This window comes from Corynebacterium coyleae (genome assembly GCF_030408635.1).
Lineage (GTDB): Bacteria > Actinomycetota > Actinomycetes > Mycobacteriales > Mycobacteriaceae > Corynebacterium > Corynebacterium coyleae.
Genome location: NZ_CP047198.1, coordinates 568,314 through 624,532, shown reverse-complemented (window position 1 = coordinate 624,532; position 56,219 = coordinate 568,314). Strand labels below are relative to the sequence as shown.

The 56,219-nt window shown below is 62.2% G+C and carries 58 protein-coding genes (2 of these 58 cut by a window edge); 23 read left to right on the top strand and 35 right to left on the bottom strand.

Features of this window, described 5'->3' with window-relative positions:
• The 5 genes in view from CCOY_RS03035 to CCOY_RS03015 are tightly spaced (at most 18 nt apart) and all read right to left on the bottom strand, a layout consistent with a single transcriptional unit that may run on beyond the window.
• On the bottom strand, window positions 1-181 hold the beginning of the coding sequence (locus CCOY_RS03035; RefSeq protein ID WP_244268687.1) for an ATP-dependent helicase. Its footprint begins 3,116 nt before the window's first position; 181 of the gene's 3,297 nt are visible here — the first part of the coding sequence; the start codon lies at window positions 179-181; its stop codon lies off the left edge, out of view.
• On the bottom strand, window positions 174-3,248 hold the full coding sequence (locus CCOY_RS03030; RefSeq protein ID WP_092101619.1) for an ATP-dependent DNA helicase: 3,075 nt from the start codon (window positions 3,246-3,248) through the stop codon (window positions 174-176). The genes CCOY_RS03035 and CCOY_RS03030 overlap by 8 nt, the downstream gene beginning before the upstream one ends.
• 18 nt (window positions 3,249-3,266) lie before the next feature.
• On the bottom strand, window positions 3,267-3,989 hold the full coding sequence (locus CCOY_RS03025; protein WP_092101617.1) for a hypothetical protein: 723 nt from the start codon (window positions 3,987-3,989) through the stop codon (window positions 3,267-3,269).
• A 13-nt stretch (window positions 3,990-4,002) separates the two neighbouring features.
• The gene (locus CCOY_RS03020; protein WP_224213005.1) at window positions 4,003-5,034 is read right to left on the bottom strand and encodes a DUF3152 domain-containing protein; all 1,032 of its coding nucleotides are present in this window, start codon (window positions 5,032-5,034) and stop codon (window positions 4,003-4,005) included.
• 11 nt (window positions 5,035-5,045) lie between these two features.
• Complete coding sequence (locus CCOY_RS03015; RefSeq protein ID WP_092101614.1) at window positions 5,046-5,270, bottom strand: DUF3107 domain-containing protein; 225 nt, start codon at window positions 5,268-5,270, stop codon at window positions 5,046-5,048.
• A 119-nt stretch (window positions 5,271-5,389) separates the two neighbouring features.
• Here CCOY_RS03015 and CCOY_RS03010 point away from each other — a divergent pair, with 119 nt between their 5' ends.
• Window positions 5,390-6,724, top strand: coding sequence for a DEAD/DEAH box helicase (locus CCOY_RS03010; RefSeq protein WP_092101611.1), 1,335 nt, complete (start codon window positions 5,390-5,392; stop codon window positions 6,722-6,724).
• Entirely contained in the window at window positions 6,721-7,932 is a 1,212-nt protein-coding gene (locus CCOY_RS03005; RefSeq protein ID WP_083284780.1) for an Rv3212 family protein, read from the top strand. The genes CCOY_RS03010 and CCOY_RS03005 overlap by 4 nt, the downstream gene beginning before the upstream one ends.
• A gap of 30 nt (window positions 7,933-7,962) precedes the next feature.
• Here CCOY_RS03005 and CCOY_RS03000 read toward each other — a convergent pair whose 3' ends face one another.
• Window positions 7,963-8,454: a hypothetical protein gene (locus tag CCOY_RS03000; protein WP_224213006.1), complete on the bottom strand. Its 492-nt coding sequence runs from the start codon at window positions 8,452-8,454 to the stop codon at window positions 7,963-7,965.
• A gap of 470 nt (window positions 8,455-8,924) precedes the next feature.
• On the opposite strand from CCOY_RS03000, the gene CCOY_RS02995 reads away from it, so the two are divergent.
• On the top strand, window positions 8,925-9,188 hold the full coding sequence (locus tag CCOY_RS02995) for a WhiB family transcriptional regulator (protein WP_070422423.1): 264 nt from the start codon (window positions 8,925-8,927) through the stop codon (window positions 9,186-9,188).
• A 72-nt stretch (window positions 9,189-9,260) separates the two neighbouring features.
• Entirely contained in the window at window positions 9,261-9,335 is a 75-nt protein-coding gene (locus tag CCOY_RS12185) for a 50S ribosomal protein bL37 (protein ID WP_099046258.1), read from the top strand.
• A 356-nt stretch (window positions 9,336-9,691) separates the two neighbouring features.
• On the opposite strand, the gene CCOY_RS02990 is transcribed toward CCOY_RS12185, so the two are convergent.
• The 3 genes from CCOY_RS02990 to CCOY_RS02980 form a co-directional block, all read right to left on the bottom strand.
• A complete protein-coding gene (locus CCOY_RS02990; RefSeq protein ID WP_092101608.1) occupies window positions 9,692-11,032 on the bottom strand; it encodes a zinc metalloprotease in 1,341 nt (446 codons plus the stop codon).
• A 756-nt stretch (window positions 11,033-11,788) separates the two neighbouring features.
• On the bottom strand, window positions 11,789-12,040 hold the full coding sequence (locus CCOY_RS02985; RefSeq protein ID WP_070570476.1) for a hypothetical protein: 252 nt from the start codon (window positions 12,038-12,040) through the stop codon (window positions 11,789-11,791).
• On the bottom strand, window positions 12,040-12,660 hold the full coding sequence (locus tag CCOY_RS02980; protein ID WP_070449575.1) for a sigma-70 family RNA polymerase sigma factor: 621 nt from the start codon (window positions 12,658-12,660) through the stop codon (window positions 12,040-12,042). The genes CCOY_RS02985 and CCOY_RS02980 overlap by 1 nt, the downstream gene beginning before the upstream one ends.
• Window positions 12,661-12,694: 34 nt before the next feature.
• Between CCOY_RS02980 and ybaK the strand changes: the two genes are divergently transcribed.
• Window positions 12,695-13,159 carry a Cys-tRNA(Pro) deacylase gene (ybaK, locus tag CCOY_RS02975; RefSeq protein WP_070422862.1) on the top strand — a complete coding sequence of 155 codons (465 nt, stop codon included), beginning with the start codon at window positions 12,695-12,697 and terminating at the stop codon, window positions 13,157-13,159.
• A 7-nt stretch (window positions 13,160-13,166) separates the two neighbouring features.
• On the opposite strand, the gene CCOY_RS02970 is transcribed toward ybaK, so the two are convergent.
• Entirely contained in the window at window positions 13,167-13,823 is a 657-nt protein-coding gene (locus CCOY_RS02970; protein ID WP_070815999.1) for an SOS response-associated peptidase, read from the bottom strand.
• Window positions 13,824-13,836: 13 nt separating this feature from the next.
• On the opposite strand from CCOY_RS02970, the gene aroA reads away from it, so the two are divergent.
• On the top strand, window positions 13,837-15,117 hold the full coding sequence (gene aroA / locus CCOY_RS02965; protein WP_092102981.1) for a 3-phosphoshikimate 1-carboxyvinyltransferase: 1,281 nt from the start codon (window positions 13,837-13,839) through the stop codon (window positions 15,115-15,117).
• On the top strand, window positions 15,117-16,142 hold the full coding sequence (gene rsgA, locus CCOY_RS02960) for a ribosome small subunit-dependent GTPase A (protein WP_070422861.1): 1,026 nt from the start codon (window positions 15,117-15,119) through the stop codon (window positions 16,140-16,142). The genes aroA and rsgA overlap by 1 nt, the downstream gene beginning before the upstream one ends.
• On the opposite strand, the gene CCOY_RS02955 is transcribed toward rsgA, so the two are convergent.
• Window positions 16,116-16,610: a DUF6912 family protein gene (locus tag CCOY_RS02955; RefSeq protein ID WP_180950030.1), complete on the bottom strand. Its 495-nt coding sequence runs from the start codon at window positions 16,608-16,610 to the stop codon at window positions 16,116-16,118. The two genes, rsgA and CCOY_RS02955, sit on opposite strands and share 27 nt — an antisense overlap.
• Window positions 16,610-17,023, bottom strand: a complete 414-nt coding sequence (locus tag CCOY_RS02950; protein ID WP_070422860.1) for an HAD-IA family hydrolase — start codon at window positions 17,021-17,023, stop codon at window positions 16,610-16,612. Before CCOY_RS02950 ends, CCOY_RS02955 begins: the two co-directional genes overlap by 1 nt.
• Before the next feature lie 153 nt (window positions 17,024-17,176).
• Between CCOY_RS02950 and CCOY_RS02945 the strand changes: the two genes are divergently transcribed.
• Entirely contained in the window at window positions 17,177-17,692 is a 516-nt protein-coding gene (locus CCOY_RS02945; protein ID WP_070422859.1) for a hypothetical protein, read from the top strand.
• Between the two features lie 50 nt (window positions 17,693-17,742).
• Here CCOY_RS02945 and secA read toward each other — a convergent pair whose 3' ends face one another.
• The 9 genes from secA to CCOY_RS02900 form a co-directional block, all read right to left on the bottom strand.
• Entirely contained in the window at window positions 17,743-20,310 is a 2,568-nt protein-coding gene (secA, locus tag CCOY_RS02940) for a preprotein translocase subunit SecA (protein WP_092101605.1), read from the bottom strand.
• A gap of 157 nt (window positions 20,311-20,467) precedes the next feature.
• Window positions 20,468-21,187, bottom strand: a complete 720-nt coding sequence (hpf, locus tag CCOY_RS02935) for a ribosome hibernation-promoting factor, HPF/YfiA family (protein WP_070482351.1) — start codon at window positions 21,185-21,187, stop codon at window positions 20,468-20,470.
• Window positions 21,188-21,324: 137 nt separating this feature from the next.
• Window positions 21,325-21,720, bottom strand: coding sequence for a hypothetical protein (locus CCOY_RS02930; protein WP_070449560.1), 396 nt, complete (start codon window positions 21,718-21,720; stop codon window positions 21,325-21,327).
• 48 nt (window positions 21,721-21,768) lie between these two features.
• Entirely contained in the window at window positions 21,769-22,386 is a 618-nt protein-coding gene (locus tag CCOY_RS02925) for a ComF family protein (protein WP_208856582.1), read from the bottom strand.
• 11 nt (window positions 22,387-22,397) lie between these two features.
• A complete protein-coding gene (lpqB, locus tag CCOY_RS02920; protein WP_092101602.1) occupies window positions 22,398-24,122 on the bottom strand; it encodes an MtrAB system accessory lipoprotein LpqB in 1,725 nt (574 codons plus the stop codon).
• Window positions 24,119-25,714: an MtrAB system histidine kinase MtrB gene (mtrB, locus tag CCOY_RS02915; protein ID WP_092102975.1), complete on the bottom strand. Its 1,596-nt coding sequence runs from the start codon at window positions 25,712-25,714 to the stop codon at window positions 24,119-24,121. Before mtrB ends, lpqB begins: the two co-directional genes overlap by 4 nt.
• A 105-nt stretch (window positions 25,715-25,819) precedes the next feature.
• Window positions 25,820-26,503, bottom strand: coding sequence for an MtrAB system response regulator MtrA (mtrA, locus tag CCOY_RS02910; protein WP_083279481.1), 684 nt, complete (start codon window positions 26,501-26,503; stop codon window positions 25,820-25,822).
• Window positions 26,504-26,549: 46 nt separating this feature from the next.
• The gene (locus CCOY_RS02905) at window positions 26,550-27,155 is read right to left on the bottom strand and encodes a dTMP kinase (RefSeq protein ID WP_070422854.1); all 606 of its coding nucleotides are present in this window, start codon (window positions 27,153-27,155) and stop codon (window positions 26,550-26,552) included.
• Between the two features lie 12 nt (window positions 27,156-27,167).
• The gene (locus CCOY_RS02900; protein ID WP_070422853.1) at window positions 27,168-27,521 is read right to left on the bottom strand and encodes a DUF4259 domain-containing protein; all 354 of its coding nucleotides are present in this window, start codon (window positions 27,519-27,521) and stop codon (window positions 27,168-27,170) included.
• A gap of 186 nt (window positions 27,522-27,707) precedes the next feature.
• Between CCOY_RS02900 and CCOY_RS02895 the strand changes: the two genes are divergently transcribed.
• Window positions 27,708-28,721, top strand: coding sequence for a hypothetical protein (locus tag CCOY_RS02895; RefSeq protein ID WP_092101599.1), 1,014 nt, complete (start codon window positions 27,708-27,710; stop codon window positions 28,719-28,721).
• Here CCOY_RS02895 and manA read toward each other — a convergent pair.
• The 3 genes from manA to CCOY_RS02880 all read right to left on the bottom strand — a co-directional run bounded on the left by manA (window position 28,711) and on the right by CCOY_RS02880 (window position 31,888).
• A complete protein-coding gene (gene manA / locus CCOY_RS02890; protein WP_092101597.1) occupies window positions 28,711-29,904 on the bottom strand; it encodes a mannose-6-phosphate isomerase, class I in 1,194 nt (397 codons plus the stop codon). The two genes, CCOY_RS02895 and manA, sit on opposite strands and share 11 nt — an antisense overlap.
• 83 nt (window positions 29,905-29,987) lie before the next feature.
• Window positions 29,988-31,358 (bottom strand): phosphomannomutase/phosphoglucomutase, encoded by a 1,371-nt coding sequence (locus CCOY_RS02885; RefSeq protein ID WP_092101594.1) that lies wholly within the window; start codon window positions 31,356-31,358, stop codon window positions 29,988-29,990.
• Between the two features lie 56 nt (window positions 31,359-31,414).
• Window positions 31,415-31,888, bottom strand: coding sequence for a DUF3499 domain-containing protein (locus CCOY_RS02880; protein ID WP_083279486.1), 474 nt, complete (start codon window positions 31,886-31,888; stop codon window positions 31,415-31,417).
• 92 nt (window positions 31,889-31,980) lie between these two features.
• Here CCOY_RS02880 and CCOY_RS02875 point away from each other — a divergent pair, with 92 nt between their 5' ends.
• A complete protein-coding gene (locus CCOY_RS02875; protein WP_092101592.1) occupies window positions 31,981-32,469 on the top strand; it encodes a metallopeptidase family protein in 489 nt (162 codons plus the stop codon).
• Window positions 32,470-32,495: 26 nt separating this feature from the next.
• Here CCOY_RS02875 and CCOY_RS02870 read toward each other — a convergent pair whose 3' ends face one another.
• From CCOY_RS02870 to CCOY_RS02860, 3 genes are all read right to left on the bottom strand, one after another.
• Window positions 32,496-32,744, bottom strand: a complete 249-nt coding sequence (locus tag CCOY_RS02870; RefSeq protein ID WP_171194374.1) for a WhiB family transcriptional regulator — start codon at window positions 32,742-32,744, stop codon at window positions 32,496-32,498.
• A 335-nt stretch (window positions 32,745-33,079) separates the two neighbouring features.
• Window positions 33,080-34,141 (bottom strand): mannose-1-phosphate guanylyltransferase, encoded by a 1,062-nt coding sequence (gene manB / locus CCOY_RS02865; RefSeq protein WP_070422892.1) that lies wholly within the window; start codon window positions 34,139-34,141, stop codon window positions 33,080-33,082.
• An 82-nt stretch (window positions 34,142-34,223) separates the two neighbouring features.
• Window positions 34,224-35,180 carry a glycosyltransferase family 2 protein gene (locus CCOY_RS02860; protein WP_070422891.1) on the bottom strand — a complete coding sequence of 319 codons (957 nt, stop codon included), beginning with the start codon at window positions 35,178-35,180 and terminating at the stop codon, window positions 34,224-34,226.
• 68 nt (window positions 35,181-35,248) lie between these two features.
• On the opposite strand from CCOY_RS02860, the gene CCOY_RS02855 reads away from it, so the two are divergent.
• Both CCOY_RS02855 and CCOY_RS02850 read left to right on the top strand, forming a co-directional pair.
• Window positions 35,249-36,832: an LCP family protein gene (locus tag CCOY_RS02855; protein WP_092101589.1), complete on the top strand. Its 1,584-nt coding sequence runs from the start codon at window positions 35,249-35,251 to the stop codon at window positions 36,830-36,832.
• 51 nt (window positions 36,833-36,883) lie between these two features.
• Window positions 36,884-38,566, top strand: coding sequence for an AbgT family transporter (locus tag CCOY_RS02850; protein WP_092101586.1), 1,683 nt, complete (start codon window positions 36,884-36,886; stop codon window positions 38,564-38,566).
• A 30-nt stretch (window positions 38,567-38,596) separates the two neighbouring features.
• On the opposite strand, the gene CCOY_RS02845 is transcribed toward CCOY_RS02850, so the two are convergent.
• Entirely contained in the window at window positions 38,597-39,889 is a 1,293-nt protein-coding gene (locus tag CCOY_RS02845) for a M20 family metallopeptidase (protein WP_092102972.1), read from the bottom strand.
• 226 nt (window positions 39,890-40,115) lie between these two features.
• On the opposite strand from CCOY_RS02845, the gene CCOY_RS02840 reads away from it, so the two are divergent.
• The 3 genes from CCOY_RS02840 (at window position 40,116) to CCOY_RS02830 (ending at window position 42,729) form a co-directional block, all read left to right on the top strand.
• Window positions 40,116-41,657, top strand: a complete 1,542-nt coding sequence (locus tag CCOY_RS02840) for an AbgT family transporter (protein ID WP_083322953.1) — start codon at window positions 40,116-40,118, stop codon at window positions 41,655-41,657.
• Between the two features lie 18 nt (window positions 41,658-41,675).
• Window positions 41,676-42,332 (top strand): TIGR03089 family protein, encoded by a 657-nt coding sequence (locus CCOY_RS02835; protein WP_070449546.1) that lies wholly within the window; start codon window positions 41,676-41,678, stop codon window positions 42,330-42,332.
• Window positions 42,333-42,405: 73 nt separating this feature from the next.
• Complete coding sequence (locus CCOY_RS02830) at window positions 42,406-42,729, top strand: hypothetical protein (protein WP_070482363.1); 324 nt, start codon at window positions 42,406-42,408, stop codon at window positions 42,727-42,729.
• A gap of 49 nt (window positions 42,730-42,778) precedes the next feature.
• On the opposite strand, the gene CCOY_RS02825 is transcribed toward CCOY_RS02830, so the two are convergent.
• Genes CCOY_RS02825 through CCOY_RS02815 form a run of 3 tightly spaced genes read right to left on the bottom strand, consistent with a single transcriptional unit; the run spans window position 42,779 to window position 44,910 of the window.
• A complete protein-coding gene (locus CCOY_RS02825; RefSeq protein ID WP_092101580.1) occupies window positions 42,779-43,246 on the bottom strand; it encodes a YdcF family protein in 468 nt (155 codons plus the stop codon).
• The gene (purE, locus tag CCOY_RS02820; RefSeq protein WP_070422842.1) at window positions 43,239-43,742 is read right to left on the bottom strand and encodes a 5-(carboxyamino)imidazole ribonucleotide mutase; all 504 of its coding nucleotides are present in this window, start codon (window positions 43,740-43,742) and stop codon (window positions 43,239-43,241) included. Before purE ends, CCOY_RS02825 begins: the two co-directional genes overlap by 8 nt.
• Before the next feature lie 4 nt (window positions 43,743-43,746).
• Window positions 43,747-44,910 (bottom strand): 5-(carboxyamino)imidazole ribonucleotide synthase, encoded by a 1,164-nt coding sequence (locus CCOY_RS02815; protein WP_092101576.1) that lies wholly within the window; start codon window positions 44,908-44,910, stop codon window positions 43,747-43,749.
• Between the two features lie 58 nt (window positions 44,911-44,968).
• Between CCOY_RS02815 and budA the strand changes: the two genes are divergently transcribed.
• Window positions 44,969-45,697: an acetolactate decarboxylase gene (gene budA, locus CCOY_RS02810; RefSeq protein WP_070422841.1), complete on the top strand. Its 729-nt coding sequence runs from the start codon at window positions 44,969-44,971 to the stop codon at window positions 45,695-45,697.
• On the opposite strand, the gene CCOY_RS02805 is transcribed toward budA, so the two are convergent.
• Both CCOY_RS02805 and CCOY_RS02800 read right to left on the bottom strand, forming a co-directional pair.
• Window positions 45,694-46,149 carry a hypothetical protein gene (locus CCOY_RS02805; RefSeq protein ID WP_092101573.1) on the bottom strand — a complete coding sequence of 152 codons (456 nt, stop codon included), beginning with the start codon at window positions 46,147-46,149 and terminating at the stop codon, window positions 45,694-45,696. The genes budA and CCOY_RS02805 overlap by 4 nt on opposite strands.
• Window positions 46,150-46,171: 22 nt before the next feature.
• The gene (locus CCOY_RS02800) at window positions 46,172-46,903 is read right to left on the bottom strand and encodes a biotin--[acetyl-CoA-carboxylase] ligase (RefSeq protein WP_070828826.1); all 732 of its coding nucleotides are present in this window, start codon (window positions 46,901-46,903) and stop codon (window positions 46,172-46,174) included.
• A 202-nt stretch (window positions 46,904-47,105) separates the two neighbouring features.
• On the opposite strand from CCOY_RS02800, the gene CCOY_RS02795 reads away from it, so the two are divergent.
• The 5 genes from CCOY_RS02795 to CCOY_RS02775 all read left to right on the top strand — a co-directional run bounded on the left by CCOY_RS02795 (window position 47,106) and on the right by CCOY_RS02775 (window position 51,259).
• Window positions 47,106-48,371 carry an ATP-binding protein gene (locus CCOY_RS02795; protein ID WP_244268685.1) on the top strand — a complete coding sequence of 422 codons (1,266 nt, stop codon included), beginning with the start codon at window positions 47,106-47,108 and terminating at the stop codon, window positions 48,369-48,371.
• 150 nt (window positions 48,372-48,521) lie between these two features.
• Window positions 48,522-50,045: an acyl-CoA carboxylase subunit beta gene (locus CCOY_RS02790; RefSeq protein ID WP_092101571.1), complete on the top strand. Its 1,524-nt coding sequence runs from the start codon at window positions 48,522-48,524 to the stop codon at window positions 50,043-50,045.
• Window positions 50,046-50,055: 10 nt separating this feature from the next.
• Window positions 50,056-50,241: an acyl-CoA carboxylase subunit epsilon gene (locus CCOY_RS02785; protein WP_070422838.1), complete on the top strand. Its 186-nt coding sequence runs from the start codon at window positions 50,056-50,058 to the stop codon at window positions 50,239-50,241.
• On the top strand, window positions 50,241-50,834 hold the full coding sequence (locus CCOY_RS02780) for a Maf family protein (RefSeq protein WP_070570505.1): 594 nt from the start codon (window positions 50,241-50,243) through the stop codon (window positions 50,832-50,834). The genes CCOY_RS02785 and CCOY_RS02780 overlap by 1 nt, the downstream gene beginning before the upstream one ends.
• A 26-nt stretch (window positions 50,835-50,860) precedes the next feature.
• Complete coding sequence (locus CCOY_RS02775; protein ID WP_070449528.1) at window positions 50,861-51,259, top strand: DUF3151 domain-containing protein; 399 nt, start codon at window positions 50,861-50,863, stop codon at window positions 51,257-51,259.
• 129 nt (window positions 51,260-51,388) lie between these two features.
• Here the strand turns inward: CCOY_RS02775 and CCOY_RS02770 are convergent, their stop codons facing one another.
• Together CCOY_RS02770 and CCOY_RS02765 are read right to left on the bottom strand one after the other, a co-directional pair.
• Window positions 51,389-52,873, bottom strand: a complete 1,485-nt coding sequence (locus CCOY_RS02770) for an integrase core domain-containing protein (RefSeq protein WP_092101568.1) — start codon at window positions 52,871-52,873, stop codon at window positions 51,389-51,391.
• A 298-nt stretch (window positions 52,874-53,171) separates the two neighbouring features.
• On the bottom strand, window positions 53,172-54,233 hold the full coding sequence (locus CCOY_RS02765; protein ID WP_070422883.1) for a Cj0069 family protein: 1,062 nt from the start codon (window positions 54,231-54,233) through the stop codon (window positions 53,172-53,174).
• 302 nt (window positions 54,234-54,535) lie between these two features.
• Between CCOY_RS02765 and CCOY_RS02760 the strand changes: the two genes are divergently transcribed.
• Entirely contained in the window at window positions 54,536-55,420 is an 885-nt protein-coding gene (locus tag CCOY_RS02760; protein WP_070422836.1) for a sulfurtransferase, read from the top strand.
• Between the two features lie 60 nt (window positions 55,421-55,480).
• Window positions 55,481-56,219, top strand: partial view of an acetyl-CoA carboxylase biotin carboxylase subunit gene (locus CCOY_RS02755; protein WP_244268683.1) — the 5' portion only. The gene runs 1,046 nt beyond the window's last position; 739 of the gene's 1,785 nt are visible here — the first part of the coding sequence; it begins with the start codon at window positions 55,481-55,483; its stop codon lies off the right edge, out of view.

Below are 56,219 nucleotides of genomic sequence, written 5' to 3'. Positions count from 1 at the left end.
TAGCGACGAGCCACACCACACGCGCGGCCATCGTCTCCGTCTTGCCGGCGCCGGCACCTGCGACAACCAGTAGCGGGCCTGGCTGGGCGCCGATAACCTCCGCCTGCTGGTCCGTCGGCGGGAACTTCTGCCCGAGGTAGCGCGACAGCAGCTTCGGGGACATGGTTTCTTGGTTAAACATTGTGAATCATCTCCCCTTCCGGCTGCACCGGGCACAAGGCGCGCACACTGCAGCGATCGCAATGCTTCCCCGTTGTGGCAAGCAGCGTAGGTCCTGTCATTTCGGCGGGCAATGTATCGATAGCCTCGGCGAACTCTGCTAGCTCCTCTGGTGTCTTGGCAGCCTGCTCAAGCACCGTGATGGCCTTGGTGTCCTTCTTCGGGAACACCAGCATCGCACCACCCACGGTGATGTCCGACTCCCCGCGTGCGGTAACGACCCGCTCGCCGTCGAACGTGCCGTGAGCCAGCGCGAGTTGGTAGGTAAGCAACTGGGCGTGCTCACCGATCTCCTTCTTCGTGGGCGCCGTCGCACCAGTCTTTAGATCCACCACGTAGAGCGCACCATCGTCGTCGCGCTCGAGGCGGTCCACACGACCCCGGACGCGCACGTTGTCGCTGACTTGCACGTCAACGGATGTTTCCACCGCGACCTGTTCAAACGCGCCACGGCTCGTTTCTAGCCAGGTGCGGGTGCGCTCCAGCAAGCGCTCAAACTCCTCGATGTCGCGCTGCGCCTTCCACGCAGGTGCGTCACTGACCTCCTTGCGTGCGGCGATCACGGCGTTAAACGCGTCGTCCGGATCCACACCACGGCCGAGCGCTTCCAGGTAGGCGTGGCCCATCACGCCGTAGACCATGTCCATCGACTCGTCCAGGCCCACCATGCGCTGCAATACCTCACTCATCGGGCACTTCAGCAGGCCTTCTACTCGCGACGGCGACAGCGTCGGGCTGGCGCTCAGCGGCTCATCCGTAGACACCGTCGTGGTGGTCCACCACTGCCGAGGGTCCGCACCAAGCACACCCGCGTCCGCCAGGCGCGCCAACTGTCGGGCAGCCTGGGAGCGCGTCGCCTCATCCACCGAAGGATCCGTGAGCACCCGGCGGAACTCCGCCACCAGATCGTCGTGGGCGAGCACGCGCACGAGCGTCTCGGTGTCGTCGCCAAGATCCGCCTGCGATGCCGAACTCAGCCGCAAGCGTGCCGGGGTGAGGCCGTGGTCTTCACAGAATTCCTCGACGAATCGGGAGGGTTCACCTTCTTTCTCCGCGTCTTCGTCGTCAACCGCAGTCACCAGCAGGTATTCGGTGGCGCGGGTGGTGGCGACGGTAAACAGGCGGCGTTCCTCAATCAGACGCTCCACGGTGTGGGAGACCGGCACGTCCGGATCCACGTCATGATCCACCAGGTCGATCAAGTCTTCTTGGCGGAACAGCGAGCCGGTCTCCCCCAGGTTTGGCCATGTATCGTCCTGCACGCCCGCCACGATGACACGGCGAAACTCTCGCCCGACAGCACCGTGAGCGGTGAGCAGCGACACTGCATCGGGGGTTGCGGTGCGCCGGTCGCGCACACCGGTGGGCAGTTCCTGTTCCAGGATGAAGTCCACGAACGACTCCACCCCGGCAGCGGGACGGCGCTCCGTATAGTCGCCCGCAGCATCGAACAGTGCCATGACGGAATCCAGGTCGCGGTCCGCTTGCGAGCCCGTCGCACCACCGCGCAGCGCCGAGGCCAACAAGCGATTCGACAGGCCCGTGGCCTGCCACAGCGCCCAAAGGATCTCTTCTACGCTGCCGTCTTCCGCGTAGGCCTGACGTCCCGCGTCAAGCACGCCACGCACGTGCTGGAGGATGTCGAGCTCACGGTCGGTCAACCACGTATCAAAGTCAGGCAACCCGGCGGGATCCGTCAGCAACTCGCGCAGCGACTCTTCGGCACGACGCTCAGGCGCCCAGCGGCGAAGCCCACGAATGAGGCGACGCAGCGTTACCGGATCCGCACCACCCACAGGCCCAAGCAGCAGGTCGCGCCACTCGCTCGGCGTGAGCTCCTCGTACAGTGCCCGGATGCCCAGCAACAGCGATGCCACCAGGCGCTGCTCCGAAAGCACCAAATCTGTCGGGTTGAGCGACACCGGCACCCCGGAGCGCAACAGCGCGCGGCGCACCGGGTCAATGCCTGTGGTCGAGCGGACAATCACCGCCATATCCCGGTAGTCCACGTCGTGTTCGAAGTGGGCACGGCGCAGCGCATCCGCCACCGCCGCCAGTTGCGTTGCAGAATCGGGCGCAATTGCCACGCTGCGACGCGGATCGCGCTTGGACTCCCCCAGGTCAATCGTGGTGTGCTCCAGCCCGCCAAGGGTGCGGAAGAACTCAGGCGACGCACCACGGAAGTGGAACACCGACTGCTCCTCGTCCCCGCCGACCACACCCAAGTCCGCCTGATCCAGCAGGCGCTTGACCAGCGCGCCGGCAGCGGGTGCGAGGTGCTGGGCATCGTCCACAATCACCGTGTGCCACCTGCACGGCAGCGGCAGTCGCACCGCCTGATCCACCAGCTCCGAGGCGGACAGCCTGCGCGCACCCGAAAGCGCCATCACCTGCTGGTACTCGCGCAAGAATTCGCCAGACGCGCTCCAGATGCCCACATCATGCCGGCTGCCCAGCTCCTCCAGTTCGACAGGGCCAAGACCACGTTCCACTGCACGCAGCAGGAAGTCACGCAGCTGACGGGCAAAGCCGACCAGTGGAAGCGCCGGGCGCAGATCCTCCGGCCACGAGCCACGAGCATCCTCATCTTGGCCTTGGAGCAACTGGCGGATCACTGCGTCCTGCTCCGCGCCGGAGATCAGGCGGATTTCTTCGTCCACATGCGAGCGCAAAATGGCAAAGGCCAGCGAGTGCACGGAGCGCACCATGGGCTCATCGGTAACAAACCCCGACTGCGCCAGCGTGTCCGACAACTGCGAGCGCAGCCGTCCGGCGGTTTCCTTCGAGTCCGTCAGCACCAAAATGCCACCCGGGTCCCCCGCGCCTGCGTGACGACGCACCGCGGCCGCCGCCGTATCCACAAGAAAACTACTCACGCCTGAGGAGGGCCGGCCGGTGACCTTCCACAACCCGGCCTCAGGCAGCGGGTTGTCCCAGGTCCGCGGGGTGATGTTGCGCTCGCGCGGCACGAGGTACGCCTTCGGCTCTAACGCTGCCGGAGGCACTGGTGAAGGGTGTGGAAACAACATAAAGGAGATTGTGCCAGTTCAGTACGACACGACAATCTCAACAACGTCATCTATCGAACATACATCCGAACCGAGCCCGCGAGTCGTGTGTCGACGGTACTCGATCGCCTTCTCCAACAACCAGTCCAGCCTGGGGATATGCGACCAACGCGCCACAATGTCCGGATCCACAGCACCGGCCAGCAGACCATCGACGATCACCAGCGCTGCCGTAAAACCACGCGGGCGCAACCCAACGGACGGATCGAACTCGGTCAGCACAGGCTCAGCGTGGCCATCGAACAGCAAATGCGACAAGAAATCCAGGTGCGCGACCACGCCCTCAGACCCGAGGTGCTCCTCGCGCCACACCGCCCGGTCAGCATTGGCAACCAGCCCGGTGCGCTCGCCGGAGGGGGCTTCGATGCCGGCCACGGCGTCGTCGTAAAGCAATGCTGCTGCAACCGCCTCATCGACACGCTCGCGCGGCTCACCGGTGGCAAACTCAGTCGCGCAATACCCCGCAACGATCAAGCGACCATCCGTCGCACGCACAGGACGCGAAATGCGCAGGCCCTCCCCCGGAACTGCCTTCTCTCGAGCCTTTCCAGACCACGCGGACGTCTCACGCGCATGCGACAACACAACACGCCCGAAGCGCAGGCCATTGTTCCAAAATTGCGGGACCGCAACCGGCTCAATGTCGTCGATCTGGAATGCGGAAAGCACATGTGCCGGAATCGGCTTAAGCAAAGAAACCACCGACACCACCTTCTTAATTCACGGCCGGACGCGGATACGGCCACGGGTTCGGCCGGCACGTGTCGTCGTTGTTCGGGTAGTTCTCCTCCGGGCTCATCTCATGCAACTGCGCATTGTTCAGGCTCAGCGTCTGCTGCATCATGATCGGCGCAAGCGCATTCGCCTCCGGGCACGGCACGTGCTCCGCAAAGCCCACAGCGTGGCCCACCTCGTGATTAATCAGGTACTGGCGGTACGAACCGATGTCACCCTGGAACGGCACGGCACCGCGCACCCAGCGCGACTCGTTAATAATCACCGTGTCCTCGCCCGTAATGCGAGTACGGCAACTCGTCTCCGTACCCAACGCGGCACCACAGAGCTCCGCCGTCGTATCCAGAGAGGTCAAACGGATCTTCAGCGTCGGATCCTGATCTGCCGACACGTGTTCGAAGCGGAAGCGCGGATCGTTCGTCCACCCGCGCGGATCCATCAACGTTGCATCCACCATCTGGGCAAACGACTGATCCCCGCCGTAACCGGAGGCGTCGATGCCGTGCTCGACCTCGACGATGTAGCGCACCACAATCTCAGTGCCCTGGCCCGCATTGGCACCAGGGATGCCGACCTCGTAGAACGTGCCCTCACCCGTCGTGGTGTACGGGCCACCCGGCGGCAGATCGTGCGGGTCAAAGATGCCTTCCGCGATCTTCGCAGGCTCCAGCGGCTTCGGTTGATCCGCATCCGCACCAGCCATGCCCGCTTCTCCGGCCGGAGCCGACGCGGACTCGGCGACCGTCCCGATCGCCTGCTCATCCGGGTTTTGCACCATGTCCAGCAGGACAAACACGGTAATTACCGCAAGCACCGGGATTGCATACGCGCGCCACCCGTACTCGCGGGCAAAGGCGACAAGACGTCCCTCTTCGCGGCTTGTGCCCTGCGGGGTGTCGTCGCCAGACTCCATGCCCCAGCTATCAAACCAGTCGCCGAAGTCCTCTTCAGCGCCCCCGTGGTGCTCACTATGGCGCCCACCGTGAGACGGAGTGCCCTGCTGTTGTGCCATGTCTGAGTAATTTAGCGCATGAAGCCGACGCTATGGGCCGTGGTGCTGCCCTGCTCGACGTAAACGACGCGGTCAGTGCGGATCAGGTAGGAGTGGCCCTTGGCATCCTCCAGCTTGAAGGTTGCCTGACCGTTCGCAATCGCCTGCTCGACGGTGGAAAAGATGTCTTCCTGGCCCTCCGGAAGCTTGATCGCTAGTTCGCGCGGGGTGTCTGCAAGACCAATCTTGATATCCATTTTCTCGCTCACTGTCCTTTTCTTATTGCGCTTTGTGTGTGCCCGCAGGGGCAATAGCTAAACGTAACCACCTGCTGGCGGACGGCCCCATTGTAACGGCCGGTAGCTAAGATGAACGCGTGCCCTACGCAGCTGAGAGTGAACAACGTGGCGCTGCTCGTCGTGCGCCGAAGAAAACGACGTTTGCCGGGTTGGGGGTCGCGGCTGAAATTGTGGACGCGCTTGCGGACCACGGCATCACCCATCCGTTCTCCATTCAGGAGCTCACGTTGCCCATCGCGCTGGCCGGCCGCGACATCATCGGTCAAGCCCGCACGGGTATGGGCAAGACGCTCGGTTTCGGTGTGCCGGTGCTAGACCGCATCTTTGACGACGCTGACATTGCAGAACTCGACGGCACCCCGCGCGCGCTGCTGATCGCCCCGACGCGCGAACTTGCGGTGCAGGTCGGCGAGGACATCGAACGCCTTGCCGTACACACGCCGGTGCGCGTGGCCACGGTCTACGGTGGTCGCCCCTACGAGGAACAACTCGAGGCACTCGAAGCGGGCGCGGACATTGTTGTCGGCACGCCTGGCCGCCTGATTGACCTGCATGACCGTGGCGCGCTCGTACTGGATAAGGTTGCCATCCTCGTGCTTGACGAGGCCGACGAGATGCTTGACATGGGCTTTCTTCCGGACATCGAAAAGCTTTGGTCCGCCGTGGGCGCAACGCAGACCATGCTCTTTTCCGCCACCATGCCGGGCCCGATCCTGTCCCTTGCCCGTTCGAAGATGAACAAGCCGGTGCACATCCGCGCCGAATCCGAAGATGCCTCCGCTACCCACGCCACCACCCGTCAGGTTGCGTTCCTCTCTCACCGCATGGATAAAGCCGAGGTCATCGCCCGTATCCTGCAGTCTCCGGGTCGCGAGCGCACCATTATCTTCGCCCGCACGAAGCGCTCGGCGGCCGATCTCGCCGAGGATCTTGCTGGCCGTGGCTTTGCCGTCGGCGCGGTCCACGGCAACCTCGGCCAGGTTGCGCGCGAGAAAGCTCTTGATGCTTTTCGACGAGGCGACGTGGAAATCCTCGTCGCCACCGACGTCGCGGCACGCGGCATTGATGTCGACGACGTCACCCACGTGATCAACTACCAAACCCCGGACGACCCCATGACGTATGTCCACCGCATCGGGCGAACCGGCCGCGCAGGACGCACCGGCGTGGCGGTCACCCTCGTCGGCTACGACGAAGCGACGAAGTGGTCCATGATCAACACCGACCTCGACCTGGGCAAACCCAACCTGCCCGAGTGGTTCTCCACCTCCCCTGAACTGCAGGAGGAGTTCGGTTTCCCGGAGTCAGCTACTGGCCATGTCGGACGCCCGCGTAAAGTGCTCGGGGCACGACCAAACCGTCCATCCCGCCCGGCGGCTCCGGGCAAGCGTTCAGGAAGGAAACGGCGTTGAGTAAGCCTTTGCGTCGCACCCGCCGCGACCTCATTGCCACCGGTGTCATCGCCGGCGTTTCGGCATTGCTTGTCGGCACCGCCTTTTTCACCGCCCCGGTGCGCCAGGCTGATCTCTCTCCAGCAGCCGAAGCTCAGGAGGATTTTGGTCAGTTGGCGGTGGTGCCGTCGTCGCTAAGCGAGGGCTTCCGGCTCACCGACACCTCCGGACGCGCGCAACCGCTCGTAGCCAACGGCTTGATCATTACTTACAACGATCACACGCTGACCGCGACGAACCCTGAGGGCGAGACCGTCTGGACGTACGAACGCCCCAACGACCTGTGCCTGATGGATCAGGCGTGGGACAAGGTTGTGGCTGTCTACCGCGACAACGCTGGCTGCGGCGACGTGGTGGCCATCGACGCGAAAACCGGCCAATACGCCGGCACCCGATCCGCCCCGGCGTCTGAAAACGTCACGCGCCTGGCCTCGAACGACCGCATTGGCTACGCCTCCAGCGAACGCATCGAAGTATGGCGCTCCGACATGGTGCGCACCATGGAATACGGCTACATCGAAGCCCCGCAAGAATCCGACATGCAGCCCAACCCAGGCTGCGTGATCACCTCCGCGCTCACCCGCACCGAACTCGTCGCGCTGACCGAAACGTGTGGGGACGGCACCTTCCTCCGCATCCAAAAGGCAACCCCGGAAGACTCCCGCGAACCCGAAGTCGACGCCAACATTGAGATCGACCCGCAGGCCTACCTCGTCGCCGTCTCCCAAGACGCCGCCGCGGTCTACGACCCGTCAAAGAAGCAGGTCCTGGCCTACGACAAGGAGGGCAACAACACCAGCTCCTCCTCGGTGCCAGCAATGGGTGAGCCACAGCGTCTCGACGGCACCATCGCCGTCCTCCCCGTCGCCGACCTCCCCCACCACATGTCCTACTGGCAGGACGACTCTCTCCTGCTCATGGAGCCGGCAGGGCTCGGCGTCACCGGCGTGTTCCAAGGCGCACTCGGCACCGGCTTCGCCGCCGGCGACCGCCTGCTCTACGCCTCCCAGGACGGCATCGCAGTTGTGGATTGGGACAAAAACGCGGTCGACGAGATCATTCCCGTCGACCGCGGCGGCTACACCGGCCCCGTCCACATCTCCTCCGCCGGCGCAACCATTGTGGAAAAGCGTGGCGACGACATCGTCGTCCTCGACGCCAAGGTTTAGCGAGGCCGGAGGGGTGAGCGGTGTCGTCGATTAGCGGCGCGCCTTACGCTCCTCATACTGCGCCTCGTTATACGCCCTCGAACGCGGGTGGAACACGGTGACCAGCACCAACACCACCGAAATCAGTGTCGCCACGCCGAGCGTTACCGCCCCGCCGCGGAACATATAGATAGCCACGCCGCCAAGAATCGCCTCAATGAGGACCACCGCGCCAGTCGCACGCGGACGGCCGCGCAGAGTCTCCACCGACACAAACGCGATGTAGCCGAAAATGATCAGCAAAAACACCGCAGTACCGATGTTGACGTAACCAGCAACCGGCGAGTCGGACTCCAGGGTGTGCTCGGTAGCAAGGAACTGATCACGGATCAGCGTCACCACATAAACAAAGATCGCCAAGCACTGCACCAGCACCACCATCGCGCCGAAACGCATCAGGGGTGGGACCTCAGCATCCGCGAACGGCTGCTGCTCCGGGTCATTTGGGACGGGCGCGTGGGATTGATTCCGATTCGTAGTCACAACAAAGCAGTCTATCGCCACCGATACGGCAGATGAACCCCAGCGAACCGGCAGAAATCCGAAAAACACGATTTGACCCGGGCACCTCCACCACCAGTTTACTATCATCCCAGGTCAGAGGGTAGACCATTGGCTTGCGGATCGGCCCAGAAGCGCAAATGTGACCGCGATGACGTAGATACATTCTGTGATTCCGCGCACATTTTGGCCTCGAACCCTAGCGGGCTTTGCATGAACATGTCATTATTCACAAGTAGCAAAAACAACGGGCTGGTAACTCAGCCCTTAACCCTCAGACACCACGGGGTTAACGCCCGGTAAACCGGAAGACGGGATCTCGAATCCACCGAGAGGCACCGCCCGGAGCCAGGAACCAAACTTTGTTTGCAACGCACCTACATCGTTGGGTGTTTTAGTGGTGCACGAAAACCGACCACGCAGTACCGATTTATTTTTTAAGGAGCATCATCATGGATTGGCGCCACGAAGCAATTTGCCGCGACGAAGACCCGGAACTGTTCTTCCCGGTTGGTAACTCCGGCCCCGCCCTCGCTCAGATCGCACAGGCGAAGCTTGTTTGCCATCGCTGCCCAGTAACCACCCAGTGCATGAAGTGGGCACTCGAGACCGGCCAGGACGCCGGCGTGTGGGGTGGGCTGTCTGAGGAAGAGCGTCGCGCACTGAAGCGTCGCAACAAGGCACTCGCCCGCAACCGCGCTCGCATGTCCGCCTAATTTTCCTCTCCGGTATCGCAGGCGATACAGTGATAGGTCTGTAACCGGTACAGATATATAAAGGAGACCCTCATGAGCAAGCGTGGTCGTAAGCGCAAGGATCGCCGCAAGAAGAAGGCGAATCACGGCAAGCGCGCTAACTCTTAAGCGCTAAAGCCCGCGCCCGGTACCTCCCCTTTCGGGAAGGTACCGGGCGTTTTCTTTTGCCCTCAGGGCCACTGCACTTTTGCACTCAGCGGGTTGTCTTGGTCGCGAAGTTCGGTGCTTGTTCGGGTGTTGCTCGACGGCCCTGGCCTGCTGTTTTCCGCTGGTCGTCTAGCTCGGTGGTTGTGGAACCAGACGATGAGCTCCGTGTTGACCATGGTGTTCGTTATCACCTGGGGGTTTGTGAAGGCGGTTTCGAGACCGTCTAGCTGTATTTGTGGTCGTGCTAGACGATCAGGTGTAGCAACGAAAAGAGTGTGCCCTCATTGGGGCACACTCTTTGTAGTTTGGGTGTTTGGTTAGAGCATCATGTTGGCGAAGCCGATGCCGATTCCGACGATGGCCAGCAGGGCGACGATCGGGGCGACGATGGCGGCGATGTTGACGTCTGCTCCTGCAGGCTTGTTGTTGTCTGCCTGCTTGTTGGCGTTGTCCACCTTGGCCGGTGCTTCCTGCTCAGCGTCTGCCTGGTCTTGTACCTTCTCCTCGGCCTTGTCGTTAGCCTTGTCATTAGCCTTGGCCGGGGCTTCTGCTTCTGCTTCGACCTGTGCTGGTGCTTCTGCTTTGTCGTCTGCTTTGTCGGCGGCGGGTGCTTCTGCCTTGTTTTCTTCCTTGGCGGGTGCTTCTGGTTTGTTGTCGATGATGGCACCTGCCATGGCACTGAAGTTACCGATTTCAAGGTTGTCAGCAGCAATACGCGGAGTATTGATTTTCAGTACGTCCCAGTCGGCGGGGACAACTGCGTTGCCGTTGGGGGTTTCAAGCAGGTATGGCTTTTCCGAGTAGTTGAACTTGCCAAACTGGTACAGGTAGTTCATCACCGAGTCATACTCCGGCGCCATCGGAAGCGAAACACCCTTAATAAGGTCACCGACGGTGTCGTTGGCACCCCAGTGGCGAAGATCTAGAGTGTGGCCTAACTCGTGGAGGATGGTGTTGCGCAGTTTTGCATCTGATCCCATCAGGCGGTTATTGGCGATGAAAAGCGAGTTATCGCCAACCAAGGAAATACCCGAGGCGTAGTTACCTTGATCAATCTGATCACCGATAACCCCGATGCGGAAGATGTTGTCACGCTCACCTAAGAACTCGTCGATGTTGTCGAGCAGTTTGTACGCCTGGATTTCATCTTTGAAGTAGTAGCGGTTGTAGTCGACGGTTTCCCCGCCTTGTGGGGTGTAGTTGGGGATGTTGGTAAACAACTCGCCTGCGTCGATGTGCAGGTTAATGCCGTGGTCGTTAAACAGGTCGACCATCTCCTGCAGCATCTGTGCCGATGGGCCAAGGTTGCGCTTGTCAGCGAAATCACAAGCGTCAACGTAATTGTCGTCGCAGCCAAGGCTGCGGTATTCGGACGCCATCCAGTTCAGTTGCAAAAACAGATCCGGACGATTCACATCAGCCCCATAACCGGGAAGGGGAACTGCAGTGCCGTCAGACAAGATGACACCGTGTTGTTCCCATACGTCGGGAAGACCGTCGCCGTCAGAGTCAACTAGGTCGAGCCCAGCGCCGAAATCAACCGGGGCGATCAATGCTTGCTCATCGCAAGCGTCGCACGCATTGGCGGGGGTGATACCGGCAATGGCCATGGTGGCAGTCAGTGCTGCTGCGATGGTGTTGCGGATTGCGTTTCGCATTGGTGGTGCTCCTTGGTGATTTCTTGTTTCGCTGATCAGGACCTGTTCTTCCTGACACAATCAAGGTTATGCAGTTTGTATGCGCAGGTAAAACGTGTGCCGGTGCTACGAGTTTTTGGCGGGATTGTTCAACGTTTTTTCTGGATTGTTCAACGCTTTCACCCTGGTTAACGTCCGGATTGTTCACCAATCCAACCCGCAAACACCACTGACGCGAAGGGTTGTTGAACGATCTGATTTGCCTTGGGTGCACTTCGTTGAACAATCTTTATACATGCATAGTATGCGGTTTAAGGGTGTTTTCAGCCAACACCCGCCCTGCCGGATCGCGACCTGGGGAAATGCCGGAACAGCACTTCAAAACAGCCCTAAAACGGTCGGAAGGATTGTTCAACGACTGTGAAAACGGCTCGAAATGGGTGTGACGTGCGGATTGTTCAGCAATCTGCACCACCTGCTTACCCCCGCAAATTACCCCCGTTTTCCGAGCGCACACGCCATAACAGGCCTCAAGACACGAAAACACCGTGTTTCAACCCCACGAACACACCAGTCCACCACCCCAACGCTCATCGTCTAGCACCCCGAAACACCAGCTAGACGATCAGCCCCATAACGACAAACAACCCCAACACCACCAGGGCAAACACAGAGGCCGAAACGAGATCGTCTAGCAACATCACAAGCCCGGCTAGACGATGAGAAAGGCCGCAACAACCAGCTCCCGAACTCCCCCTAAAACCCCCTAAAAGCGCCCTAGTGCCACGTGACTTCGGTGTAGGAGATGGTGGTGATGATGCGCTCGCGCAGCGGCTCAGGAGCCTTTGTCGGTTTGCAGCAATCCCGCACGATCGCACGCACGGCCCGCTCAGACTCGGCAATACTGCGACACTCCGGACATTGCGCGATCTCGGAGGTGATTTCCTCGCGGCGCTGTGGGGAAGTTTCTTCGTCGAAAAGTTCGCACAGCAGGCGGTATGTCGCTTCGCATCCGTGTCCCGTAGCCATTACTTCTCCTTCGCCGCAGTGTCGGTGTCCTGCATGTCCGCGTGGTCGAGGCCAATGCCTCGTTCCTTCGCCACGTCTTTCAACATGGCGCGCAGTTGTTTTCTTCCACGGTGCAGTCGGCTCATGACAGTGCCCATGGGGATGTCCAGCACTTCGGCGATTTCCTTGTACGCCAGCCCTTCAACGTCGGCGTAGTAGACCACCATGCGGTAGTCCTCGTTCAACGCGTTGAGCGCCTCGGAGATCCGCGAGTTTGGCATTGCCTTGAGCGCTTCAACCTCGGCGGATTCCAGTCCCGTCGAGTCGTGCGAGCTCGAGGAGTACAACTGGTAATCCGTCACTTCGTCCGCGGAGGTTTCCAGCGGCCGGCGCTGTTTCTTGCGGTACGAGTTGATGTAGGTGTTGGTCATGATCCGGTACAGCCACGCCTTGAGATTGGTACCGGGCGTGAAGCTGTCGAAGTTTTTGTACGCCTTGAGGTAGGTCTCTTGCACCAGGTCTTCGGCGTCTTGCGGGTTGCGGGTCATGCGCAGGGCTCCGCCGTAGAGTTGGTCGAGCAGCGGCATGGCTTCTTCGGCGAAGCGTGCCTTTGCTTCTTGATCAAGCTCGGTTTCGGGCATGCTCGCTATTGTAGGTCAGCGCTAAAATCGCCCCATGGCTGCTAAGACTCGCGCACTGAGCGCCCTTTCTCAAACCCCTCATGAGGTGCTCGAATACACCCCGAGCAAGGATCATTTCGGCGCACATTCTGCTGCTGAGTTGGGCCGTGACCCCCACACGGTGCTGAAGACTTTGGTGATCCATCACGAACGCGACATGGCGATCTGTTGCGTGCCCGTCGCCGGCCACCTTTCGCTCAAGGCGGCGGCGAAAGCGCTGGGTTGGAAGCGTGCGGAGATGACCGATCCTGCTCAGGCGCAGCGTGCGACCGGCTATGTCGTGGGCGGGATCTCCCCGCTGGGCACCACCAAGCGCATGCCTACGCTTATCGACGACTCCGTCGCCGACCTCGAAACCATCACCGTCTCCGCCGGCCAACGGGGCCTTTCTATTGCGCTGTCGCCTACCGACCTGGCGGAGCTGACCAACGCGAAGTTCGCGCCTATCGGGACTGAATAGCCCTGGACTAGCCCGAGATCAACTCCGCGTAGTCGTTGCGCACGTTGCCTACTTCCTTTGCGGCCTCGTTCCACTGCAACGTGTCGGCCACGCGCGAGGGGTGCACGAGTTCTAGTGCTTCCTCTGGGGTGCCGTCGACCCACTGGCGGATTTCATCGTCACGCAGAAAGAGCGGTAGGCGGTGGTGGAGCCAGGCCATGTTGTCGGTCGCGTCGGTGGTGATCATGGTGGTGGATAGCCGGTCCAGCCCGGTCTCCCACAGTGCCGCCGCGTACAGCAAGCCCTCTGCGGGGCGCACGTAGTAGGGCTGCTTGCCGGATTCGGTTTGCTTCCACTCGTAGTAGCCGTCGAGCACCATCAGCCCGCGCCGCGCTTTGAACGCGCTGCGGAACGAGGGCTTCTCCGCCACCGTCTCTCCGCGTGCGTTGAACAGAGGCATGCCGGTGTCGTCTTTCTTCCAGGTTGGGAGGAGGCCCCAGCGGGCGGCGTCGATACGCGCAGTCTGCTCTGCGACCCGGATGAGCGGCACCTGGTTTGTCGGCGCGATGTTGTAGCGCGACGGCGGGGTGCCGTCGGGCGCTTCGACATGGTTGATGCCGGGCAGGGTGGCTACCTCGGAGAGGAGCTCGTCGCCAGTAGTGAAAAGAACGAATCGTCCGCACATGCGCTCCATTATTATGACGTTCATGACGAACATGTGGCCCGCACCGTTCCATCCGGCCCCGATCACCCACACGCAGCGGGTGCCGGGGTCAAAGTCCATGACTAACCGCGCCTACGTGCTGGCGGCACTTGCCGCTGGTCCGTCGACGATGACTGGGGCGCTGCGCTCGCGCGATACGGATCTTATGGAGGCCGCTCTGGCGTCCATGGGCACTGGCTTCGAGCACGACGGCGACGTCATCCGTGTGACCCCGGGCGAGTTGCGCGGCGCGGAGGTTGATTGCGGTCTTGCTGGCACCGTGATGCGGTTTGTGCCGCCGGTTGCGGCGTTTGCTCAGGGGCCTGTGCTTTTCGACGGCGACCCTCACGCCCGCAACCGCCCCATCGCGGTTATCCTCGACGCCCTTCGCACCCTCGGCGTGTCCGTGGCGGGTGACGGGATGCCGTTTACCGTCCACGGCACCGGCAAGGCTGACGGCGGCCCGGTGGAGATTGACGCTTCTGGTTCCTCCCAGTTCGTATCGGGCCTGCTTCTGTCTGCGCCCCGGTTCGAGCGTGGCGTGTCCATCCGCCACACGGGTGGCATGTTGCCGTCGATGCCGCACATTGAGATGACGGTGGCCATGCTCGCAGAGGCTGGCGTGAAGGTCACCGGTACCCGTGACACCTGGGACGTTGACCCGCAGCCGATCCGCGGCACTAACTGGGTGATCGAGCCCGACCTGTCCAACGCAGCACCCTTCCTCGCCGCGGCAGCTGTCACTGGCGGCGAGGTGCGCATCCCGAACTGGCCACTGCGCACCACCCAGCCGGGTGCAGTGATCCGTACCGTCTTGGAGCGCATGGGCTGCGAGGTCGAACTCATCGCCGACGGCTCCACCCAGACCCTGCGCGTGCGCGGCCCGAAGCCTGGCACGCTAAAGGGCATTCGACTCGACATGAGCGATATCGGCGAGCTGGCCCCCACCGTCGCCGCCATCGCGGCGTGCGCCTCCACCCCGAGCGAGCTAACTGGCATTGCGCACCTGCGCGGCCACGAGACGGATCGCCTGGCGGCGCTGACCAACGAGATCAACAACGTCGGCGGCAACTGCGAGGAACTCGGCGACGGCCTGCGTATCACTCCCAACGAGATGCATGGCGGGACGTGGCGTTCCTACGACGATCACCGCATGGCCACCGCCGGCGCCATCATCGGTCTGGTTGTGGAGGGCGTCCAGGTGGAAAACATTGCAACCACCGCGAAGACGCTTCCTGGGTTTGAGGACATGTGGTTGGAGATGGTTTCCAAGTAATGCGCCGCAAGTTTTCCGATTACGACGAATCCGACGTCCGCGTCCGCCCCGGCAAGGGCTCACGGCCACGCTCGAAGAACCGCCCGTCGCACGATAATGCCAAGTTCGGTTTGGTCGTGGCTAAGGATCGTGGGCGTTGGGGCGTCGTGCTTGACGACGACGCCACGCGCCTGCAATGCACCCGCGCCCGGGACTTAAAGCGCACCTCGATCGAGGTCGGCGACCGTGTCGGCGTCGTCGGTGACACCTCCGGCGCGAAGGACACGCTGGCGCGCATTGTGAAGCGCGAGGAGCGTTCCTCTGTCCTGCGCCGCACGGCTGACGATACGGACCCGTACGAGCGCATCATCGTCGCCAACGCTGAGCTGTTGCTCATCGTGGTTGCCGCCGCCGATCCCCCACCGCGCACCGGTTTTGTGGAGCGTGCCCTCGTTGCCGCCTTTGTCGGCGGCGTGACCCCGGTGGTGTGCGTGACCAAGTCTGATTTGGCCGACCCTACCGATTTCGAGCGTGAACTCGCTGACCTTGGTGTGGAGGTGCTGCGCACCGGCGTCGACGACGACATCGCGGAACTGCTCACACACATCCACGACCGCGTTTCTGCGCTGATCGGCCATTCCGGAGTGGGCAAATCCACCCTGGTCAACCGCATCGTCCCGGACGCGGACCGCGAAACTGGCGAGGTCTCCGGCGTGGGCAAGGGCCGCCACACCTCCACCCAGTCCGTGGCGTTGGAGGTACCCGGCGGTGGCTGGATTATCGACACCCCCGGTATCCGCTCCTTCGGCCTCGCACACGTCGCCCCGGAACAAATCGTGCAGGTCTTCCCCGATCTCGCCGAGGCCGCCGAAGGCTGCTCCCGCGGCTGCACCCACTTGGGTCCGCCTGCGGACCCGGAGTGTGCCTGGGACACGCTCGACGCCGAATCCCCTATCGGGCGCCGCGCGCTGGCTGTGCGCCACCTGCTGGAGGCTCTACACAGCAATAACGAGTGGGAGTTAAAGCAGCTCGAGGAGGAACGCTAACTCGTCTGGGTGATAGAACGCCATGTAGTTGTCTTGGGCGTCGCCGACGGTCAGCTCCGCGTCTTCGTCGCCAAGATCCGCGGCATCGACCACCTCGATGGCCTTCGCGGTGGCTTCTTCGGATTCCTTGATGTCCACGTGGATCGCCGCGACGTCCTCAAGATTCACCGGGCCGGACAGTTTCACCACAGACTCGCCCATATCGGGTGCTTCGGTCGCGTCCACGTCCACGGAGATGACCACTCGGCGGTGCGGGAAGCGCTCCTCGTCCCCAATGGCGAGCAGGCGTAGCGACGCCAACGCTGCGTCATCGAACGCCACATCTTCGATCTCTTCGAGATCACCCGAGGTGAAGAATTCCTGCAACGCCTTCGTCGCAGAAAAACCCCACCCGCTGCGCGCATGCAACAGACCGTTGTCCTGCAGCGCTTGCAGCATGCCAAAGGTTGCCGGGATGTAGACGCGCACTAGAACTCGCCCTCAATGTCGAACAGGGACTGGATCTCTACCGCAGTGCGGTCCAGCGCGGTGTGCAGGATGCCAATGAGGTTGTATTCCACTGCGGCGCGGATGTTCATGATGTCATCGTCGATCATCACGCACTCGTTCATATCCAGGCCGATCGCGTCGGCTGCCGCCTGGAACGCTGCACGCTCCGGTTTTTCCACACCGATCTCGCCGGAGAGCACAACCGCGTCGACAACGCCCTTGAACTCCCACTCGCGGATCGCGTCCGCAATCTCGCCCTCAGCTGCCTCGTTGGACAGGATGGCCACGGAGACGTCCTTCTTCTTGGCTTCCTCGATAAGGGTCTTCCAGCGGCTCTGGTCTTCAGCGCCCGTGTCCAGCACACCTGCGTAGTCGATGATCAAACCCTGCACTTCGGCCTTCTTTCGTTAGCTTTCGTTAGCTGCGTATTTCGCGTACGTGATGCGTATTTTAGTGCGCACACTCTTTATTTCATTGCGCCAATCGTGAACAATGATACCTACCCCGCGCCGCGCCCACCCCCTCCCGTGACGGAGGATTCCCACATGCCCGCAACCAGGTACTACAGCGTTCCCGGCCACCAGCACATTCAACTCCTCGCACCTGAGCGCCGCACGCCCGCGCCGAAACCGGCGCCGTCGGTGCTCGAGCCGGACGTGGCGCTCAGCGCCACACCACAGACCAATCAACGCGTCGACCCTCTCGTGCGCCAGGCCATCAGTGCTGCGTTCGGAGGCTACGACCCGACTGTGATGACAGCCTCGCGGTTCAGTACGTCGGTGCGCACACACATCCGTGCGTATCGACGAGCCCAGCTCCAACTCCGCGCCCACACCCGCAACACCGCAGTCCTGCCCACCCAGCACGTCCGGGTGATCACCTGCCACTCTGGTGAGGCCGGCGAGTTCTACGGCACCGTGGAGAAAGGCGGGCGACGCCTCGCCTTTGCCGCGAAGATGGCGGACGGCAAACTGCAGTCGTTCAAAATACTGGAGCCGCCTGCGCGCAACACGTCGCAGACGGCTCCTCACGCCCTCACCAGGGCGTTGCCCTCAGTGTGAGACCGCACTGGCCCAAACAGTGGCCCCAAACAGTGGGTTCAGCGGCGGTTTTAGACGGTGGCGGTGCCGCCGTCAGTCTCGCCCTCAGCAGCCTGGGCTGGCTGGGTCTCAAACTGCTTACGCATGGCAAACAGCTGGCGCACGGTCTCTTCCTGGATCGCCTCGTTCATGGCGTTGAACATGTCGCCACCCTCCTTCTGGTACTCCACCAGCGGGTCGCGCTGCGCCATCGCACGCAGGCCAATACCTTCCTTGAGGTAGTCCATCTCGTAGAGGTGCTCGCGCCACTTCGTATCGATGATCGGCAGGATCACCATGCGCTCCAGGTTGCGCATCTGCTCTTCGCCGCCGATCGCAGAGATGTTCTCTTCGAGGTTGTCGTAGAGGGCGTTGGCGTCGTCGAGAAGCGCCTGGCGCAACTGTGTCGAGGTCAGCTCACCCGGACGACCGTACTCGTCACCATCGATGAGTTCCTGCGGCGTCACGGACGGGCCGTACAGGGACTCGAGTGCGTGCCAGAGTTCCTCGAGGTTCCAGTCCTCCACGTAGCCTTCCGCGGTCTCCGCATCGACGTACGCAGTGATGGTGGACTCGATCATGCGACGCACCTGGTCCTTGATGTCCTTCGACGCCAGGATCTCCTGACGCTCGCCGTAGACCACCTTGCGCTGCTCGTTGAGCACCTCGTCGTACTTGAGCACGTTCTTACGCATCTCAAAGTTCTGGTTCTCAACCTGCGACTGTGCGCCCTTGATGGCGTTGGACACCATCTTCGCCTCGATCGGCACATCGTCCGGAACGTTGAGGCGGTTCATCATGTTCTCCATGGTCTGCCCCACGAAGCGAACCATCAACTCATCGCGCATGGACAGGTAGAAACGGGTCTCGCCCGGGTCACCCTGACGGCCGGAACGGCCACGGAGCTGGTTGTCGATACGACGCGACTCGTGACGCTCCGTACCAATAACGTACAGGCCGCCGGCCTCACGGACTTCATCACCAAGCTTCTTGGAACGCTCCTTCGCCTTCGGCAGCTGATCGTTCCACGCCTCCTGGTAGCGCTCCTCGTCCTCAAACGGGTCGAGGCCCTGCTCCTGCAACTTCGCATCCAAGAGAATTTCCGGGTTGCCACCCAGCACGATATCGGTACCGCGACCAGCCATGTTGGTGGAAACGGTCACCTTGCCCGGCAGGCCAGCCTCAGCGATGATGCGGCCTTCTTCCTCGTGGTGCTTCGCGTTGAGCACGTTGTGGGCCACGCCCTTGCGGGTCAGCAGCTGCGACAGGTACTCGGAACGCTCCACAGAGGTGGTACCGACCAGCACCGGCTGGCCCTTCTCCGCGTGCTCCGCAATGTCCTCCGCAACGGCCGCGAACTTGGCTTCCTGCGTCTTGTAGATCAGGTCGTCGCGGTCCACGCGCTGGTTCGGACGGTTCGGCGGGATCTGCACAACGTCCATCTTGTAAATCTGGTGGAGCTCGGCCGCCTCAGTCTCAGCGGTACCGGTCATACCCGAGAGCTTGTCGTACAGGCGGAAGTAGTTCTGCAGGGTAACGGTGGCCAGCGTCTGGTTCTCGTTCTTGATCTCCACCTGCTCCTTGGCCTCGATGGCCTGGTGCATGCCCTCGTTGTAACGACGGCCAGCGAGCACACGGCCGGTGAAGCCGTCCACGATCATGACCTCACCCTGACGGATGATGTAGTCCTTATCGCGCTCGAAGAGCTCCTTGGCCTTGATCGCGTTGTTGAGGTAGCTCACCAACTGGGAGTGCTCAGGCGCGTACAGGTTGTCAATGCCCAACTGGTCCTCGACGTACTCCACGCCCTCCTCGGAAATACCGACGGTGCGCTTGCGGTGATCCACCTCGTAGTGGATGCCCTCACGCATACGCGGCGCAAGCTGTGCGAACACCGAGTAGAACTGGCTGGACCCATCGACCGGGCCGGAGATGATCAGTGGGGTACGGGCTTCGTCGATAAGAATCGAGTCAACCTCATCCACAATCGCAAAGTTGTGGCCACGCTGCACAATTTCGTTGACCGAACGCGTCATGTTGTCGCGCAGGTAGTCAAAGCCCAACTCGTTGTTGGTGCCGTAGGTGATGTCAGCGTCGTACGCCTTCTTGCGCTCCGCCGGACGCATCTCCGACAGAATCACGCCCACCTCCAGGCCGAGGAAGTGGTGCACACGACCCATCATCTCGGCGTCACGCTTAGCCAGGTAGTCGTTCACGGTGACCACGTGCACGCCCTTGCCGGACAGCGCGTTGAGGTACGCCGGCAGCACCGACGTCAGCGTCTTGCCTTCACCGGTCTTCATCTCAGCGACGTTGCCGAAGTGCAGTGCGGCACCACCCATGATCTGCACCTTGTAGTGCTTCTGTCCCAGCACGCGCCACGACGCCTCACGGGCAGTCGCGAACGCGTCGAGCAAAATGTCGTCGAGGCTCGCGCCGTCGGCGATGCGCTGCTTGAACTCGGCGGTCTTCGCCTTAAGTTCCTCATCGGTCAGCGCCGCGTATTCATCGTCCAGGGCCATGACCTGGTCAGCGATCTTCGCCAGGCGCTTGACGGTACGCCCCTCACCGGCGCGGAGCAGCTTCGACAGTCCAAACACGTGAGAAAATCCTTTACTACTGGAGTAGGCAGGGCCAAGGTGTAACAACCCGCCATTGTACGCACGCCCACGTTGCAGAGAACAACCCGGCGTTGCTAATCGACGACAAAACCCGCCCGGCCCCTTTCACAGGACCGTGCGGGTAACAGCGCAAGCGCTACTTCTCGCCTGCTTCGGCTTCCGCCTCATCAGCCAGTTCGATCAAACCGTAATCAAACGCGTGACGGCGGTAGACCACAGCCGGACGGTTCGTCTCCTCGTTGATGAAGAGGTAGAAATCGTGTCCAACCAGCTCCATCTCGCTGAGCGCATCATCCACGCTACGTGGAGCGTTGGAGTGCACCTTGGTACGAACGACCTGGCCCGGAGTCAGATCCTCAACCTGATCCTCGTACGGGTCAACATCGTACGGACCCTGCGCAGCAGCCTCGCGAGCCTGCGCTGCCTTCTGCTCAGCCTCAAGCTCAGCAGCAAGCTTGCCGGCGCCCTTCGGTGCACGGTGGCCAGACATCGGAGTGGTGCGACGAGCCTTGACCTTGCGCAGCGAACGCTCCAGCTTTGCCACTGCGGCATCCAAGGCGTTGTAGAAGGTGTCTTCCTTCGCCTCAGCGCGTGCGAGGTGGCCCGAGCCAGTTGCGGTGATCTGGATGCGTTCCGCTTCCTGTTCACGACGCGGATTCGGCTCATGCTTGAGCTCAACGTGGAAGGAATTCAGAGTCGGATCGAGCTTCGCAATCTTTGCCAACTTGCCGCTTACGCGTTCCTGGAAGTGCTCCGGAACCTCAACGTTGCGGCCGGTGATGGTCAACACCACATCGGGTCCGAGACCCTCCCCCTGTGCGCCACCCTGTACGGCATTCTGGTCTGCAGAAGTCATGTGCTTCCTCCCTGTGGGTAGTAGGAACTGTGTCCATCACCACTATACAACTGGTTATGACCAATACACGGGGGTTCTCAAAATGTTCGCTATGAGCTTACTGAGAGCTACGCTGCCGGGTGTTGAGCAGCGGATGCTTAGCTGCGGGTGCTCTGCTTCACGTTTGCACCGAGACCTTCAGCGATGGTCTGGCAGGTGCCCTCATCAGTGTTATCGCAGCGGCCAACCCAGTTCTCGCCGACGATGACTTCCTTTGCGTACGGGAACTGCTCCTCCATGAGGTAGCGCGCATAATCCTCAGGCGTGCCGTCGAGCTTGAATTTGATCTGGCCCTTTTCCTTCTGCATGCACACGCCCTCTTCCTGCTTCAACTCCTGCCAGTTGGTGCAGTCGAAGTCCGTGCCGGCAAGGGCGTCACGGATTTCGGAGACCTCCTGAACACGGGCCTCATGAAGTGGGGTGATCTCTGCAGTCGAGCAACCGACCAACGCGAGAACCGGGGCACACACGAGTGGAAGAAGACGCAATTTCATTCCTGTGACCCTACTGGACACCTGCAAAAACACATATTTGGCCTGCGGTTACGCTGCGCACACGGTCACGCACGCACTCACGTCAACCCCGTGGGCGAGCAGCACGGACACACTGGCCTGGAGGGTTGCGCCGGTGGTTACGACATCGTCGATAAGAACCACGGGACCTGCAGGGATGGCGGCAAGCCGTACTGCTCCGGACAGGTTTGTGCGGCGCGAAGACTCGTCAAGGTTCGACTGATCGGCAGCGCTGGCGTCGAGTAGCAACGCGGGTGCGACACTGCGCTGGGTGGCGCGGCAAATAGCTTCCACGGGGTCGCCGCCGCGGGCTCGTGCCGAGGACACCTTCGTCGGTGCGGGAACCAGCACCGCGCCGACTGCGATATCGCCGCGCGCCTCCAAGTAGTCCAGACCGGCGTTGAGTACCGCACCAACGTGGCGACGCACAGCAAGGTGGTTACGTTCCTTCATTGCCAACACCACCCCACGGTGCGCACCCGCATAGGCACCTAATGCGAACACCGGCACCATCGGTGTGGTGTTAGGAAACACGCGCTGCGGCGGGTGCGCCAACTCCATCCGGCAGGTGGCGCACAACAACGGACCCGGCACGCCACATCCGGCACACTTGCGCGGTAGCAGCAACTCCCCGATATCCCCCAGCATCCCTGACTCTCCTACCGCGCGATGATCGGTAGCGCGCGCATACCTTCCAGACCTGGCACCTCACGCCAGATGGGGTTATCCGCACCTGAGGCCGGCACTTGCAATACAGCATTGACGTCAGTGACGTAGAGCATGCTTGGCGACGCCGCCACTGCCACCACCGGAGCCGAAATATTGCCCGCCGACAGCGCGGTCATAGACGAGCCGTCCTGCTCCACACGCAGCACTGGCGACGGGGCGGAGGTACCGACGATGAGCGAACCGTCCGCACGCCACTCGGCGGATACGACACTGCCACCGAGCTCCTGGGCATACTCGAGCACGTTGACAATAGAGCGTTCGCCGGAAGCGCCACGCTGGACAATGCCCGTGTAGAGCTTTCCGTCGATCACCATGACCACGCGGGTGCCACTGCGCGACAGGCGCAGCACAGAAATGTTGCCGTCCACGCCTTCTGGCAGGTCGACGTGCACCTCGCCGGTGGACAATTCGCCACTGGCTGCGGATTGGACTGTGCGCAGGATCCGCTTGCCGTCTGCAACCGACCACACCGCCGCCGCGTTCGCTTCGAAGCTCGGGCGTGTGAATGTACGCGCCCGCATAACCTCTTCCTCGCGGGCACCGAATTTGCCCACGCGAAGCACATCGTCCTTGTCATCGTCTGGTTTGCCGAAGACAGCAGCCCATTGGCCACCCTTGGCCAGGTCGGCTGAAGTGATCTGGCCAGAGCTGCCGAGGCTGCCGTCGACGGCCTGGGTGGTGCGGCCGTCGACACGCAAAATGCGCCCATCGACGAGCGCGTAGAGCGTGCTTTCCCCCGCGGTTTCCACCAGTGGGCTCTCATCCGCAAAGTCGTCGGTACCAAGTGCGTCAGCGCCTTCGATAAGGGGGCTGCCGTCGGCTTCCAAACGATACGGACCTGTGATGCCGGCGGTGGCAAGGGTCCACACCACTTGGGCAGCAAACTGCGTGCGGCGTGCGGCGTCGACTTCGCTGAAACCAGTAAAGGTAAACGCGCCATCTTTGAACCCCGTATAGGCCACTTTCGACGGCAACGCATTGGGCAACGCTGGACGCAAACGCTCCGCAGGGCCCTCCATAAGCAACCCGATTAAGTCACCCGCCAGGGCCTCGCGACGCGAGTGAACCCAACGGCGGTCGGTGACCAACTCACGGTCGTCGGCATCAAAGAAGTACAGGTTATACGGCTGATACTGGTTACGCAGCTCAGTTCGCTCCATAACCACACCCGCGGGTAGCGACGAAATACGCCACTGCCCATCGATCATGTCCAGCTCGATTTCTGCCTCGTATTTGCCGCGCTCCGGAGCAAACGATCCCCCGGTGTGCACCGCACCAACTACGTTTCCGTGAACCGCAAAGCGACGCTTCCCTGCCGAGGCCCCCGGCAGCGTGGTCACGCCGAAGCTGTCCACGATCAGCTTCTGCCCGCTTGGATCCCACGCCTGGGCAGCGCTCTCCGTCAGGTAAGCACGCGCCATTTCGTAGTCGCTGTCCGGAATCGCCGATGCTGCGTAGAACCCACGCAGCAGCAAGTCTGGCTCCTCATCCTCCGCGGGACCAGCATCCGGCGTCGGAGACTCCGCCGGCGTAAACGGACGCAGCACGTGAGGTGCCGAGTTGGTTGGCAGCGTTGCGCACCCCGACAGCAGGGACATCGCAGTCAACGTGGCCACGGCCGACAGCGCCAACGATGCAGCTTTATTCGTCCTCATCGATGTTCCTCCTGGACTTCAGGCTGCGGATCCAGCGCTACTACACCGGCCCCACTATCGGTGGCCGGATCATCTCCCCCGCTGGTGTCAGCATCGGTAACTCCAACCGCTTCGGTGACAACAGGAGCCCCTTCGATCTCGGCAGCATTCTGTCCCGGCGCGACCAAGTCCAACGGGGCGACGTTGATTTTCGCCCCGACTTCTCTCGGCAACACCAGGCGGAATTGGGAACCCACGCCGTGCGTGCCAGCGGCGTCGAGGATGCCGCCGTGCAATAGCGCATCCTCGCGCGCAATAGCCAGGCCCAGGCCGGTGCCGCCCGAGTGGCGCTTGCGGGACTTGTCCGCGCGCCAGAAGCGGTTGAACACTAACTCGTCTTGGCCTTCCTTCAGCCCAACACCGCGGTCGGTGACGGTGATTGCCACGGCCTCGTCGTTGGAACGCATCACAACCTTCACCGGGTTGCCCTCCGAGTGGTCGATGGCGTTGGCCACCAGGTTGCGCACGATGCGCTCGATACGCCGTGGGTCACCCTCGATCGTCTGTGGTTCCTCCGGGATGTCAAAGTCGACTTCCACATCCAACTCGTCGGCAAGGTGCTGGGTTTGCTGCCATGCAGACTCCACCGGCCCGCGAGCATCCATGCTGGTGGTGGAGAGTTCGGCCACGCCGGCGTCGTGACGCGAAATTTCCAGCAAATCATTGAGCAGCGCCTCGAAGCGGTCGAGTTCCTTGATCATCAACTGGGAAGCGCGCTTGGTCGACGGTTCGAGCGAATCCTCGTTCGCGGCGATCATGTCTGCGGCCATACGCACCGTAGTCAGCGGCGTGCGCAACTCGTGGGAGACATCGGAGGTGAACTGGCGCTGAAGGTCACCGTATTCCTCCAGGTTGTTGATCTGCTTAGACAGCGTGTCCGCCATGTTGTTGAAGGACATGGCCAGCACTGCCATTTCGTCTTCGCCATCGACCGGCATGCGCTCGCGCAGGTGACCGGACGCGAAACGCTGGGCAGTTCTCGACGCCGAGCGCACCGGCGCCACAATCTGCTGCGACGCAAGCCACGCAATGCCCATCAAAAGCACCACGACGATCACCGCAGCGATAGCCAAAATGCCACGCATCAGTGCAACGGTGGTGGTTTCGCTCTCCATATTCATGACCAGGTAGAGCTGCAGATTCGGGATATCCGCATTCGTTGGCGTACCGACGATTAACGCGTCATACAACGTCGCATCCGGCCGTTCCACAGTGGCGAATTGGTAGGCCACATTTCCGTCGTTGACGAACTGCGCTAAGCGCTCTGGGATCTGGTACGACTCCGGCGACGAGGTCACCACCCCGCCACCGCTTTCCGCCACCAGGACCGGCTCGTAAAAGCTCGACGTGTCCGAGTTTTCCTGTGCGCGCTGGGTCAAACCTGCACGGGCTGAGTTCAAGCGCGCCTGCAGCGAGGCCGAACTGCCGCTGTTGTCTAGCTGGTATTCGACGGTGGCGCGTGCGCGCTCGATCTCCACACTCGCGGTTTCCAGCTTCGCCTCGGTGATGCGGCTAGTGACCACCGACGCCAGCACAAACCCAAGCACGGACATCACGATGGCGGACACGATGAGTACCGTGCCCACGAACCTCACCTGCAACGAGGTCGACCATGCGTGCGCTACGCGTTCGCGTGCGCGTTTGAGCGCATTCAGCGACTACACCCCCGGCTTGCCGGTCTTATAGCCCACACCACGCACGGTGAGGATGATCTCCGGGTTCTCCGGGTCGTGCTCAATCTTGGAGCGCAGACGCTGGACATGCACGTTAACCAGGCGCGTATCCGAAGCGTTGCGGTAGCCCCACACGGACTCCAGCAGCTCCTCGCGGGTGTGCACCTGATTCGGCTTCTGCGCCATCTCCAGCAAAAGGTCAAACTCGAGCGGGGTCAGCTGAATTTCCTGGCCGCCGCGAGTCACGGTGTGCTGCGGAACGTCAATGGTCAGATCGCCAACCTCGTAGATTTCCGCCGGCTCGTCGTCAGTACGACGCAGACGCGCGCGGATTCGGGCGACCAGTTCCTTCGGCTTGAAGGGTTTGGTGATGTAGTCGTCCGCACCAGACTCCAGTCCAAGCACCACGTCCACCGTGTCGGTCTTCGCTGTCAGCATGACAATCGGCACGGCGGACTGCTTGCGGATCTCGCGGCAAATATCAATGCCGTTGACGCCTGGCAGCATCAGGTCGAGCAGGATCAGATCCGGATCAAAGCTGCGCCACGCGCCAACGGCCTCAGCGCCATCGGTGACGGAACTCGTCTCAAACCCCTCGGCCTCAAGCACGATGGTGAGCATCTCGTTGATCGCCGGGTCATCGTCCACGACCAGGATCTTGTGGGCCACATGTACTCCTTTGTCAGGGCTTTTATGGGGGTTGAAATGACGAGGCTTATGCCAGGTCGCGTATTGCCTGAATGATAACCGCAGGATCCGAACCGCGTACCCACGGCCCACCCCACGACATTTCCGCCAGCCGTCCGTACATCGCATACGTTGCGGCCTGCAGGCCACCATCGCGTTCGTAGCGATCGCGCGCACGCGTTGCGTCCTGCGTCTCGCGCTTCGCTGCGCGTTCCCGCGCAAGCTCAGGGCTCGTATCGACGAGCACCTGCAAGTCCGGCCTCGGCAACCCCAAACGCCCAAACTCCAGGTCTTCCACCCAGCGCAAGGCGGCATCGTCACCGGTGCGCGCAGTGGTGTACGCGGCGTTAGAGGCCACGTAGCGGTCCAGGATGAGGACGCGGGACGGATCGTCGACGTACTCGTCGAGAAGCGCCTTCGCCCCATGACGGTCAAGTGCGAACAGTGTCGCCATCGCAAACGCGGAATCCGTCACATCCCCCATGCGCCCGTGCAGCGCGTCTTGTGCGAGCTGGGCGTGAATGGAGTCCTCGTAACGCGGAAACGCAAGCGTGTCGGCGTTGAGTTCCTTCTTGATCGCGGTGACAAGCGTGTTCTTGCCCGCGCCATCGATACCTTCAAACGCAATAATCATGGCCGCAAACCGTTAGGCCAGCGCCTCGAGGAACTGCTCAAGGTCCGCCTCGGTCTCCACTGCTTCCAGCACCGCAGCAGCAGCCTCGACGAGCTTCTCGTCGATCTCGTCCGGGCGCAGACGGATGAACGGGTACGCCTCTGCCACATCACCGGCAGAAAAAGGTGCACCCGACCAAATTGCAGCGATCGTCGCCGCAGCCTGGCCGTTGAGGATCTCATCTTCGCTTGCGGAATCCCCATTTGCGGCGAGGAGCACGGCGTCACGCACTGCTTCCACAATCTCGTCGGTATCCAGGTCAGAGATCTCGTCGAGGAAATCTGCATTGGTGTCAATGGTGAAAATCTGCTCGTCCCAGGTCGTCACTGTGACGCTCCTTCCGTCTGTATCGAGTGCTGCAAACACGGTATCTATTACGTCTTTATATACGGCACTTGCACCTTATGGGGGTACACCTTCGCCGTACGACGTGCTATAAACATTCCTACACCACCATACTGTTACCAATTCGTGATGTAAGGGCTGCGCGCCGACCGTGGAAGGAGCGGGGACGTGAAACCGACCAACCGCCGTACCGCTGCTCTTTTTGCTGCAGGCCTCGGGCTTGCTGGCCTGACCGGTTGGACCGTATGGGCGTCATCGTCCACCGGGCCTTCGGACCACGCAGGCTTTTCCGCCGAGGCAGCAGACACCACCAGCGCGCACTCGACAACCTCAAGCACGTCGAGTTCCCGCACAGCGACCAACTCGTCGACAACAGAAACCTCTGCAGATGGGCGCACTGACGGAAACGATGCACCGGTAGACCAGGACTACAGCGCACAACACGGCATGCAGGGTGGCACGCACCACGTCAACCCGAACTATGCGGCGCAGAACGATCCATACCTGCCACCGCACGCAGTGGTGGGCCAGGCGGATCCGGCGCAGCCGACCAAGGTGTACCGCCCGACCAACATCGTTGTGCCGCCACCGGCCCAGTCGGCGCAGTCGGCCCAGTCGGCCCAGTCGGCCCAGCAGGCACCGCAATCACAGCGATCGGGGCCGCAGTCGGCCTCACAGTCGACCCGGCCGTCTGGAACAACGAGCGAAGAACGGCCGAACCGCCCCGAGACAACGCCTGAGTCCCCGTCGGAGTCCAGGCCGCAGCCAACGCCTGAGGCGTCGCACCCGTCCACACCGGACACGCCTGGCACGTCTGCACAAACGCCGACTGAGACCGACTCGGCAGGCACCTCCGGGATCCCCACGGCACCATCCGAGCCCGAGCGCGGCCCCGGCACATCTGCGGACAACGAGCCGAAGATCAAGGACGGCAAACCCGCACCCGGCTCCTCCCCCGCCGAGCCAACCTCGCGTGAGAACGATCGCGATGAGCACCCCGAAAACAACAAGGCGATTCCTGCAGACCAGCTGGAGGCTCAACTGCAGTCGCAGGCATCTGCGCCCACAACTGCCCGGGCGCGTGTGCCGGGCAAGGAGGACGTGGCCGGATACCCCCAGCCGGATGAGGGCTTTAGCCCCCGCGAGGCGCTTGACCAGATCGCGCGAAGCGTTACACGGTAGCCACAAACACCTGGGTGGGTTCCCCATCCGTTGCAGGCCGCAGGGTCACCGCACCATCGCTTGCGGGAATCCACACAGCCTCCCCAGCGGCGATTGACATTGTCCCGTCCGTGGCGGTGCCCGCGGTGCAGAGTGCGATTGCGGGGCCGTCTTCGTCGATACGCAACTCGCCCTGATCAAGCTCGTGCATGCTCACGGTGAAACTCTCCACCGGCAGCACGAATCGCTTCCCACCAGCCACCTCCTCGGTGTCTGCGCGCGGCGATTCCAACGAAGAAAAGTCGAGTACACGCACGAGCTCTGGCACATCTACGTGCTTGGTGGTCAGGCCACCGCGCAGAACGTTGTCGGAGTTTTCCATGACCTCCACGCCGAGACCGCTGAGGTAGGCATGCAGTTGACCTGCGCCGAGGAACGCCGCCTCACCCGGCTTGAGGGTGACAATGTTGAGCAGCAGAGCCGCAAACGCACCAGCGTCGCCTGGGTAACGCTGCGCTAGTTCAAGGAATACCTCGGCTGCTTCCACAACCCACGCAGGGTGGGCTGCGGTGCCTCCATCGGCGATCGTGCGGGCACTATGTCCGACGGCGTCGAGCACCTCCGTCAGTGCGGGCCTGGGCAACGACACCAGGGTAGTAAACAGCACCCGCATGTCCCCTGCACCGCCGGCCGCTGGCAGTAGTGCTGCGTAACGGTCCCAGGCTGGGGAGGAAAACGCCTCGAACAACTCGGTCATCTGCTCCACAGGGCGGAACCCCGCCATCGCACGGAACGTAGTCAACGCGACGATAAGTTCCGGCTTCGGGTTCGAGTCCTTGTAGTTGCGCTGCGGGCTGTTGAGGCTGATGCCCTCAGCGTTTTCCCGTTCGAAGCCAGCAACGGCCTGCTCGCGCGACGGGTGCGCTTGGATACTCAGCGGGGAATCCGCCGCGAGCAACTTCACCAAAAACGGCAGTTGCTCGCCATAATGGGCAATCACGCGGTCGCCCAATGCTGCCTGGGGGTCCTCGGCGATGATCTCGTCGAGGCCACGTCCGTCAATGGTCGCTGGGGCGGCAGGGTGGGCACCAAACCACAGTTCGGCCTCGGGCTTCTCGCTCGGCGAGGGCGTCCCCCTCAGCTGTGCGAGCAGCGTCCGCGACCCCCATGGGTAGGGTCGCAGTACCCCATCCAATCGCTCCATGTGGCCTCCTTTGGTTCTGCGTGAGCGCAAACGTCCAAAATAGCAGTCCCACGCTCCCCGTTCGAGTTACAAGAATTCGGTGCCTAGGAACGAATCAGGCCAAGAATCTCGTTGACCAGCGCGTCGACCTCTTCCCGGGTCGGCGCTTCCGCGTTAAGACGCAGCAGCGGCTCCGTGTTGGATGCACGCACGTTGAACCACGCCTTGGAGTCCTTCAACTGCACAGTCACACCGTCGAGGGTGTCTACCGATTCCGCACGATCCGCGAACGCATCCACCACACGCTTCGTCGCCGCTTCCTGGTCGGCAACTTCCGAGTTGATCTCACCAGATGCGACGTAGCGCTCGTATTGCGCCATCAGTTCACTCAGCGGCTTGTCCTGCTCTGCCAGCGCCGCCAAAACGTGGAGCGCAGCGACCAAGCCAGAGTCCGCGTTGAAGAACTCAGCAAAGTAGTAGTGCGCGGAGTGCTCACCGCCGAATAGCGCGTTGTGCTCGGCCATCTTGGCCTTGATGTAAGAGTGGCCCACACGGGTGCGTACGGCGGTGCCACCACATTCGTCGATCATCTCCGGCACTGCACGCGAGGTAATCAGGTTGTGGATGATCGTCGCACCGGGGTTCTCCGCAAGGGTGCGCGTGGCAATCAGCGCAGTGATGGCGGAGGGCGAGACGGCCTCGCCCCGCTCGTCGACAACAAAGCAACGATCCGCATCCCCATCAAACGCCAACCCGATGTCCGCACCCTGCTCAACAGTGAACTTCTGCAGGTCAACCAAATTCTTCGGGTCGAGCGGGTTCGCCTCATGGTTCGGGAAAGTTCCGTCTAACTCGAAGTACAGCGGGCGAATATCCATATCCCCCAACGCCGCCGGAACCGTCAGCCCAGCCATGCCGTTTGCGGCATCCACTGCCACGACCAGCTTGCGCCGCGTAGGCACCGGCACCAGATCACGCACATACTTCGCGTATGCCTCGAGCGCATCTTGCTTCTCGACGACACCACGTTCCCCCTCAAACTCCGGCACGCCCTCAAGAATCATGCGGCCGATTTCCGACAAACCGGTATCTGTAGACACCGGGGTCGCGCCCGCGCGGCAGAGTTTGATGCCGTTGTACTGAGCCGGATTGTGCGAGGCGGTAAACATCGCACCAGCGCAACGCTGGGAGCCGGCAACGAAGTAGAGCTCGTCAGTCGACGTCAGCCCCAAGTCGGTGACATTAAGCCCCTGGGAGGCAGCTCCCTCGGCGAACGCCGCGGCCAGCGCCGGCGACGACGGACGCATGTCGTGGCCGACAGCGATACGGGTCTCACCCTCCTCGCGCAGAATGTGGGCGAAGGCAGCGCCGGCGGTGCGGACAAAGTCCTCGTCGATGTGCTCGCCGACAACGCCTCGAACGTCGTAGGCCTTAATAACGCTGCTCAGAGTCTCACGTGTGTGCTGGATAGCCATGCAGGCCATCTTAGTGCGCCACGCGACACGACCCCTCCCCGGCTGCTGTGGTTTCGCTATTCCTGCTCAGCCGAAGGATCCGGCACGATGCGCAAATGCGAACGGCGCGCCGCCTTATGCGCAGCAATCTGCTCTTCCACCCGCTTCGTGCGATGCACCGGGTGGTTCGAGGTATCCGGGTCGTTGAAGTCGTGCGAGGCCTCGTACTCGATTGGGTCCTGCGAAGAATCGACCAAACCAGTGGTCAGTCGACCCGCCTCACGCACGGCCTCAGCCAAGGCGGTGATGTCGGAGGCTTCCGGATCGTCATCCTCATCGCCTTCTAACTCGACGTGCTCTACACGGACCATTTCCCAACCAACGGGCGCGGTGATGTGGGCGGAATGGCGCTCACACAAGTCCCACGCATGCGGATCTGCTACCGGGGCGAGCGGACCGATCACTGCCGTCGAGTCCGCGTACGCGTAAATCAGCGTGGCCACAGCGGGCCTGCCGCAACCCGGGCGACAACAACGACGGAAGACATTCACGGCGGACAGTCTAAACCCCTTCTTGAGGTTTTTGTACTGCGGCGCGGCGCGCCCCCTCCACACCTGCCTGTTTCCACCTTAGGATTGCCGTCATGCAAACCCCTTCCAGGCCCGGCGTCGGCCCCTCGCACGTCCGCGCCGCACGCGACCGCCACGGGCGAGGTGCCCGTGGCCCGCTCCTGCCCGTTGGGGTGCCCCGCTATCGCTCGCGCAACGACGCATTCGACGCACTTGTCATGGAAGCCTACGCCCCGCTCCACAACGCGTACTTTGAGCAGCTGGCAAGCGTGGATTTGGCGGTGGACACGATCCCACGCATGCGCCTGCACGCAGATATGACGATCTTGCCGGACGAGATCATCGCCGACGGCCCGGTCCCTCTCGGACGGGTGCTCCAGGCAGGCGTAGATCAGCACGGCAACCCCACCCGTGCGCGCTTTGTCGTGTTTCGCATGCCGATAGAACACCGCGCGGTGACCACCCAGGAGCGTGCAGAGTTGCTCACGTGGGTGCTCACCGCGCTGGTAGCAAACCATTTAAATTTGGATCCACGCACTGTGAATCCCGATTTTCCCTGGTAGATCCACCCTGTAGATCTCGGGAGTTGTTAGCCGATCTGCTTCTTCAGACGGCGACGCTCACGATCGGACAGCCCACCCCAAATACCGAAGCGCTCATCGTGCTCGAGTGCGTACTCGAGGCACTCATCGCGCACTGCGCATGCCTTGCAGATTCGTTTGGCCTCACGAGTTGAGCCGCCTTTTTCAGGAAAGAAGGCCTCGGGGTCAGTCTGCGCACACAGCGCCTGGTCCTGCCACTCCTGCTCGACAGCGCCAAACAACTCGTCGAGGGTCATCCCTCCCGCAGCAGCGCCGCGGAGGATGGCGTCCGCTTGATTTTCCACGCCATTACCTTCCCTGTTGCTTAGTTGATCTTTTCGGTGGTCGTTCGAAGAGTGATGCACCCGCTGGTTGCGGATGCGGAAATAACACTTCTGTGATTACACACCGAGGCACTAAATAGTCGCAACCAAAATGTGAGCCGAGCGCGCCTTTTTCAGGCATTCCCCACGTCAACTTTCACACCAGTCACAACTGTCACAGTATAGCTGCAATGGGGGTGGACTTCGGGGGTACTACATGTAGTGTCGGGACTAAAAAGCGCGACTATTTGGCCGTGTTGGCGTGTCGGTTACGCGTCTGGGGAGAAACGCACTCCCGAATCTGGGATCACAACACCCGGCCACACACGCATGCCACCCTGCAGCTCGCAGCGCGCACCAATCTGGGCGCCTTCACCGATCACACAATCAACCAAGCGCGCATTCGCTCCAATCGTGGCTCCGGCAGCAATGATGGAATTGCGCACCATTGCGCCAGGCTCGATGGTCACGCCATCGAAGATCACAGAGTCGTCGATACGCGAGCCCGCCCCAATCTCACAGCCACGGCCAACCGTTGTGCCGCCCATCAGAATCACGCCGTGCGCAACACCGGCAGACGGATCCACCACAGATTCGCCCGTACGCCCTTTCAACAGCGGCGAGTACGCAATGCCGCGCACCACATCCGAGGAGCCCTGGACGAAATCGTCCGGGCGGCCCATGTCGCGCCAGTACGACGAATCCACATGGCCGACGACCTTCGCTCCCTGCTCAAGCAGGCCCGGGAAGGTTTCGCGCTCTACGGAAACCACACGTCCTGCCGGGATCTGCTCGATCACCGAACGCTTAAACACGTAGCAGCCAGCGTTGATCTGGTCGGTCGGCGGATCCTCGGTCTTTTCCAAAAAGGCCAGCACATTGCCGTCCTCATCCGTCGGCACCGAGCCGAACGCGCGCGGATCCGGCACCCGCACCAGGTGCAGTGTGACATCCGCATCCTTATCCACGTGCGTGTGCGCAATCGCCGACAGGTCCGCGCCAGAAAGCACATCACCGTTGAAGACCATCACGTTGTCGTAGCGGAGCTTCTCGTAGACGTTGCGGATGCCACCGCCGGTGCCAAGCGCTTCTTCCTCCACGACGTATTCGATCTCTAGACCGAACTCGGAGCCGTCGCCGAAGTACTCCTCAAACACCTCTGCCTTATAGGACGTCCCCAGCACCACGTGACGCATGCCAGCCTCACGGATGCGGGCAAGCAGATGTGCCAAGAACGGGAAACCTGCCGTCGGCAACATCGGCTTGGGTGTAGAGACAGTCAGCGGACGAAGGCGTGTGCCACGCCCGCCGACGAGAATCACCGCATCCATTTCTGTGATTTCTGCAATTTCAGCAGACTCGGTGATTTCGGTGGAGGCTGTCTGAGCCATTGCTAGATCCTTCATCTTGTTGTCAGTTCACTTCCCCACGGCCGGTGCCAGCCCTGCGTGCAGGTTTCGCCCTACCCAACTGCAGCGCACCCCTCACTCGGAGGCCGAGCCACAACGCCCAGCGGATGGGAGCTTGCCACGCATGCGGATGGCGGTCGCGCTGGAACCGATACGCCGAGGCGTGGTGCGCAGGCACCGTAACTCCCCTGTGTCGGTCCGCAACATGGCCCTGATCGTGCAAGATCACGGAACTCGGGCAGTACAAATTGTCCCAGCCTGCACGGGTAAGACGGTCACCGAAGTCGATGTCTTCCAGGTACATGAAGTAGCGCTCGTCGAACCCGCCGATCTGGTCGAACGCATCCCACCGCACAAGGAGGCACGCGCCGGACAGCCAGCCTGCGGTGCGTTGCACCTCCATATTCGCCCCGGCTTGGTACGCGCGGGAAAACGGGTTGGACGGCCAGTAGTCGTACAGCAGCGCGTGCCCGATCCCCATGGCCAGGCTGGGCACCTCGCGCGCGCTGGGGTATGCGGAGCCGTCGGCCTCTTCAATCCTGGGCCCGGCAGCTCCAGCCTTCGGCGCGTCGTCGGCGCAGTGGATCAACTCGTCGATGCTCCCCGGGGTGAACTCCACGTCGGGGTTCACAATAAGGAAGTAGTCGCCGCGCACCGCACCTGCTTTTCGACGATCCCCCAACTGCCGAGCAGCCGCATTAATCGCGGCTCCGTAACCGATGTTTCCACCAGTGGGGAAAAACTCCACGTGCTCGTGCTCGCGTGCGGCCTGCTGCGGCACGCCGTCCTTGGAGCCGTTGTCGGCGCAAAGCAGCACAACGGGGCGCGTCGTCGCCTTCTCCAAGGAGGCGATGAGCTGCGCCAAGTGCTCCCCAGGCGAATACGTCACGGTGATCACCGCGAGTGGCGCCTGATGAGCGTCAGGATGATGCTCTGTGTCTTTCACAATGTTGGACAGCATACCCACCATGACCTCCAATTCCGGCGCACGGCACAGGGCGAGCCGGGGAATGTCGTATAATTCCCGGCGTGACTGAGCCCAGGCGGCAAGCCCGCGATATCAAACCTGCCCCGTCCCGGGTGCGGGATGTTTCGCAATCTGGCCACCCCGCACTGCGAACCACCCTTGCCATTGTCTCCGCCGCCGCGATCGCCCTGTCGGGCGTCGGGTATTTCGCCGTTGGGCGGCTTGGCGGGCAGTTGAGCGCGTCGGACTTAAAGGTGTCGTCGCAAAGCAAAGGCAAAGACGGCAACGCCCTGGACGGCGCAATGGACATCCTGCTGGTGGGCTCCGATTCGCGCACGGACGCGCAGGGCAACCCCTTAAGTGAGCAGGAACTTTCCCGTCTGAACGCCGGTATCGCGGACGGTGAGATCAACACCGACACCATCATGGTTATCCGCATCCCGGAGGACGGCTCACGCGCGACCGCAGTGTCCATCCCACGCGATACCTATGTGCATACGGACGACTACGGCAACCTGAAAATCAATGGCGTCTACGGCGCACACGCTGCCGCAAAACGCGAAGAACTGATCGAATCCGGCATGAGCGAAGGCCCGGCGCTCGAACAGCAGGTTGCTCGCGCAGGACAAGAGGGACTGATCGACGCCGTCGCGGACCTCACCGGTGTCGAAGTCGACCACTTCGCCCAGGTCGGTCTCCTTGGCTTCGTGCTGCTCACCGACGCTGTCGGCGGCGTCAAAGTGTGCCTGAATAATCCCGTGGACGAGCCACTTTCCGGCGCAAAGTTCCCCGCCGGCGAGCAGACCCTCGACGGTGCGCAAGCCCTGTCGTTTGTGCGCCAACGCCACGACCTGCCGCGCGGCGACCTAGACCGCATCGTGCGCCAGCAGGCCTACATGGCTTCGCTCGTACAGTCGATGCTTTCCGCAGGCACCCTGACCAACCCGGCGAAACTGCGCGAACTGTCTAACGCTGCGGAACGCTCCGTGACACTGGATAAGGGTTGGGACATTGTGGGCTTGGCCCAGCAACTTTCCGGCCTGGCTGGTGGCAACGTCACCTTCACCACCATCCCTGTGACCTCCGTCAATGGTGTCGGTGACTATGGCGAGTCCATCGTCACCGTGGATCTACCGCAGGTGCAGAAGTTCATGGCAGAAGCGATTAAGCCTGAGGAGGACAACACGGACGGCACTGAGGGTTCTGACGGTTCGGACTCCGCCACCAGCGCCCCACGCGAGGCGTTCAACGGCTACGAAGCAGTCGTGCTCAACGCCGGCAGCGTCCCCGGACAGGCTGGGCGTGTTGCTGAGATACTCAACGGCGACGGCCTGACGGTGACAAGCGTGTCCAACGCCATGGAAGGCCTCTACACAGCTACCCAAGTGCTAGCCGCAGACGAGAACGACCCGGCCGCCCAGGAGCTGGCCCAGCTGCTCGGCGGAGTGCCCGTCGTGGCCAACGCCAGCGTGGAGCCGAACACGGTCATTGCCGTCGTCGCGGACGACTACAACGGGCCCGGCGCGATGGATGCTGACGAGGCAGAACAGGTTGCTCCTGTGGGCACGCCAGGTGAAGATTTCGGTGCCAACGAGCCTGCCCCTGAGCTCTCAGCTGGCGAGGACAGCCCGCGCTGCGTGAATTAATATCCCCCAATCGCCTGAAATTCGAATCGGCGACAGGTAAAACCTCTTTGCATGAACATTGCAAAGAATCATTCTGTCCACCACGCCGCCCAGGGCTCCACTTCGGTAGCACCTCAGGAGGCCACATCAGGCACGGTTCCCGACCCGGGACCGGACGATGGGACCGAACGAGATCAGACACCAAGAGGAGCCGTAGACCGGCTCCTCTCTTTTATTGAGCGGGTAGGTAACAAACTTCCGGAACCGTTCACGCTCTTCCTGTTGCTCTTCCTGATCACAGCGGTCATTTCCACGGTGATGGCCTGGGCGGGCCTGCAGGTGCAGGTGCCTGGCGACGACGAGGTCCGCCCCATCAAGGGCTTCTTCACCAGGGAAGGCCTTGCCTGGTTCACCGTGAACTTGGGCAAGAACTACGTTGGCTTCCCGCCGTTGGTGTACGTGCTGCCGATCATTTTGGCGGTCGGTATCGCGGAGCGCTCGGGCATGTTGTCGGCGCTGATCCGCCGGCTGTTCTCTTCCGCGAATACCTCGGTGCTGCCGTATGCGGTGGGCCTGATTGGTGTGTCCGGTTCACTGATCGCCGACCCGGCGTTCATCGTCATCCCGCCACTTGCTGCCATGGTGTTCCAGGCTGCTGGCCGTCACCCGGTGGCGGGTCTGCTCGGTGGCTTCGCGTCCGTGGGCGCGGGGTACGCCACGTCGCTGTTGCCGGGCTCGCTCGATGCGCTGTTCGCTGGCATCACGAATTCCGTGATGGAGGCGCTACCAAGCCTCGACGCCCCTGAGGTCACCGTGGTCTCTAACTACTGGTTCAACCTTGTCTCCGCAATCGTGCTGGGACTTCTGGCCGGCTTCATCATCGATAAGGTCCTCGAGCCCCGCTTAAACAAGCTCGGTGTACCGAACAAGATGGTTGCTGGCGATGACGGCATGACCCGCGACCGCGACGGCAAGGAAATCTCCGCAGATCCCACCGACGCCGAGTCCCGCGGCCTGCGCGCCACTCTGTGGGCCACCCTGCTGCTGACCGTGGTGTGCACGATCGTCGTACTGATCCCGAACTCGCCGTGGCGCAACGAGGAAGGCAACTTCCTGCCAGACTCGCCGTTGATGCAGTCCACGGTGTTCATCGTGGTGCTCTACTTCGTAGTCATGGGCCTGGTCTTCGGCATGGTTGCGGGCACGATCAAACGCGTACCCGATGTCGCAGACATGATGGCTGGCGCCATGAAGGACATGGTGAACTTCCTCATCCTCGCGTTCATTCTGGGCCAGTTCATCGCCCTGTTTAACTGGTCTGGCATCGGCACCTTCACCGCCGTGAAGGGAGCCAACGCGCTCGAGTCCGCAGGCATCACCGGTTTCGCCGCTATCTTCGCGTTCGCCGTGTTGGCGTCGTGCCTGAACCTGCTGATCATCTCCGGCTCCGCACTGTGGACCCTGATGGCAGCCGTGTTCGTGCCCATGTTCGCCCTGATCGGTTTCGACCCGGCCTTCATCCAGGCAGCGTTCCGCGTCGGCGATTCCGCCACCCAGATCATCACCCCGCTGAACCCGTACATCATCGTGATCCTGACGCAGCTGCGCCGCTACGAACCGAAGGCTGGCGTGGGCACGCTCATGTCGCGCCTGATCATGTTCACGGTTCCGTTCTGGATCTTCTGGATGGCAATGCTGTTCATTTGGTACACCTTCGACCTGCCGCTCGGCCCGGGTGCTGTCATCTTCCTGTAGCACGCCATTCAGGCGTCAGTTACGCGTCATCTAGGCCTCATCTAGCAGCGCCTCCACGGAGATCGCCCCGCCCGCCGCTTCGAACTCCTCGCGAGCGCGCTGCAACAGCACCGGGTCATTGAGTACGTCAGCGATGACCTGGCCGAGCCCCACTGCGGAGTCGATCACACCGTCCATCGCGGCCGGGGTGATCGCCGCATCGGCGAACTTGGTCGTGTGTAGCGCCGTGCCCTCCGGCGCGATCTTGACCAGCGGGTGGATTCCCGGAACGAGCTGCGAGACGTTGCCAAAATCTGTCGACGCCGCCTGCGAGTCCGGCAAGATCCCACCCGGCAACACTTCCCTACCCCGCGCCTGCTGGGTCGCTCCCCAGCGCGCCGCCAAGGTTTCGTTGTTGCGGACAGGAAGCGACATGGGGTGGTTATCCCACTGCACATCCACGCCGGTGCCGGTCATGAGGGCGGCGCCGGTAAGGATGTCGTCGATACGCTTGCTCAAATCCATGAGTGTTTCGGTGTAGAGCGAACGCACGTAGAGGCTCAGCGTGGCCGTCTCCGGAATGATCGATGCCCTCGCGCCGCCGTCCGAGATGATTGCGTGTAGGCGATCCGACGGCGGCATCTGCTGGCGCAACAACCCCATGGCTTGGTACGCAAGCGTCGCAGCATCTAGCGCATTGCGCCCCATATACGGCTGCATCGACGCGTGCGCAGCAACGCCGGCAAACGTTGCGGTAAGCGAGCGGCGCCCCGTCCACGCGTGCGACACCAGGTCGTAGCAGAACGGGTGAATCATCACCGCACAATCCACGCCGTCGAGCATGCCTCCGCGGATCATGTACTCCTTGCCCGTGTGGCCCTCCTCCGCCGGGGTGCCAAGAAACACGATGCGGCCCGAACCCGAACCTACCGCACCGAGGAAACCACCCACCCCGGACGCGGCGATCACGTTGTGCCCGCACGCATGTCCAATACCCGGCAGCGCGTCGTACTCAGACATCACCGCCACCGTCGGATGTGTGCTCGGGTCAAAATCGTCGCTTTGCCACTCCGCACGCAGCGCTGTTTCCACGCCATGCGCCCCTTGCTTGACGACGAACCCCTGCCCCTCAAGCACCTTCGCAATCACAGCCTGCGCGTGGAATTCCTGAAACGCCTCCTCCGGGTTCGCGTGCAGGTCACGCATGATGTGTTCCAGGTCGGCCCGGACGGCTTCGACGTTGCGTTCAACCTTCCCCCACACCGCGTCACGGTCCGGATAGCCCGGCTCAATCGGGAACTGCGGCGACGCAGCGGCGATCTCATCTCGCACCACTGCGTCCATGCGCTGCAGGAAGGCAGGGTTCGGTGGGGTTGGACTGGTCGGGCGGTTTGGATGCGTTTCGCTCACGGTCCGCTCACTCTCCGTCGATCGGATTACGTTTCTACAAAACCCTAGCGCAGAATTAATGTGACTGGTACAACATATACGCATGAGTACGCGAAAAGCCACAGAGAGCGCCGAGCTCGAGCGCTCTGCCGACAGCAGCCCACCACAGAAGAAAACCGCAATGGATCGCCTCCTCGGCACCATCGAGTCGGTAGGCAACAAACTTCCGGAGCCGTTCACGCTCTTCCTCATCCTGTTCCTCATCACCGCGGTGATCTCCACCGTGATGGCGTACTTCGGGGCCGAAGTCGCAGTGCCCGGCGAGGACGAAAGTGTGAAGATCAAGGGCTTCTTCACCGGTGAAGGCCTGGCCTGGTTCACCACTACCCTCGGCCAGAACTACCTCGGCTTCCCGCCACTGGTCACGGTCCTGCCAATCATGCTCGCCGTGGGCGTTTCCGAGCGCTCCGGCATGCTCTCCGCGCTCATCCGCAAGCTCTTCGGCTCCGCTAACCGCTCGGTTCTGCCGTACGCGGTTGGCATCATTGGCGTGACCGGCTCGATCATGGCGGACGCCGCGTTCGTGGTCATCCCGCCGCTGGCCGCGATGGTGTTCAAGGCCGCTGGCCGCCACCCGGTCGCAGGCCTGCTCGGTGGTTTCGCCGCCGTCGGCGCTGGCTACTCCACCGCACTGGTGCCAACGTCGCTGGACGCCCTGTTCGCCGGCATCACCAACGCCGTGATGGAAACCCTGCCGAGCATGGACGCCACCGAGGTCAACCCGGTGTCCAACTACTACTTCAACATCGCCGCCTCCATCATCCTGGGCCTAGCGTGTGGCTTCATCATCGACAGGATCCTCGAGCCCCGCATGCACAAACTCGACGTCCCCCAGGAGATGGTCGAGGGCGACGACGGCATGAACCGCGACGCCGACGGCAACGAGATCTCCGTCGAACTGACCAAGCCGGAACGCCGCGGCCTGATGTGGGCGGGCGTCGCCACGCTTATCGTCACGGCAATCATCCTGTTCGCAGTACTCATCCCGGATTCCCCGTGGCGCAACGAAGAAGGTGGCTTCCTGCCGAAATCCCCGCTGCTGCAGTCGATCGTGTTCATCGTCTTCACCTACTTCATGGTCCTCGGCATCGTCTACGGCAAGGTCGCCGGCACAGTAAAGAACATCAAGGACGTCGTGGACATGATGACCAAGGCGATGGGCGACATGCTCGGCTTCCTCGTTCTCGCGTTCATCCTCGGCCAGTTCATCTCCCTGTTTAGCTGGTCCGGCATCGGCACCTTCTCCGCCGTCAAGGGCGCAGAGATGCTCGAGGCGGCTGGCATCACCGGCTTCGCGGCCATCCTCGCGTTCATCATCCTGGCGTCGTGCCTGAACCTGTTGGTTATTTCCGGCTCCGCGATGTGGACCCTGATGGCGGCCGTGTTCGTCCCAATGTTCGCCCTGATCGGCTTCGAGCCCGCCTTCACGCAGGCTGCGTTCCGTGTCGGCGACTCCGCTACCCAGATCATCACCCCGCTGAACCCGTACATCATCGTGATCCTGACGTTGCTTCGTCGATACGAGCCCAACGCGGGTCTGGGCACGCTGATGTCGCGCCTGATCGTGTTCGTGGTTCCGTTCTGGGTGTCCTGGGCTGCCCTGCTGTTCATCTGGTACATCTTCGACCTGCCACTCGGCCCCGGCGCTGCCATCTTCCTGTAGTGCCTACACTGGGCGAGCATGAGCATGCTTGCCCCACTTCTCGCCGCAGATCCCGCATCCCCGCGCTTCACCATTTACGACGATGCGCGGGGATTACGCATGGATTTCTCCGCCCAAACGCTGGACAACTGGGCCAGCAAAGTAGCCAACATGCTCGACGAGGAATTCGACCTCCCCCTCGACGCGAGCATCGTCATCGACCTGCCCGTCTCCTGGCAGGCTGCGGTGATTGCGGTGGGCACGTTCAACTCTTCGCGCGCTCCGCTAATCGACGACCACCCCACCGCCCCCGATATCGTCTTCACCACCCCGGAACGCGCCGAAAACTGGACCGACGCCACCGAGTGCGTCCTTGTCTCCGACGACCCGTTCGGCCGCGGCGTCGAGGAAGCCGGTGGCACCATCCCGCCCGGCACCGTGGACTTCGGCCCCACCGTGCGCTTCTACGGCGACGACTACTTCGGCAACAGCCCAGACCTGTCCACCTTCGCCCAGCCAGGCGTTGAGGCCGAACGCTACCTCGCCCCAGATTGGCGTGGCACCGATGACTTCACGATGTCGGTGATGGTACCGCTGGCCGCTGGTGGATCCGTGGTCGTCGTCACGGGTTCGGTATCCGATGAACGGCTCCAGGAGATCTCCGCCGCTGAGAACGTCACGCGCCGTATCCAGTAGTCATGACTGTTACCCCTGCACTCCTGGGCTAAGCTGTGCCGGACACTACCCGCATTGATGAAGGGAATCCGGCATGTCCCGCACGCTGATCCGCCGCGCTGGTGCGCTGGCTCTCGCCCCCGCACTGACCGTCAGCCTCGCCACCGCAACTGTCGCCCCGGCCCAGGCTGAGACCACGGCTCAGACCGAAACCGAGAACACAAACACCACTCCGAAAGACAAGAAGATGGCCACCGGCCCGGGTAGCTCCGAGTACACCCAGGACGAAGTGGATAACGCAGGGCGCTTCGTCGCGCTGCTGGTCGGTGCGGCTGCGATCATCGCCACCCTCGGCGCAGCAGGCCTGTACTTCGCCGCCCCGCACTTCGGCATCAACCTGCCGGGCCTCCCCCGCTAGTCCCGGCGCCGCCGTGCTGGCCGACGCCGCCCGGCACGTGTTGCATGGCTCAGCGGCCGAAGAGGCGGCGGGCGAGTCGTCGCCAAGCAACGCGAGCAATGGAGTGCGGCACGGCGAACACTTCGCGCGCGTAGTTCTTCTTCCGCGACGTTTCAGGCGTCGTCGCCGCAACCATGTGCACTGGGATGCCCAGGTGCCACGCCCACACGCGGGTACGGGGGACGTGGAAACCGCTGGTCACCACGGTGAGGTACGCCGCGTCGGGGAACAGCGCTCGGGAGCGCTCCAGGTTTTCGTTCGTGGACCGCGCATGCGGCTCGAGCACCACCGCCCCGGCAGGCACACCGTGGGCAATAAGCCAGGCCGCCATGATGTCGGCCTCCCCGTCGCCGGACACCACGATCGGCGCCGGATTCCCACGCCACACCTCGAGCGCTTTGTGCAGACGGTGCTCGAGCATGCGAGAAGGGCGCCCGTCCACAATCCGGGCGCCCAACACAACGATTGGGTTACTCACCCATCAGGCGCTGACGCAGCGCCTCGTCCTTGCGTTCCACCTCGGCTGCCATGCGTGCCTGGTAGTCCACCATCTTGCGCTGCACGGCCGGGTCGGCGGCACCCAGGATGCGGGCGGCGAGCAGGCCGGCGTTCTTCGCACCACCGATGGAGACCGTGGCCACTGGAACACCACCCGGCATCTGCACGATGGACAGCAGCGAATCCATGCCGTCGAGTGTGTCCAGCGCGCGCGGGATACCGATGACCGGCAGCGGCGTGGCCGCGGCGACCATGCCCGGCAGGTGTGCGGCACCGCCCGCGCAGGCGATGATCACCTGCAGGTCACGGGCGTGTGCTTCCTTGGCGTAGGCGAGCATTTTGTCCGGGGTGCGGTGGGCGGAGACCACGCCGACCTCGAACGGGATGCCAAACTCGGCGAGTACCTCGGCGGCCGGGGCGACGGTGTCCCAGTCCGAGTCCGAGCCCATGATGATGCCAACTTGCGGCTGTGCCATCTGCTTAGTCCTTCCAGGTTGCGTGGATGATGTAGTGCGCGGCGTCCTCGGCGATCGCGAGTGCCTCCTCGACGGTGTCGGCGCACACGTTGACGTGGCCCATCTTGCGGCCCGGTCGGTGGTCCTTGCCGTAGAGGTGCACCTTGGCCTGCGGGTACTTGCGCATCACCGCGACGACGCGCTCGGCCATCGGGGTATCCGGGTCCTCGTCGCCGCCAAGGGTGTTCACCATGACAGTCGCCGGCGCGAGCGTGTCCACGGCACCGAGCGGCCAGTCCAACACCGCACGGATGTGCTGCTCAAACTGGGAGGTCAGGCAGCCGTCCTGGGTCCAGTGGCCAGTGTTGTGCGGGCGCATGGCCAACTCGTTGACGGCCACCTCCGGGCCGTTCGGACCCTCAAACTCGAACAGTTCCACCGCCAGCACGCCGGTCACACCCAAGCCTTCGGCGACACGCACGGCGAGGTCTTCGCAGTGCTTAGCCAACTCGTCCGACATGTTCGGCGCGGGCGCGATGGCCACGCGGCAAATACCGTCGTCCTGGCGCGATTCCACCACCGGCCACGCACGCACGTCGCCGGAGCGGTTGCGCGCCACCATGGCGGACAACTCACGGGTGAAGGCAACCTTCTTCTCCGTCATCAGCGGCAGGTCGCGGCCAAGCAGGTCCTCGACGAGTTCCGCGCACTCGCTTCTCGACGACGGGAACCACACCCCATGCCCGTCATACCCACCCCGCGTCGCCTTCAGGCAGACCTGACCGTCGGTCTCGTCCCAGAACGCCTCCGCGTCCGCAGCCGATGTGATGGCTGCGAACGGCGGCACCGGCAGGCCGGCTTCTGCAAGGCGGCGGCGCTGCTCGAGTTTGTCCTGAGCGTAGATGAGGGCTTCGGGGCGGGGTTCGACGGCGACGCCGTCGTCAATAAGCAACTGCGCGAACTCGTTCGGCACATGCTCGTGATCAAACGTGACCGCGTCCGCGCCCTCAACAATCGCGCGCAGATCCTCAAGGTTGGTGTAGTCGCCGATGCGGACATCGCCGAAGACTTGCGCCGCCGACTTGTCCTTACTCGACGCGAGCACGCGAGTGTCCACGCCGAGCTCGATAGCTTCTGTTTGCATCATTCGTGCCAATTGGCCGTCGCCAAGCACGGCGACAACAGGCATCCCATACGCGTTACTCACGCCCCACACTGTAGTCGGCCAACCGACTAGCATCGCAGCCATGTCTGAAACCATCGCCCGCCACACCATTTTCCAAAACTCTCTCATGACCGCACTTCTCGACGGCATCTACGACGGCGAGCTCACCATCAGCGACATCCTGAGCAAAGGCAACTTCGGCCTCGGCACCTTCGACGCCCTCGACGGCGAGATGCTCATCCTCGACGGCGTATGCCACCAACTCACCTCCGACGGCAAAGCCCGCGTCGCTGACCTTGACCAACGCACCCCATTTACCGTGGTGACCAACTTCGTACCCCGCCTACGTTTCGACGCACCCGCCGGCATGGTCCGCGCCGAACTCGCCAAATTTATCGACGACGCCGAACCCAGCCACAACTTCTTCACCGCCGTCAAAATCACCGGCCGCTTCAAAGAAGTCCGCGTGCGCACCGTGACCAAACAAGAAAAGCCCTATCCCCCAATGTCCGAGGCGGTCTCCGACGACGCCGAACACATCTTCACCGACGTCGAAGGCGTCATCGGCGGATTCCGCACCCCCATGTACGCCAAAGGCATCGGTGTGCCCGGCTGCCACGTGCATTTCATTGACGACGACCACACGCGCGGCGGCCACGTCCTCGACTACACCGTCGACGACGCCGTCATCGAACTGTGCCCCGGCACCGACATGGAACTGCACCTGCCCGTCACCGCCGAATTCCTCGGCGGGCACCTCTCGCCTGAGGACCTCGACGAGCAGCTCCACACCACGGAAGTCAAGGACTAGCCGCGCAGCTGCGACTGCAGCACCTTCTCCACCGCGCGTGTCTTGCCCACCCGGTCAAACCGCACCGGCTGGGCATAGCCGTACAGCGCGATCCACAAGCCCCCGCGCTCCCGGCGCACCGAATGGATCTGGCGCAGCGGGATCGAATCCACCGCGCCACGCCGCCCCCGCGCCAGGACGCGCTTGTCGGTGACCACGAAGCGCCTGCGTCGCGACGACACCAACGGCAACACAAACCGCCACAGCGCAAGAATCGCCCAGATCAGCACCACAATGTTGCGCATCCCCGGATCGATATGTGGGGTCACATCCATCCACCCAATCGCCATCCAGGCAACACCGGTGAGCGCCACCAACTCCAGCAACGGGAACGTCAACGAAGAAAGCGGCGCACACACATCGGCGAGGACCACCTCGTCCTCGCCGATACGAAACACCGCTTTGTTAGCCATGACCGGCTAGGTTACTGCACGCCTACTGGGTCGGGCGGAGGTGGTGGACATCGCCGACGGAGAACGGGGTGTCGTCGATAAGCACCTCGCCCTCATCATTAATGCCCGTGACCAGGCCGCGCACCGTCTCCTCCCCCTCGCGTAACTCCAGGCGAACCTGCTGGCCGATGGTCGAACAGACCTTGCGGTAATCCTCCAACAACTGCGGGTCGCGCTCCTGCCACTGCTTCAAACGACGACCCATCGCGGCGAGGATGTCGGCGGTGAACTCGTCGAAATCCACATCAATGCCCTCAAGGTTCAAGGCGGTGGCGGTCTCCACAGGCAGATCCTCCGGACGCATAGCAACGTTAATGCCGATGCCCACAATCACCCGCGGCATATCCAACGCCGAGAGGATGCCAGCGATCTTCTTGCCGCAAATCTGCACATCGTTCGGCCACTTCAACTGCGCCTGCGGCACCACATCCGTCACCGCCACACCCGGCGCGATAGACAGCAACCCGAACGGCGGCGGGGTATCGGTCACGTCGATGACCATGCTCATGGCCAACTGCGAGCCCTTCGGCGACACCCAATGGCGGCCCAAGCGGCCCTTGCCAGCGGTTTGCTCGTCTGCGATGAGCACCGTGCCCGGCGCGGAACCGTCCTTGAGCAGGTCCGCGTTCGTCGACCCGGTGGACTCGACCCACCGCACGTCAGTCCAGTATTCGGCCACCTTGTCCTGAATTGCCTGCACGTCCTTGACACTCATGGTCACGAGCGTAGTAGGCGGCGGGGTGTCGGGGTGGGAAGGTGGGGGCGCGCTCGCGGGCCCTCGCGAACCACGGCCCGTCGTCGAAAAACGTCGGGTAGCACGCTTCTCCGGAGAGGCATCCCATTTCTGAAAATCGGGTAGTAAGAGTCCTGAAAATCCGGTAGTAGTCCTTCTGAAAAACGGGTAGTAGGAACTATTCATGCTGTACACTACCCGTATGTCATATCTTCGGCGCACGCTTGATGACGAGCTTGATCTCCTTATGCCTCACCTGCCCGCAATCGCAATTGACGGACCAAAAGGTGTGGGCAAGACCGACACTGCAAGGCGCCGAGCCGACGCTGCTTGGTATCTCGACGATCCCGATATGAGGAACGTTGCCGAGGCAGATTTCTCGCTCTCCTCCGCACCAGATGGAACTCTTCTACTAGATGAGTGGCAGCATCTTCCCCAGATCTGGGATTCTGTCCGCCGTCAAGTAGATCAGGGCGCTGGGCCCGGGCGCTTCCTCCTCACCGGCTCTGCTACCCCAGTTGACCCGAAGGGCTCACACTCTGGGGCCGGACGCATCGTCTCATTGAGAATGCGGCCAATGGCAGTTCATGAACGCGGCGTCGCCAACCCCACATGCAGCTTCGCCGGGATCTTGGCCGGAAACACCGATGTATCTGGTTCTTCTGACTGTAGGCTCGACGACTACGCACGCCTCATCACCGGAAGCGGATTCCCCGCCATCGCTTCCGCGAATCCGCTCATCCAGGTCACACTGCTGGATTCCTACATTGAGCGAATCATCGATCGTGATATTCCCGATGCAGGATACGAGGTGAGACGGCCGGAATCGCTTCGAAGCTGGTTGCGCGCATACGCTGCTGCAACAGCCACTACCACCGCTTACTCCAGGCTGCTTGATGCGACCACCGGCGGTCAGACTGAACAACCAAATCAGAAGACCACACTCGCATATCGTGAGCACCTTGCAAAGATTTGGCTGCTTGATCCAGTTCCTGGTTGGGTTCCAGAAAACAATGAGTTCAAACGCCTGCAGCAAGGCCCAAAGCATCACTTGGCTGACCCTGCACTCGCTGCCAGGTTTCTTGGAATATCCCCATCTGGCCTCTTGAGTAACCGTGCTGCGCACATGTTCGGGCCGCTTTTCGAGTCTCTGTGTGCGCTCACCCTGCGTGTACTGGCCCAAGCAAACAGGGCCAAGGTCTACCACCTCAGGTCGAACGCGGGAGAGCGAGAAGTCGACTTCATCATTGAGGGCGCTGAACGGGAGGTACTCGGGGTGGAGGTCAAGCTGAAGCCTCATATCGACGACGCCGACGTCCGACACCTCCTATGGTTGCGCGAACGTATTCCAGACCGCGTCACCAACCTCATGGTCCTTACCACGGGGAAACAGGCTTATGTACGACGTGACGGTGTGATCGTTATGCCTCTCGCGCTTCTCAGCAATTAGTGTTCCCGTTTCCTCACCCTCGCCCTCGCAAGCCCCCGGAAGCACACCCCAACCACGCGCCCCGGTTACACCTACGCTGCGAAACGTCCGGCGACGCGCCGTCGATAGGCAATGTGGCAGGAACAATCTCGGAATCTAGACTGGGGCGTTATGAGTTCATCTAAACCCGACATGACCACGACGGCTGGCCGCATTCAGGATCTGCGCAATCGCCTGGATGAGGCGCAGGCGCCGGTCGGTCAGGACGCGATCGATGCTGTCCATGAGGCTGGTGGCACCACTGCCCGCGAGCGCGTGCTTTCGCTTCTCGACGACGGCACGTTCGTGGAGACCGACGCCCTGGCCAAGCACCGCGTCGAGGCATACAAGATGGACAAGTCCAAGCCTTCCACCGACGGTGTGATTACGGGCTACGGGCTGATCGACGGCCGTCGTGTCTGCGTCTTCTCCCAAGACCCGACGATTTTCGACGGCCAGGTCGGTGAGGTGTACTGCGAGAAGATCCTCAAGATCTACGACTTGGCAACCAAGACCGGCGTGCCGCTGATCGGTATTTATGACTCGACTGGCCCGCGTTGGAAGGAAGGCATTGTCACCGCGCATATGCAGGCACAGATCCTGCGTGCGGCAACCCGTGCGTCGGGTTTGATTCCGCAGATCGCGGTCGTGGCCGGGGATGTCGCCTCGCTCGCTGCCACCACGGTCCCGCTTGCGGATATCACCGTGATGGCCGAGGGCGCGTCCCTGCACGTGACCACGGCGGACATCGTGACCAAGGTCTCCGGCGCTGAAACGACTTCCGATGAGCTTGGCGGCACCGCCGTCCACGCCGCGGAGACTGGCCTGGCGCAGCTCGTCGCCGCGACCGATACGGAAGCGGTGGACCTGGCCCGTACCGTGGTCAGCTACCTGCCGCTGAATAACAAGGCCGCTTCCCCGCTGGGTGCCGACAACGCCGAGGCCCCTGCGACGGAGGCCGACCTCGACACATTCATACCTGACGACGACAACCAGCCCTACGACGTCACCGACATCCTGGCTTCGGTCACCGACGGCGACGTTCTGGAACTCTCCGCTGGCTTCGCAGGTTCCGTGGTCACCGGTTTTGCGCACGTGGGCGGGCGCGCGGTTGGTGTCGTCGCAACGCAGCCGAGTGTTTTGGCTGGCTGCCTGACCCGCGACGCCGCACGCAAGGCCGCACGCTTCATCCGCACCTGCGACGCGTTTAACCTGCCGATCGTGCAGTTCGTGGACTCCCCCGGCTTCCTCCCGTCGGTCGAGGAGGAGCGCTCCGGGTCCGCCGCAGCCGCCGCCGCACTCGCCTACGCGTTTGCAGAGGCCCAGGTGGGCACGATCACCGTGGTCACCCGCAAGGCGTTCGGTCCGTCGTACGCGCTGCTCGGCTCGAAGGGCCTGGGCGCGGACCTGGTGTTCGCTTGGCCGACCGCACAGATCGCACTGGCAGACGCCACCACCGCCGCCGAGGCGATCGGCACCGACGAGGAGCAGTACGCCGCGGACAACCTCAACCCGTACGTGGCCACTGAGCGCGGAATGGTCGACGCCGTCATCGAACCGTCCACCACCCGCGCCCGCGTCCTCGAGGGTCTGCGCCTGCTTGAGCGCAAGGTGACCTACCCGGCCCAGAAGAAGCACGGCAACATCCCGCTGTAAGGAGGCTGACGTGGATATTCAGGTAGTTAAAGGCAACCCCACCGAGGCGGAACTGCAGGCGCTGACCGAGGTGTTGCTGCAGCTCCAGCGCGAACGCAAGCAGTCCGGGGTGCAGCCGGACGCCAACATGTGGGGTGCGTCCCACCCGGCGACTGCGTTTAATCCGCACGCGTTCGATTCGGCGGCGTATTTCTAATGCGGTTGGTGTTGGCGTCGCAGTCGCCGTCGCGACGCATGCTGCTCGAACAAGGCGGCGTCACCCCGGTGCTGCGCCCCGCGCACATCGATGAGGATGCGGTGATCGCTGTACTTGGCGACGTCCCACCCGCCACCACCGTGGCCACCCTCGCCCGCGCAAAAGCCGAGACCGCAATTGCGGAATTCCCCGACGACGTTGTTGTTGGCTGCGACAGCATGCTGCTTCTCGACGACACCTTGCTGGGCAAACCCCACACCGTCGACGAAACAATCCGCCGGTGGAAAGCACAGCGCGGCAAGGAAGCCCACCTGCTCACCGGGCATGCGGTGTGGTTCGGCGGCGAATGGGTCGTCGATACCATCACCACCGCAATCCGCTTCGGTGACGTGTCCGATGCCGACATCGAGGCCTACGCCCGCTCCGGTCAGCCACTGGAGTGCGCCGGCGCGTTCACACTCGAGGCGCTCGGCTCCTGGTTCATCGACTCCATCGACGGCGACCCCACCAGCGTCATCGGCCTATCCATGCCGCTGCTTCGCCGCTGCCTGTACCGATTCGGACTGGACGCCTCCGACTTCTGGACCGCGTAGCGCACGTTGTGGGTAGCCTGGCCATCATGGAAATCAACGACATGCTCGCACCGAAGCCCATCGAACTTCCCGCAGACCCGGCCACCGGCAAGGACCTCCTTGCCGACGACACCGCGCTCGCCCACCCCGACTCCCCCGCCGTCTGGGCCACCCGCGCCGAGCGTGAACTCGAATCCGGCGACAAACTCATCGCTTACGCCTACGCCCGCACCGGCTACCACCGCTCCCTGGACCGCCTGCGCGCCAACGGTTGGAAGGGCTGGGGTCCGGTCCCGGCGTCCCACGAGCCGAACCGCGGTGTGCTCAAAGCCATCGCGATGCTCGCGCTGACCTCCAAGGCGATTGGCGACGACGCCGAGTACGACCGCTGCCGCCAAATGCTCTCCGATGCCGACCCGGCTAGCGTAAAGGAGCTGCTGGGGTAGGCGTCAAAAGCAGATCGTCTAGCTGCCTGTGAGGGGGCACTAGACGATCACTGTTATGTCCATAGAGTTTTTGGACAAGGAGTCCAGTCACTTATTGGACAAGGAGTCCGGTCACTTTCTGGACACGTCCTAGCCGTAGTTTTTCCGGGTGGGTTTGGCTCGCTTTGGTCTGGGTTTGGATAGGTCATGACGTAGCTTCGGTGGACGACGGTGCGTCATACCTTCGACGTGGTTGATGTTGATCTGTCCACCGGTGGGGCGGTGTTTGAGCTTGATCGGCAACGGAAAACTAAACAGGAATTCTCCGTCGTGAGCGGTGTAGAACTCGGCGACATTATCGACGGTGACGTGACTAAAGATATCTCTGTCTGCAAAGCGAAGACCGACATAGAGCGAGTAGCCGCAAACGGCAACGACACCGTGACGGTTGATGCGAAGCTCCAGTGGCACATCGATGTATTCGTATTCGAGTTTCTCCAGCTCGTCTATGCTGGTTATATCCGTGTGTGATGCACCTGGTGTGGTGATTACAGGAACGGTTTTGAACCTGGGCGAAGTGGCAGCTTCCCCAGGATCTTTTACATCCGCAGGCTTCGGCTGTGCATGCGGGTTGTTGGCAAGGTTGTAGTCAACAACGCGTTGCCATATCACTTCAGGATCCAGCGGATCTGTTGGTGATTCAGCCTGCGGGAACGTCTCCCAAGCCTGTTGCGGTGTGATGTGCATTTTGCCGACAAGCAGGCTTTGATGCCTCCGGTGAGTGTTGTACACCTCACGGTAGGCCACGATCGCTGCTTGCAACTCGTTAAACGTTGTTGGTGTGCGCGCATCAAGAAACTGCACCAAGGTGCGATGGGAGCGTTCGTCTTTGCCTTGCGTTGTGGGAGCAAACCCAGCGATCGCGACGACGCCTTGTTCAGCCAGCCATATTTCCGTTGCTGACAAACGCCCACGGTGGTAGGTGGCAAATGCTTCACTGTTGTCCGATAAGAGTTCTTGTGGTTTGCGGTAGTTATCAAAGGCTGCCGCCAACGTGGTGCGAGCGTCTTCGCCGTTTTCAGGACGCATAAACGCTTTCGTTCCTACGTCGAATCTGCTGGCGTCATCGATGACCTGATAGATCGTGGCCTGGGTGTGGTCAACATCGAACAGGCGGTAGACCAAAGCGTCGATCTGCCACAACTCGCAGACAAAATCGCGGGCGAAACGCTTATAAGAACTGCGTGGACGCTTACGCGCGTTGACATCGACCAAACCAGCGTTGTGCAGCCAGGTCGCAATTGTTGTGCGCGATGGAGTGCACTCTGGGCCAACTGCGTCGTACAAGCGGTAGTAGATCGACAACGGGCCGCAGTCCAATCCCTGCTCTTGCAGATCGAACCGTGCGTTAATGACAGCCTGGTAGTCAGCGTCTGTGTATTTGCGGGCAGGGTTTTTCGGAGCAGTGCTATCCGGCAGAATGCCGGACCGTCCACGTTCGGTGATGCGGTTTTTCACGTTGTGAAACGTCTGGCGTGAGATCTGTTCTTCTTTACAAAACTGCGTGATGGTCTTGCCGTCGCGGACCGGATCAAAATCCGCGATCTTTCTGCGCTTGTGCGATGAAATAGCCATCCGCCCATTCCACCCGCACGCTGTCCAAAAAGTGTGTGGACATCGTGTCCAATAAGTGACTGGACTCCTTGTCCAATAAGTCACGAGACATGACAGCACTAGACGATCACGAGTCCCCGGATGCATTTCCCCAGGTGATATTGAAAACAGATATCAATAAAATGCGGATCGTCTAGCAGCTCCGAAATGCAACTAGACGATTCGCATTCCCGGTCGGCGAAAACCGGGTCACGACAGACAAGAAGCCCCGGCACGGGATTTTCGGGCCGGGGCGTTGGTGTCGCCGAAAAGCCAGCGCTTACGCGTGCTTCGCCTCCACGCGCTTGATGGCCTCCTCGGCCACCATCTCCTGGATGCCCATGTCGAGCTCCGAGGTGAAGCCGACGCAGGAGCAGTTGATCTCGCCGAGGACGTAGGTGTCCTCCCCGGTCTCGTCGTCATCGGCAAGCATGAAGTCCGCGGTCCAGATCAGCGGAATGTTGTCGCCACCGAGGTTCTCGGCGATGACCGGGCGGGCCTCGGCGAACATGTCGACGAGCTCCTGCCACTCCTCCGGCTTCTGGTAGGTGTACTTCGCGCCGGAGAACAAGGTTGCGGAGAACGCGTCGCCGCCCTCAGCCGGCTTCTTGTGTACGACGAACACCGGGTGCGGGCCGACCAGCAGAATGCGGATCTCGCCCTCGACGATGCGCGGCATGAAGCGCATGTCCACCAGCATGCCGTTGTCGCCTTCGATGTACTGGTCACAGAAGTCCATGAACTCGCCGAGCTCGCGCTCCTCAGTGTGGTTGTCCACGGCCTCGGTGCACTTGAGCTTGGTGTCCAGCGGCAGGGCGGTGCCCGGTTCGACGGAGTCGGCCAGGGCTTCGTCGGCAAGGCGCACGCGCCAGATGCCGGAGCCGGTGGAGCCGCGGTTCTGCTTGAGCACGCGCTCGCCGTAGGACAGGGAGGTCGGGAAGGTGTTGTGGAAGTCCTCAACCTCGTAGTACGCGGCGGTATCTTCCGGCACAAGGTCGGTCTTGTTCAGCTTCACCAGGGCATCCTTCGCACCGTAGGAGATCATCTCCTGCGGGGTGGACATGCCGACCAGGCCGGCCTCGGACAGGCGGGTAAGCAGGTCAAAGTAGCCCTTTTCGCCGCCCGGGATGTTGCCCGGGTTCACACGCGAGATGTAGCCGTCGAAGTTCTCGGAGACGTACGTGAACAGGTCGTCGGCCCACTCCGGACGAAAGTAGACAACCTCTGCGTGCCAGCCCTTTTCCTTGATGGCGTTGACAATGGGCATGGTGTCCTTGCGGTGGCCGTCAATGTACTTGTCGGAGCCGCCCTCAACCTCGAAGACAACAATCGCCTTGTGCACGGTGATCCCTTTCATGATGTTGTCCCGCAGCGTGTGAATGCGGTCAGCGCATGCATCGGCGGGGTAGGTAAAAACTCGCGAAACATCTCAGCCGTAGCCGTCGTGTTCCGTCTCTGACTCTATCGGCTTAAAGCGACCCACACAGGGCGGCAGAATTGATAGTGTGCAAGTTCACACCTGTTGTGGCGAGGCGAGGTTTCTCGCCGATTCCGGCCGGGATTTGCTGGTACTACCTGTATCCTTGTCGGTGATTGTTCACTCGCCTATTCCGGCGGGGGCCGCAGAGACGAAAGGCAGCTGACGTGGGTATCGAACTCGACGACAATCCCCAGTTCAAGGACTACGCACATCCTGAGAAGTTTGTCACCGCCGCGTGGCTTTCGGCGCGGCTCGGCGTGGATGGTCTGAAGGTTGTCGAAAGTGATGAGGATGCGTTCCTCTACGACATCGGCCACATTCCGGGCGCGGTGCGCATTGACTGGAAGAGCGATCTTAACGACGAGCTCAACCGCGACTTCATCGACGGCGAAGCCTTTGCCAAACTCATGCGGTCCCGCGGCATCAGCCGCGACGACACGGTGGTGGTCTACGGCGACCACGCCAACTGGTGGGCTGCCTACACCGCCTGGGTGTTCGAGCTGTTCGGCCACCCCGACGTGCGCTTGCTCGATGGCGGACGCGACGCGTGGATGGGTGAGGAGCGCGACACGTCCTTCGTCGTTCCCTCCTACCCCGAGTCTGACTACCCCGTGGTGGAGCGCAAGGACACCGCAGTTCGCACCTTCGCCTCCGAGCTGCTGGATAATCCGCCGGAGCAGCTTATCGACGCCCGCCCAGCCCCCGCTTACCGCGGCGACGGCACCGCCCCTGTGCAACCCCAAGTACCGACGCTGCGCCAGGGCCACATTCCGGGCGCGTTTAGCGTCCCGTGGGGCCGTTCCGTGCACCCGAACGCGCGCTTCCGCCCGTTGGAGGACATCCGCGAGATCTACAAGGATTTCGATCCGAAGAAGCGCACAGTGGTGTACTGCCAGTTGGGCGAAAGCGCGTCGCACACCTGGTACGTCCTGAACAATATTCTCGGTTTCGAGGACGTTGCGCTGTACGACGGTTCCTGGGCCGAGTGGGGCAACATGGTCCGCGTCCCCGTGGCTAAAGGGGATTCCCGTGGTGGGGCTGTAACATAGAACGACATTTGTCCGATTTTCTGACGGTTCGTATTTCCGATTGAAGGACGGGATTGCTTCGTGTCCACCACCGCACCGAATACTGATCTGCCCCGCAGCCTGAGCAAGGTGCTCGTCGCTAATCGCGGCGAGATTGCCGTGCGCGTCATCCGCGCGTGCCAGGACGAAGGTGTTGCGTCGGTCGCGGTGTATGCAGACCCTGATGTCGATGCGCCGTTCGTCGCTCTTGCCGACGAAGCCTTCGCCCTCGGCGGCACCACCGCCGCCGAGTCTTACCTGGACATGGACAAGGTCATCGACGCCGCGCAGAAGTCCGGCGCCGACGCTATCCACCCGGGCTACGGCTTCCTCTCGGAGAACGCCGAGTTCGCGCAGAAGGTCATCGACGCTGGCCTGACCTGGATCGGCCCGTCGCCGGAGGCCATCGCGGCACTCGGTGACAAGGTCACCGCCCGCCACATCGCTGAAGCCGCCGACGCCCCCATGGCGCCCGGCACTAAGGACCCCGTGGCCAACGCTGACGAGGTCGTTGCGTTTGCCGACGAGCACGGCCTGCCCGTTGCCATCAAGGCAGCTTTCGGCGGTGGCGGTCGCGGCATGAAGGTCGCCTACACCCGCGAAGAGATTCCGGAACTGTTTGAGTCCGCCACCCGCGAAGCCACCGCAGCGTTCGGTCGTGGCGAGTGCTTCGTGGAGCGCTACCTGGACAAGGCCCGCCACGTTGAAGCGCAGGTGTTGGCTGATCAGCACGGCAACGTTGTCGTCGTCGGTACGCGCGATTGCTCCTTGCAGCGTCGCT

Excerpts from the sequence above, each read along its gene's own strand:
- CCOY_RS03030 (WP_092101619.1), bottom strand. The coding sequence starts at position 3,248 with ATGTTGTTTCCACACCCTTCACCAGTGCCTCCGGCAGCGTTAGAGCCG.
- CCOY_RS03020 (WP_224213005.1), bottom strand. The coding sequence starts at position 5,034 with ATGGCACAACAGCAGGGCACTCCGTCTCACGGTGGGCGCCATAGTGAG.
- CCOY_RS03015 (WP_092101614.1), bottom strand. The coding sequence starts at position 5,270 with ATGGATATCAAGATTGGTCTTGCAGACACCCCGCGCGAACTAGCGATC.
- CCOY_RS02995 (WP_070422423.1), top strand. The coding sequence starts at position 8,925 with ATGGATTGGCGCCACGAAGCAATTTGCCGCGACGAAGACCCGGAACTG.
- CCOY_RS02990 (WP_092101608.1), bottom strand. The coding sequence starts at position 11,032 with ATGCGAAACGCAATCCGCAACACCATCGCAGCAGCACTGACTGCCACC.
- CCOY_RS02985 (WP_070570476.1), bottom strand. The coding sequence starts at position 12,040 with ATGGCTACGGGACACGGATGCGAAGCGACATACCGCCTGCTGTGCGAA.
- CCOY_RS02980 (WP_070449575.1), bottom strand. The coding sequence starts at position 12,660 with ATGCCCGAAACCGAGCTTGATCAAGAAGCAAAGGCACGCTTCGCCGAA.
- ybaK (WP_070422862.1), top strand. The coding sequence starts at position 12,695 with ATGGCTGCTAAGACTCGCGCACTGAGCGCCCTTTCTCAAACCCCTCAT.
- CCOY_RS02970 (WP_070815999.1), bottom strand. The coding sequence starts at position 13,823 with ATGTGCGGACGATTCGTTCTTTTCACTACTGGCGACGAGCTCCTCTCC.
- aroA (WP_092102981.1), top strand. The coding sequence starts at position 13,837 with ATGACGTTCATGACGAACATGTGGCCCGCACCGTTCCATCCGGCCCCG.
- rsgA (WP_070422861.1), top strand. The coding sequence starts at position 15,117 with ATGCGCCGCAAGTTTTCCGATTACGACGAATCCGACGTCCGCGTCCGC.
- CCOY_RS02945 (WP_070422859.1), top strand. The coding sequence starts at position 17,177 with ATGCCCGCAACCAGGTACTACAGCGTTCCCGGCCACCAGCACATTCAA.
- hpf (WP_070482351.1), bottom strand. The coding sequence starts at position 21,187 with ATGACTTCTGCAGACCAGAATGCCGTACAGGGTGGCGCACAGGGGGAG.
- CCOY_RS02930 (WP_070449560.1), bottom strand. The coding sequence starts at position 21,720 with ATGAAATTGCGTCTTCTTCCACTCGTGTGTGCCCCGGTTCTCGCGTTG.
- CCOY_RS02925 (WP_208856582.1), bottom strand. The coding sequence starts at position 22,386 with ATGCTGGGGGATATCGGGGAGTTGCTGCTACCGCGCAAGTGTGCCGGA.
- lpqB (WP_092101602.1), bottom strand. The coding sequence starts at position 24,122 with ATGAGGACGAATAAAGCTGCATCGTTGGCGCTGTCGGCCGTGGCCACG.
- mtrB (WP_092102975.1), bottom strand. The coding sequence starts at position 25,714 with ATGTCCGTGCTTGGGTTTGTGCTGGCGTCGGTGGTCACTAGCCGCATC.
- CCOY_RS02905 (WP_070422854.1), bottom strand. The coding sequence starts at position 27,155 with ATGATTATTGCGTTTGAAGGTATCGATGGCGCGGGCAAGAACACGCTT.
- manA (WP_092101597.1), bottom strand. The coding sequence starts at position 29,904 with ATGGAGCGATTGGATGGGGTACTGCGACCCTACCCATGGGGGTCGCGG.
- CCOY_RS02885 (WP_092101594.1), bottom strand. The coding sequence starts at position 31,358 with ATGGCTATCCAGCACACACGTGAGACTCTGAGCAGCGTTATTAAGGCC.
- CCOY_RS02875 (WP_092101592.1), top strand. The coding sequence starts at position 31,981 with ATGCAAACCCCTTCCAGGCCCGGCGTCGGCCCCTCGCACGTCCGCGCC.
- CCOY_RS02870 (WP_171194374.1), bottom strand. The coding sequence starts at position 32,744 with ATGACCCTCGACGAGTTGTTTGGCGCTGTCGAGCAGGAGTGGCAGGAC.
- manB (WP_070422892.1), bottom strand. The coding sequence starts at position 34,141 with ATGGATGCGGTGATTCTCGTCGGCGGGCGTGGCACACGCCTTCGTCCG.
- CCOY_RS02860 (WP_070422891.1), bottom strand. The coding sequence starts at position 35,180 with ATGCTGTCCAACATTGTGAAAGACACAGAGCATCATCCTGACGCTCAT.
- CCOY_RS02850 (WP_092101586.1), top strand. The coding sequence starts at position 36,884 with ATGAACATTGCAAAGAATCATTCTGTCCACCACGCCGCCCAGGGCTCC.
- CCOY_RS02845 (WP_092102972.1), bottom strand. The coding sequence starts at position 39,889 with ATGGACGCAGTGGTGCGAGATGAGATCGCCGCTGCGTCGCCGCAGTTC.
- CCOY_RS02840 (WP_083322953.1), top strand. The coding sequence starts at position 40,116 with ATGGATCGCCTCCTCGGCACCATCGAGTCGGTAGGCAACAAACTTCCG.
- CCOY_RS02835 (WP_070449546.1), top strand. The coding sequence starts at position 41,676 with ATGAGCATGCTTGCCCCACTTCTCGCCGCAGATCCCGCATCCCCGCGC.
- CCOY_RS02830 (WP_070482363.1), top strand. The coding sequence starts at position 42,406 with ATGTCCCGCACGCTGATCCGCCGCGCTGGTGCGCTGGCTCTCGCCCCC.
- purE (WP_070422842.1), bottom strand. The coding sequence starts at position 43,742 with ATGGCACAGCCGCAAGTTGGCATCATCATGGGCTCGGACTCGGACTGG.
- CCOY_RS02815 (WP_092101576.1), bottom strand. The coding sequence starts at position 44,910 with ATGCCTGTTGTCGCCGTGCTTGGCGACGGCCAATTGGCACGAATGATG.
- budA (WP_070422841.1), top strand. The coding sequence starts at position 44,969 with ATGTCTGAAACCATCGCCCGCCACACCATTTTCCAAAACTCTCTCATG.
- CCOY_RS02805 (WP_092101573.1), bottom strand. The coding sequence starts at position 46,149 with ATGGCTAACAAAGCGGTGTTTCGTATCGGCGAGGACGAGGTGGTCCTC.
- CCOY_RS02800 (WP_070828826.1), bottom strand. The coding sequence starts at position 46,903 with ATGAGTGTCAAGGACGTGCAGGCAATTCAGGACAAGGTGGCCGAATAC.
- CCOY_RS02795 (WP_244268685.1), top strand. The coding sequence starts at position 47,106 with ATGCTGTACACTACCCGTATGTCATATCTTCGGCGCACGCTTGATGAC.
- CCOY_RS02790 (WP_092101571.1), top strand. The coding sequence starts at position 48,522 with ATGAGTTCATCTAAACCCGACATGACCACGACGGCTGGCCGCATTCAG.
- CCOY_RS02780 (WP_070570505.1), top strand. The coding sequence starts at position 50,241 with ATGCGGTTGGTGTTGGCGTCGCAGTCGCCGTCGCGACGCATGCTGCTC.
- CCOY_RS02775 (WP_070449528.1), top strand. The coding sequence starts at position 50,861 with ATGGAAATCAACGACATGCTCGCACCGAAGCCCATCGAACTTCCCGCA.
- CCOY_RS02770 (WP_092101568.1), bottom strand. The coding sequence starts at position 52,873 with ATGGCTATTTCATCGCACAAGCGCAGAAAGATCGCGGATTTTGATCCG.